The sequence below is a fragment of the Streptomyces sp. NPDC053076 genome (genome assembly GCF_044546845.1).
Taxonomy (GTDB): Bacteria; Actinomycetota; Actinomycetes; order Streptomycetales; family Streptomycetaceae; genus Streptomyces.
Window position 1 is genome coordinate 1 of record NZ_JBITZL010000004.1, and the last position, 57671, is coordinate 57671.

Sequence of the window (57671 nt, forward strand, 5' to 3'; positions counted from 1 at the left end):
TCGCTTCCTTTGTACTCACCCTCTCGGGCTTTCCTCCGGGCTTCCCTTCGGTGTTTCCGACTCTATCAGATCTTTTCTCGATCCGATTTCCTCGGTGCTTTCCAGGTTCCCGCTCTCGCGTTTCCCTTTCCGGCGGTTCCGACTTTATCAGAAGTTCTGAGTCGGTTTTCCCACCCGCTCCGGGCATCCGTGTCCAGCGCGTGAAGTGCTGGGGTTCCCGGTTGGGCGGAGCCGTAAACGTACTGGAGCGGGTCCCCCCGATGCAAATCGAGGCGACCCGCTCCGGTCCGGCACCGACGGGGCGTCAGACCTCCACGACCACCGGCAGGATCATCGGCCTGCGGCGATACCTGTCCGAGACCCACTTGCCGAGGGTCCGCCGGATGAGCTGCTGGAGCTGGTGGGGCTCCACCACGCCGTCCTGGGCGGACCGCTCCAGCACCTCCGTGATCTTCGGAAGGACGTCGGCGAAGGCCGAGTCCTCGATGCCGGAGCCACGGGCCTGGACGTGCGGACCACCGGTGATCTTGCCCGTCGAGGAGTCCACGACCACGAAGACCGAGATGATGCCCTCGTCGCCAAGGATCTTGCGGTCCTTCAGGGCCGGCTCGCCGACGTCGCCGACGGAGAGGCCGTCGACGTAGACGTAACCGGCCTGGACCTTGCCGGAGATCTTGGCCTTGCCGTCGATCAGGTCCACCGCCACGCCGTCCTCGGCGATGACGATCCGGTCGTGCGGGACGCCCGTCAATGCGCCGAGTTCGGCGTTGGCGCGCAGGTGGCGCCATTCACCGTGCACCGGCATCAGGTTTCGGGGGCGGCAGATGTTGTAGAAGTACAGCAGCTCGCCCGCGGACGCGTGGCCGGAGACGTGCACCTTGGCGTTGCCCTTGTGGACGACGTTGGCGCCCCAGCGGGTCAGGCCGTTGATCACTCGGTAGACCGCGTTCTCGTTCCCGGGGATCAGCGAGGACGCCAGGATGACCGTATCGCCGTCGACGATGCGGATCTGGTGGTCGCGGTTGGCCATGCGGGACAGGGCGGCCATCGGCTCGCCCTGGGAGCCCGTGCAGACGAGGACCACCTCGTGGTCGGGCAGGTCGTCGAGCGTCTTGACGTCGACCACCAGGCCCGGCGGCACCTTCAGATAGCCGAGGTCGCGGGCGATGCCCATGTTGCGGACCATGGAGCGGCCGACGAAGGCGACCCGGCGGCCGTACTCGTGGGCCGCGTCCAGGATCTGCTGGATGCGGTGGACGTGGCTGGCGAAGCTGGCCACGATGATCCGCTTGTCGGCGTTGGCGAAGACCGTGCGCAGGACGTTGGAGATGTCCCGCTCGGGCGGGACGAAGCCCGGGACCTCGGCGTTCGTGGAGTCGGCGAGGAGCAGGTCGATGCCCTCCTCGCTGAGCCGGGCGAAGGCGTGCAGGTCGGTGAGGCGGTTGTCCAGCGGGAGCTGGTCCATCTTGAAGTCGCCGGTGTGCACCACCATGCCGGCGGGGGTACGGATCGCGACCGCGAGGGCGTCCGGGATGGAGTGGTTGACCGCGACGAACTCGCAGTCGAAGGGGCCGACGCGCTCGCGGTTGCCCTCCGCCACCTCCAGGGTGTACGGGCGGATCCGGTGCTCCTGGAGCTTGGCCTCGATCAGGGCCAGCGTGAGCTTGGAGCCGATCAGCGGGATGTCCGGCTTCTCGCGGAGCAGGAAGGGGACACCACCGATGTGGTCCTCGTGCCCGTGCGTGAGGACGATGCCCTCGATGTCGTCGAGGCGGTCCCGGATGGACGAGAAGTCCGGCAGGATCAGGTCGACTCCGGGCTGCTCCTCCTCGGGGAAGAGCACTCCGCAGTCGACGATCAGCAAACGGCCGCCGTACTCGAAGACCGTCATGTTCCGGCCGATCTCGCCGAGGCCGCCGAGCGGGGTGACCCGCAGGCCGCCCTCGGGGAGCGGCGGCGGCGAGCCGAGTTCAGGATGCGGATGACTCAAAAGACCCTCCTCAACCATGCGCGCCACGTACCGGTAGGGCACGTGGCGCGTATGACGTTCGTGCGAAGCAGTTGTCGTTGTGGATGCAGGCACCGGTGGCCTGTGTATGCGGTTGTGGATTCAGTTGTGAAGCTCAGGTGGTGCAAAGTCTGTTGTCAGAGCTGTACCCCGCCGGCCGCAAGATCGATCTTGAGCTGGGCGATCTCCTCGGGCGAGCACTCGACCATGGGCGAGCGCAGCGGTCCCGCGGGCAGGCCCTGCAGGGCGAGTGCGGCCTTGGTGGTCATGACGCCCTGGGTGCGGAACATGCCGGTGTAGACCGGGAGCAGCTTCTGGTGGATCTCGGCGGCCTTGACGACGTCACCGGAGACATACGCGTCGACCAGGGCGCGCAGGTCCGGGGTGACCAGGTGGCCGACGACCGAGACGAAGCCGACCGCGCCCACGGAGAGCAGCGGCAGGTTCAGCATGTCGTCGCCGGAGTACCAGGCGAGGCCGGACTGGGCGATGGCCCAGCTGGCGCGGCCGAGGTCGCCCTTGGCGTCCTTGTTGGCGACGATCCGGGGGTGCTCGGCGAGCCGGACGAGGGTCTCGGTGCTGATCGGGACGCCGCTGCGGCCGGGGATGTCGTAGAGCATGACCGGCAGGCCGGTGGCGTCTGCGACGGTCGTGAAGTGCCGGTACAGGCCCTCCTGGGGGGGCTTGTTGTAGTACGGCGTGACGACCAGGAGGCCGTGGGCGCCGATGCGCTCGGCCTCGCGGGCCAGCTCGAGGCTGTGGCGGGTGTCGTTGGTTCCGACGCCGGCGACGACGTGGGCGCGGTCGCCGACGGCCTCCAGGACGGCTCGTACGAGATCCGATTTCTCCGCGTCACTGGTGGTGGGGGACTCGCCGGTGGTGCCGTTGACGATCAGGCCGTCGTTGCCGGCGTCCACCAGGTGGGCGGCGAGCCGCTGCGCGCCGTCGAGGTCGAGTGCGCCGTCCGCCGTGAAGGGCGTGACCATGGCGGTGAGGACCCGCCCGAAGGGGGTCTGCGGAGTCGAGGTCGGAGCCATGGGTAACACGCTACTCGGTGCCAGATGTGGGGTGCGCCCGTGGGGTGTCGGGAAAGTCAGGACAAAAATGGAGCCCGGCACTGCCTGCTCGGGGGTTCAAGCAGTGCCGGGTCCGTTTGATCAGGCTAGATGAACTTCACTAAATGCCGCAATCCGGACACTTCACGAGGCTGACCCATACATCCGTTCCCGGCAGGGGAACAGACCTTCGCTACGGGGCCACACGCCCGTTCGCATTGAAGGCGGCGTAGGTCAGCGGCATGAGCTTCGCCCACTCCGCCTCCATCTTCTCGGCGACCATCTCGATCTCCCGCTGCGGGAAGCTCGGCACCTTGGCCAGCTCGTGCTGGGTGCGCAGGCCGAGGAAGTGCATGAGGGAGCGCGCGTTGCAGGTGGCGTACATCGAGGAGTAGAGGCCGACGGGGAGGGCGGCGCGGGCGACCTCGCGGGCCACTCCCTCGGCGAGGAGCTTCTGGTAGGCCGCGTACGCCTGCTCGTAGGACTCCCGCAGGGTGCTGCTGACCGCCTCGTGCTGGGCCTGGGTGCCCTCGACGAAGACGTACTTCCCGGGGCGGCCCTCCTGCACGAGCTTGCGGTCGGCGTCGGGGACGTAGAAGACCGGCTGGAGCTCCCGGTAGCGGCCGGACTCCTCGTTGTACGACCAGCCGACGCGGTGCCGCATGAACTCGCGGAAGACGAAGATCGGGGCGCTGATGAAGAACGTCATCGAGTTGTGCTCGAACGGGCTGCCGTGCCGGTCGCGCATCAGGAAGTTGATCAGGCCCTTGGAGCGCTCCGGGTCCTTCTTCAGCTCGTCCAGGGACTGCTCGCCGGCGGTGGAGACACGGGCCGCAAAGAGCACGTCGGCGTCGGCCGCGCTGTGCTTGACCAGTTCGACGGTGACATCTCCGCGCAGATCGATCTTGAACTCGCCGTCCGGGGTGCTGGTCACGAGGGTCCTTCCATCACTTCTGGGATTCGCGCCCACTGTATCGGGGCACCCGCCGCAGACCCGAACCGTGACCTCACCGCACAACCGCACGAGTTTTCCCGACATGGGCACCTTTTGTGCCACTGAAGCGTCTGTACCGGTGAGAACCACCCGTTCGATCCCGAGAGGAGAGGTGCTTCCCCCATGTTCCGTCGGCGCGAGCCCGTCCCCTTCGCCTTCCTGGCCGAGGCCCAGAGGTTCCGCAGCAATGTCACTCCCCCGCCCCGTCAGCGGGTGTCCTTCGGCGAGATGGCCGGCCGCTGGCTGCTGGGCCTCACCCTCGTCGCGGGGCTCGTCGGTGCCCTGATCGTCGGCACTCCGGCGCTCTCTCCGCCGTCCGGTACGCCGGCTCAGCAGTCCCAGGCGTCCCAGGGGCACTGAGCGGGGGCACTGACCCTTCCGGACGCTCCAGGCTGGTGAGCGACAACACGGCCGGATAGCCTCACCGGGCACAGCCCACGCGAGGAGCGAGTGAGGACCAGCCGTGCCCCTGCCCTTTCTGACGGCCGACCGCACCTTCGAGATGGCAGCCGACAGTGCGCTGCCCTACGACGACCCGGACCGCTGGCGGCGTCCCTACCGGCCCGGCCCCTGGCGCGTGGGCACGGCCGCGCTGGGGCTGTTGCTCGCCTCGTTCGTCCTGTTCGGCGCGGTGCTCATCACGCTGACCGGCTCCGTCTCGTCCGGCGGGGCAGTCCTCGTCGCGGGCCTGGCGATCGTCGCCGGCTCGTTGCGGCTGCTGCGCATGGGGGTGTGGGTGAGCAGGCACGGACTTCGCCGGACCGGCTTCCTGCTGACGCGGACGCTGCCGTGGGCACGGGTCCTCTCGGTGCGGACGGTGCAGCAGCCGGTGCGCTGGCTGGGGCTGCCGCGCACGGTGCAGGGCCAGGCGCTGGCGCTCGTGCGCAGGGACCGGCCCGCCGAGGACACCCCGCCGCTGCTGACCACGCACGGCCTGGACTTCGTCGGCCGGCCGGTGGGCTTCGACCGGGCGGCGGACGCGGTGGAGGCGTGGGCCGCGGAGCACCGGCGTGGCTGATTCCGCAACGAAGCCGAAGGGCCGGCCCGCGGTGACGCGGGCCGGCCCTTCGGTGTGTGAGTCACCCGAGGCCGGCCTACCTTCCGGTGAGGTGGGCCGCCTTCCGGTGCCCGGGTGGGTCAGGCCCGGGCGGGGCGTCCTTCGTGCAGGGCGATGGCGCGCTGCATCGCCTTGCGGGCGCGTGGGGTGTCGCGGGCGTCGTGGTAGGCGACGGCGAGCCGGAACCAGCAACGCCAGTCGCCGGGGGACGCCTCCGTCTCGGCCTTGCGCTTGGCGAAGACCTCGTCGGCCGAGTCCCGGTCGATCCGGCCGCTGGGCAGCCGCTTCAGCTCGTCGACGGGCAAGCCGCCCTCGGCCTCGAGTTCGGCGGCGAGCTGGTTGGCCCTGCGGACGAACTGGGTGTTCTTCCACAGGAACCACAGGCCGATGACCGGCAGGACCAGCACCGCCACGCCGAAGGTGACGGTGATGAGCGTGCCGGACTGGATGAGCATGACGCCGCGACTGCCGACCAGGACGAAGTAGAAGACCAGGACGGCGGCCGTGACGAGGTAGGTGATCTTCGCGCGCATCGCAGGCGTCTGTCTCAGCTCAGGTCCAGGAAGTGCTCCAGGCCGAACGTGAGGCCCGGAGTCGTCACCACACGGCGGGCGCCGAGCAGGATGCCCGGCATGAAGCTGCTGTGGTGCAGGGAGTCGTGGCGGACGGTGAGGGTCTCGCCCTCGCCGCCGAGGAGGACCTCCTGGTGGGCCAGGAGGCCGCGCAGGCGGACGGCGTGCACGGGGACGCCGTCCACGCTGGCGCCGCGGGCGCCGTCCAGGGCGGTGACCGTGGCGTCCGGCGCCGGGGCCGTGCCGGCCGCCCGGCGGGCCTCGGCGATGAGCTGGGCCGTGCGGGTGGCGGTGCCGGAGGGGGCGTCCACCTTGTTCGGGTGGTGCAGCTCGACGACCTCGACCGACTCGAAGTACGGCGCGGCGATCTGCGCGAACTTCATCGTCAGCACGGCCCCGATGGAGAAGTTCGGCGCGATGAGCACGCCGGTCCCCGGGGACTGGGCGAGCCAGCCCTCCAGCTGCGCGAGGCGATCCTCGGTCCATCCCGTCGTACCGACGACGGCGTGGATGCCGTGACGCACGCAGAAGTCGAGGTTGCCCATGACCGAGGCGGGGGTCGTCAGCTCGACGGCGACCTGGGCGCCGGTGTCCGCCAGGGTCTCCAGCTTGTCGCCCCGGCCGAGGGCGGCGACCAGTTCCATGTCCTCGGCGGCCTCGACCGCCTTGACCGCCTCGGCCCCGATCCGGCCCTTGGCACCGAGGACCGCCACGCGCAGCTTGCTCATGTTCCTGCTTCCTAACCGGTGGTGTTTCAGGCGACCGCGTCGTGCAGCCGGGCGGCCTGCTTGTCCTTGAGCGGGCCGATGACCGACAGCGACGGACGCTGCCCGAGAAGGTCGCGGGCGACCGAACGGACCTCGTCCGGCGTCACCGCGGCTATCTTCCCCAGCATGTCGTCCACGGACATCTGCTCGCCCCAGCACAGCTCGCTCTTGCCGATACGGTTCATCAGCGCGCCGGTGTCCTCCAGGCCCAGGACCGTGGAGCCCCGGAGCTGGCCGATCGCGCGGGCGATCTCGTCGTCGGTGAGGCCGTTCTGCGCGACGTGGTCGAGTTCGTCGCGGCAGATCCGCAGCACGTCGTGGACCTGGCTGGGCCGGCAGCCGGCGTAGACGCCGAACAGGCCGCAGTCGGCGAAGCCGGAGGTGTAGGAGTACACGCTGTAGGCGAGGCCGCGCTTCTCCCGGACCTCCTGGAAGAGGCGGGAGGACATGCCGCCGCCGAGGGCGGTGTTGAGCACGCCCATGGCCCAGCGGCGGTCGTCGGTGCGGGCGAGGCCGGGCAGGCCGAGGACGACGTGCGCCTGCTCGGTCTTGCGGGCCAGCAGCTCGACCTTGCCGGAGGCGCGGATCCGACGGCTGCCGTCGCGCGGGGCGATCGGCTGAGCGTCCGTGTTCTGCAGGGCGCCCGCCTTCTCGAAGGCCGCGCGGACCTGGCGTACGACCTTGTTGTGGTCGATGTTGCCGGCGCAGGCGACCACGAGGTGGGTCGGGTCGTAGTGCTTCTTGTAGAAGCGGCGGATGCGTTCGGCGCTGAGGGCGTTGACGGTGTCGACCGTGCCGAGGACCGGGCGGCCGAGGGCGTTGTCGCCGAACATGGTGTGCGCGAACAGGTCGTGCACACAGTCGCCCGGGTCGTCCTCGGTCATCGCGATCTCTTCGAGGATCGCGCCGCGCTCGACGTCGACGTCCTCCTCGAGGATGAGCGAGCCGGTCAGCATGTCGCAGACCACGTCGATGGCGAGCGGCAGGTCGGTGTCGAGCACGCGTGCGTAGTAGCACGTGTACTCCTTGGCCGTGAACGCGTTCATCTCGCCGCCGACGGCGTCGAGGGCGGAGGAGATGTCCAGCGCGCTGCGCTTCGCGGTGCCCTTGAAGAGCAGGTGCTCCAGGTAGTGCGTGGCGCCGTTCAGGGCCGGGGTCTCGTCGCGGGAGCCGACGTGCGCCCAGATGCCGAAGGTTGCGGAGCGGACCGAGGGCAGGGTCTCGGTGACGATGCGCAGGCCGCCCGGGAGGGTGGTCTTGCGGACCGTGCCGATGCCGTTCTGGCCCTTGATGAGGGTTTGGGTACGGGCGACGGCCCGCGCCTCCGAAGAGGTGCGGGCCGTCGCCTTGGAGCTACGGGACGTCACTGCTCGGCGTCGTCCTTCTGCGTCTCGTCGCCTTCCTCGCCCTCGACCACGGGAATGAGGGAGAGCTTGCCGCGCGAGTCGATCTCGGCGATCTCGACCTGGACCTTCTGGCCCACACCGAGGACGTCCTCGACGTTCTCCACGCGCTTGCCGCCGGCGAGCTTGCGGATCTGCGAGATGTGCAGCAGACCGTCCTTGCCGGGCAGCAGGGAGACGAACGCACCGAAGGTGGTGGTCTTGACGACCGTACCCAGGTAGCGCTCGCCGACCTCGGGCATCGTCGGGTTGGCGATGCCGTTGATCGTGGCGCGGGCGGCCTCGGCGGACGGTCCGTCGACCGCGCCGATGTAGATCGTGCCGTCGTCCTCGATCGTGATGTCGGCGCCGGTGTCCTCCTGGATCTGGTTGATCATCTTGCCCTTGGGGCCGATGACCTCACCGATCTTGTCCACCGGGATCTTGACGGTGATGATCCGCGGAGCGTTCGGGGACATCTCGTCGGGCCGGTCGATGGCCTCCATCATCACGTCGAGGATGTGGAGGCGGGCGTCGCGGGCCTGCTTGAGGGCCGCGGCCAGGACGGAGGCCGGGATGCCGTCCAGCTTGGTGTCGAGCTGGAGGGCGGTCACGAAGTCCTTCGTGCCGGCGACCTTGAAGTCCATGTCACCGAAGGCGTCCTCGGCACCGAGGATGTCGGTGAGCGTGACGTAGTGCGTCTCGCCCTCGATGTCCTGGGAGATCAGGCCCATGGCGATACCGGCGACCGGGGCCTTCAGCGGCACACCGGCGTTGAGCAGCGACATGGTGGAGGCGCAGACCGAGCCCATGGACGTCGAGCCGTTGGAGCTCAGCGCCTCGGAGACCTGACGGATCGCGTAGGGGAACTCCTCGCGCGTCGGCAGCACCGGCACGAGGGCGCGCTCGGCGAGGGCGCCGTGGCCGATCTCGCGGCGCTTCGGGGAGCCGACGCGGCCGGTCTCACCGGTGGAGTACGGCGGGAAGTTGTAGTTGTGCATGTAGCGCTTGCGGGTCACCGGGGAGAGGGTGTCCAGCTGCTGCTCCATGCGCAGCATGTTGAGGGTGGTGACGCCCAGGATCTGGGTCTCGCCACGCTCGAACACCGCGGAGCCGTGCACCCGCGGGATGGCCTCGACCTCGGCGGCAAGGGTGCGGATGTCGGTGACACCGCGGCCGTCGATGCGCTTCTTCTCCTTGATCACACGCTCGCGGACCAGCTGCTTGGTGAGCGAGCGGTACGCGGCGGAGATCTCCTTCTCGCGGCCCTCGAACTCCGGCAGGAGCTTCTCGGCGGCGAGCGCCTTGACGCGGTCCAGCTCGGCCTCGCGCTCCTGCTTGCCGGCGATGGTGAGCGCCTGGGCCAGCTCGGGGCGGACGGCCGCGGTCAGGGCCTCCAGGACGTCGTCCTGGTAGTCGAGGAAGATCGGGAACTCGCCGGTCGGCTTCGCGGCCTTGGCGGCGAGGTCGGCCTGCGCGCGGCACAGGACCTTGATGAAGGGCTTCGCGGCCTCCAGACCGGCGGCGACGACCTCCTCGGTCGGCGCCTCGGAGCCGTCCTCGACCAGCTTGATGGTCTTCTCGGTGGCCTCGGCCTCGACCATCATGATCGCGACGTCGCCGTCCTCCAGGACGCGGCCGGCGACCACCATGTCGAAGACGGCGTCCTCGAGCTCGGTGTGCGTCGGGAACGCGACCCACTGGCCGCGGATCAGTGCGACGCGGACGCCGCCGATCGGGCCGGAGAAGGGCAGGCCGGCCAGCTGCGTGGACGCGGACGCGGCGTTGATCGCCACGACGTCGTACAGGTGGTCGGGGTTGAGCGCCATGATCGTGGCGACGACCTGGATCTCGTTGCGCAGGCCCTTCTTGAAGGAGGGGCGCAGCGGGCGGTCGATCAGGCGGCAGGTGAGGATCGCGTCCTCGGAGGGGCGGCCCTCACGGCGGAAGAAGCTGCCGGGGATCTTGCCGGCGGCGTACATCCGCTCCTCGACGTCCACCGTGAGGGGGAAGAAGTCGAGCTGGTCCTTGGGGTTCTTGGAGGCGGTGGTGGCCGACAGCACCATGGTGTCGTCGTCCAGGTACGCCACGGCGGAGCCGGCGGCCTGCTTGGCCAGGCGGCCCGTCTCGAAACGGATGGTGCGGGTGCCGAAGGGACCGTTGTCGATAACGGCCTCGGCGTAGTGGGTCTCGTTCTCCACTAGCGTTTTCTCCTCGTCTTCGTCCCTGTGCTGCCCGTGTGGCAGGGGGACGGTGGTGGAGAGGCGCTCCGTGCGGTGCGGGCCGGTCTTCGATCGAAGCACCCGGGGCTCGCTTCCCCCCGGGGGCCACTACCGAGGACCGGCGGCGGCGTGGTGCGCGTCTCCTCGTTCTGTGTCGTACGTCTTGCGTTGTGCTACCACACTACAAAGCGTGAGTGACACTCCGCACGTTTCCGCTTGTACGACGAAGGGTGCCGGGTGCGCGGCGGAGCCCCGCAAACGGCAAGGGGAGCGGTCCCCGACTTCGTCCGGGAACCGCTCCCCTCATGGCGTCTTACTTCGCGCCCGCCGCACCGCGACGGATGCCGAGGCGGTCGACCAGCGCACGGAAGCGCTGGATGTCCTTCTTCGCCAGGTACTGCAGCAGGCGACGGCGCTGACCGACGAGGATCAGCAGGCCACGGCGGGAGTGGTGGTCGTGCTTGTGGGTCTTGAGGTGCTCCGTCAGGTCGGAGATCCGACGGGAGAGCAGAGCGACCTGGACCTCGGGGGAGCCGGTGTCACCCTCCTGGGTACCGAACTCGGAGATGATCTGCTTCTTCGTGGCGGCGTCGAGCGACACGCGTACTCCTCATAGTCTGTGAATGGCCACCGAGTGCCCCCGGTCTTCATCGCGAGGGAGCTTCCGTTACTCGGGAGGCGGGGATCCGCTGGGCGCGGCCTCCAGAACACGAAGGGTTCCGGGGGTGCGTACACAAACGGCCGTCACTCAGGGTACCAGCCGATGGCGGGTGCCTTACGCACGGTCGGCGAACCGTCCTGCCGGCGCGGCGTCCGCCACTAGGGTGAGCGCCGGGACCGTACCTACCTCGGGAAGGGGTCGCTGCACCATGGCGGAGACGGAAGCGGAGATCAAGGCGCGCAAGGAGCGGGAGCGGGACGAGCTGTACGCGCTCGACATCTCCGGCGTCGAGTGGCACTGCGCGCCGGGCACGGAGGAGCAGGAGGAGCGGGTGGAGATCGCGTACCTGCCCGGCGGGGCGGTGGCGATGCGGTCCTCCCTCGACCCTGCCACCGTGCTGCGCTACACCGAGGCGGAGTGGCGGGCGTTCGTGCTGGGAGCCCGGGACGGGGAGTTCGATCTGAAGCCCATGGCGCACAACGGTGGGCTCGACGTGCAGTGAGCAGCAGCCGGAAAAGGGGGAAGGGGCGGCACGCGCGCGTGCCGCCCCTTCCCCCTTTTCCGGCTGCTAGCTGGTCATGGCGCGGGCCTTCGCGTACACGTCGAAGACGGCCAGGGCGAGCGGGATCAGGGTCAGCAGGACGAAGCCCTCGCAGATCTCCAGGAAGCGTCCCCAGAAGGGGGTCAGTCCGCGGCGCGGCAGGATCAGGCCCAGGGCCGTCACCAGGGTCGCGGCCAGGGCGATGGCCGCGATCAGCCAGACGGTGCGGATGTCGAGGTCGGTACGGTCGCCGGCCAGCGCCGCGCGCATGATGTGCTGCGGCGGGTTGAGGGCGAGGCCGAGGCCGAGCAGGACCAGGGAGGCGAGGCCGGCGGCCAGCACGGAGGCGACCTGGGCGGTGTAGCGGAAGAGGCCGGCGCGCATGAGCATGGCGACGCCGGTGACGAACGCGAGCAGCTGGGCCCAGACGTCGTCGGAGAAGCCCAGCACGGCCGACGCGCCGACGGCGAGCAGCGCGCAGCCGCCGACCAGTCCGACGAGGAGTTCATGGCCGCGTCGCGCCTGCGCCTCGATGCGGTCGGTGTCCACCGGCTCCTGCGTCGCGGTCTCGGCGCCGTAGGCGGAGCGGGGGGCGCCGCTGCTGGGGTTCTCGAAGCCGATCGGCAGCCGGGCGAACCGCATGGACATGCCGGGCAGGAAGGCGAGCGCGCCGACGGCGACCGGTGCGCACAGGCCGGCCATCTCCCTGGGCGCCCAGTCGGTGAGGGTGGCGACGAAGACGACGATCAGGGCGATCGTCGAGGCGAACACGAAGGCGACGAAGGGGCCGTCCCCGTGCGGTGAGCACAGGGCGAGGACCAGGGCGGCGACGAGCACGGCCGCGCACGCCAGCAGGAACTGGAGTCTGCCGATGCCCTCGCCGTCGCTCAGCGGCAGCAGCCCGCTGCCCGCGACGCCGATGTTGGGCAGCGCGCCGAGGCCGAGGGCGACGGCCGAGCCGCGGTCGTCGTAGACGCGGGCGCGGACCGCGGAGAGCACGACCAGGAGGATTCCGGTGACGGCGGCGAGGATGCCGGCCAGGCCGTGCATGTCGTGGCGCGGGTCGGCGGTCCAGGCGACGAACGCGAGCAGTGCGGGCAGCACGCCGCCGCCGACGAGGCCCGCGGCCCGGGTCAGGTCGCCGCTCCACAACTTGTGCTGCTTGGTGACGGAGGAGGCCACGGCCTCGGCGACGTCGTCGAAGACGGCCGGCGGCAGCGATTCCGCGAACGGGCGCAGGGTGAGGAGTTCGCCGTCCAGGATGCGCTGGGCGGCGAAGGAGCGGGCACTGTCCAGCACGGTGCCGTCGGTGCGGACGAGGTGGTAGCCGACCGGGGCGCCCGCCGCGGGGCTCTGCTGGGACAGCCGCAGGATCTCCGGATAGAGGTCGGCGACCGGGACGTCGTCGGGCAGTGCCACGTCGATACGGCTGTCCGGCGCGACGATGGTGACCCGGCAGAAGCCGAGTCCGGTGCCGGACCCGGAAGGGGCTCCCGTCCCGGGTCCGCCGGTGGCGGCGGCCGTCATGCTCACCTGCTGCTCCCCCTCAGTGGTGGTGGTGCGTGTATGTCGTGAAGGTCCCGTGCCGGTTTGCCCGGTGGACGGCGGCACGGGTTCCGCACGACTGGATCCCGGGGTCCTACCGCCCCTCCATTGAGGGGTTTGCCCCGGTGTATCCAGCCGGCTCGGCGTGTGCTCACGCGAACATCCGGCACCCTACCGCTCACCCGTGCCGGATGAACTCAGTAGGATCACGCGGCGGCCTGCGCTCGCCGGACACGGGGCGGTGGGCGGAACGCCTGGGTCGGGCAAGGGAATTGGTGAGCGGTGAGCCAGATCGTCGTAAAGCGCCCTCCACGGGCGCTTCCGTCCGAAGTGCCCACGGAAGAGGTCGCTGTCCAGCCACCGCCCGAATTGCCGCGGGGGGCTCAGGAGAGCGTGCTCATGCAGCTCCTGCCCACGCTGGGCATGGGCGGCTCGGTGGTCTTCTTCTTCACGAACGGCCAGCCGTTCATGAAGATCATGGGCATGATCATGATCGCCTCGACGGTGGCGATGTCCATCGCGATGGTGGTCCGCTTCCGCCGCGGCTCGCAGGGCCAGCTGGCCGACATGCGCCGCGACTACCTCAGTTATCTGTCGCAGACGCGCAAGTCCGCCGTCAGCACGGCGAAGACGCAGCGGGACGCGCAGTACTACCTGCACCCCTCCCCCGAGCAGCTGTGGGCGCTCGTCGCCGAGGGCAGCCGGGTGTGGGAGCGGCGGCCCGGCGACGAGGACTTCGCGCACGTTCGCATCGGCCTGGGCCCGCAGCCGCTGGCGACCCCGCTCGTCGCCCCGGAGACCGGTCCCGTCGAGCAGCTGGAGCCGCTGACCGCGGGCGCGATGCAGCGTTTCCTCGCCGCCCACGCCACCGTCGGCGACCTGCCGATGGCGGTGTCGCTGCGCGCCTTCTACCACGTCACGGTCAGCGGTGAACCGCAGTCCGTACGGGCCTCGGCCCGCGCCCTGGTCGGCTCGCTGGCCTCACTGCACTCCCCGCAGGATCTGGTCATCGCGGTGGCCGCGGGTCGGGAGGCGCTGCCCCAGTGGGACTGGGCGAAGTGGCTGCCGCACGTGCAGGTGCCCGGCGCACTGGACGGCGCCGGCTCGCGCCGGCTGATCGGCACCGACCCGCGCGAGCTGGAGGACCTGCTGTCCACCCGGCTGACCGGCCGGCCACGCTTCCATCCCGGTGCCGGGCCGCTGCTGGACGAGCCGCACATCGTGCTCGTACTGGACGACCTCTCCCTGCTGCCGGACTCGGTGCTCGCCAACCCGGAGGGCCTCCAGGGTGTCACCGTGCTGGAGGTGGTGCCGGGCGAGCTCACGACGGCGGGCGGCGACCTGTCCATCGTCGTGCAGCCCGGCCTGCTGCGCCTGGAGTCCGGGCACGGCGAGGTGTACGAGGGCAGCCCGGACGTCCTCTCCTACGAGTCCGCCGAGGCGCTGGCCCGGCAACTGGCACCGCTGCGCGTGGCGTCGGGCGGTGACGACGACGAGCCGCTGCTTGCCAACCTGGAGTTCACCGACCTGCTGGGCCTCGGTGACGCGGCGTCCGTCGACACCAAGCGGACCTGGCGCCCGCGCGCGCTCGCCGAACGCCTGCGGGTGCCGATCGGTCTCGGCGAGGACGGCCGGCCCGTGATGCTCGACCTGAAGGAGGCCGCGCAGGAGGGCATGGGCCCGCACGGCCTGTGCGTCGGCGCGACCGGTTCGGGCAAGTCGGAGCTGCTGCGCACGCTGGTGCTGGGTCTCGCGGTCACCCACTCCTCGGAGACCCTGAACTTCGTCCTCGCGGACTTCAAGGGTGGTGCGACCTTCGCCGGCATGGCGCAGATGCCGCACGTGGCGGCCGTCATCACCAACCTCGCCGACGACCTCACCCTGGTCGACCGCATGGGCGACTCGATCCGCGGTGAACTCAACCGGCGCCAGGAGATGCTGCGCGACGCCGGCAACTACGCCAACATCCACGACTACGAGAAGGCGCGCGCGGCGGGCGCCCCGCTCCAGCCGATCCCCTCCCTCGTGCTGGTGATCGACGAGTTCAGCGAGCTGCTGACCGCCAAGCCGGACTTCATCGAGATGTTCGTGCAGATCGGCCGTATCGGCCGCTCGCTGGGCGTGCACCTGCTGCTCGCCTCGCAGCGCCTGGAGGAGGGCCGGCTGCGCGGCCTGGAGACGTACCTGTCGTACCGCATCGGTCTGCGCACCTTCTCCGCGGCAGAGTCCCGTGCCGCGCTCGGCGTCCCCGACGCCTACGAACTCCCGAACGTCCCCGGTTCCGGCTTCCTGAAGTTCGGTACGGACGAGATGGTGCGGTTCAAGGCGGCGTACGTCTCCGGTGTGTACCGCGCGGGGCCGCAGCGGGCCGCCCTGCCCGGCGGGCAGCTGCCGGTGGACCGGCGGCCGGTCCTGTTCACGGCCGCCGAGGTGCCGGTGCAGTACAGCGCGATCCCGCAGCAGCGCACGCGGTCCGAGCCCGAGGTGGACGAGGCGCTGGCCGACACGGTCCTCGACGTGATCGTGCGCCGGCTGGAGGCGCAGGGCCCGGCGGCGCACCAGGTGTGGCTGCCGCCGCTGGAGAGCCCGCCGTCGCTGGACGCGCTGCTGCCCGGCCTGGCGGCGGTGCAGGGCCGCGGTCTCACCCAGCCCAACTACGAGGGCGCGGGCCGCCTGGTCGTCCCGGCCGGTCTGGTCGACAAGCCGTACGAGCAGCGCCGCGACCGTCTGATGCTCGACTTCTCGGGCGCGGCCGGCCACATGCAGGTCATCGGTGGTCCCCAGTCCGGCAAGTCCACGTTCCTGCGGACGCTGATCTGCTCCTTCGCGCTGACGCACACCCCGCACGAGGTGCAGTTCTACGGCCTGGACTTCGGTGGTGGCGGTATGGCCGCGGTGGGCGGTCTGCCGCACGTCGGCGGCATCGCCTCGCGCCTGGACCCCGAACGCGTCCGCCGTACGGTCTCCGAGGTGTACGGCGTCCTGACCCGCCGCGAGGAGTACTTCCGTACGGCCGGCATCGCCTCGATCGCCGACTTCCGCGCCCGGCGGGCCCGCGGCGACATCTCCGTCACGGACCAGCCCTGGGGTGACGTCTTCCTCGTCATCGACGGCTGGGGCAACTTCCGTACGGACTACGAGGGCCTGGAGCCGGCGGTCCTGGACATCGCCGCGCGCGGCCTCGGCTACGGCATCCACCTCGTCCTGACGGCGTCCCGCTCGATGGAGGTCCGGGCGAACCTCAAGGACCACCTGATGAACCGCCTGGAGCTGCGGCTGGGTGACGTGATGGACTCGGAGATCGACCGCAAGGTGGCGGTGAACGTCCCCGCGGGCGTCCCCGGCCGCGGCCTCTCCCCGCAGAAGCTGCACTTCATGGCGGCGGTGCCGCGCATCGACGGGCTCACCTCCGACACGGACCTGGCCGAGGCCACGGCCGCGCTGACCACCGAGGTCGGGCGTCACTGGCAGGCGCCGGGCGCGCCCAAGGTGCGGCTGCTGCCGCGCCAGCTGGAGGCGGTCAAGCTGCCGCCGGGCGACCGTTTCCGGGATCGGGGCATCGCCTTCGCGCTGGACGAGGAGAACCTGGAGCCGGTGTTCCTCGACTTCGACCAGGACCCGTTCTTCCTCGTCTTCGGCGAGAGCGAGTCCGGCAAGTCCAACCTGCTGCGGCTGCTGATCAGGCAGCTGTCGCTGCAGTACGGCGGTGACGAGGCGAAGTTCTTCGTGGTGGACAACCGCCGCTCGCTGCTGGACGTCACGCCGGCGTCCCACCTGGCGGAGTACATCCCGATGTCGAGCCAGATGGACCACCACATGGCGGCCCTGGCCGACCTCATGCAGCGCCGCACGCCGACGGCCGACGTCACGGCGCAGCAGCTGCGGGACCGGAGCTGGTGGCGGGGTCCGCAGGTCTTCGTCGTCATCGACGACTACGACCTGGTCTCCACGTCCAGCGGCAACCCGCTCAGCGGCCTGACGGAGATGCTGCCGTTCGCCCGCGACGTCGGCGTCCGCTTCATCATCGCCCGCTCCTCCGCGGGCGCGGGGCGGGCCTCCTACGAGCCGTTCATGCAGCGCATGAAGGAACTCGGCGCCCAGGGCCTCATCATGGCCGGCGACCCGGCCGAGGGCGACGTCCTCGGCGGAGTCCGCCCGCGTCCGATGCCGCCGGGCCGCGGCGTCTTCGTGTCCCGGAAGCGGGGTAAGCCGTTGGTTCAGACGGGGTTGGTGGATGTGGAGTACTGAGGGCTCTCCAAAGCAACGACATCAGTAGAACGCCTTTCTGAATCCGGCGGTCCATCGGCCGCCGGATTCGGCGTATAGAGAAATCGCAGCCAAGCGACCGGTTACGGCCGAGTTCACCGGAATCCCTTGCGACGACTGCCGGCCCACCGTTAGCGTCGCGTGCTGAGCAGCCACATTCGGAGTCGGCACACGGGGAGCGTCCATGGCGTGGGACGAGTGGGAAAGTCTCAAGCGTCAGGCAGCTGACGGGGAAAACCCGCACACTCAGTTGAACCAACTGGCAGACAGTGGTGGTGGCCGCGGTGATCAGGACCTGATCGTCCACCAGGACGACCTCGGCGCCGTCGGGCATGAGGCACACGAACTGCACGTCGCTCTTCACAAGCAGGCGGACATCGACGGCATGGGCTCCGACAAGCAGGGCAACGGCAGCACGATGCAGGCCGCGAACGAACTCAAGGGGCAGGGCTTCGCCATGGGTGCCGCGCTGTCCCAGACCGTCACGACCTGGACCGACCAGGTGAATTCTCTCCTGCAGGCCTGCGCAACCATTTCGAATCACCTCAATTACTCGCAGAAGACGCACGCCCATGACGATGGCGTGATTGCCGCCAGCCTCAAGCAGGCAAACGGCTCCGCCGTGCCCGTCTCGGAACTGAGCAAGTACTTCAAGTAGCGGGGGACACGATGTCCGGCCTCACGATGACCGGCCTGCTGGAAGTCGACCTGAGCAAACTGGAGTCCAGCGTCACCGACTGGAAGTCCGTCGTCGGCAAACTCGATGATCTGGCGGCAAGAGCCGAGAGGGGATTACAGGCGAAGGCCGACAGCGCCCGGTGGGCCGGTGTCAACTCGGACGTTACGCGAGAGTTCGTCCGCAAGACAGTCAAGGAGTTCAGGGACGCCCACGCCGAGGCTGACAGCATCTACAAAGTACTCAGCGACGCACACACCGAACTCGTGCCAGTCCAGAAGCAATTGAAATCGGCACTGGAGAAGGACGCGCCCGCGCTCGGCGTCAAAGTGGACGACTACGGCAACCAGGGCGACGGCCCGGTGATCCACGTCTTCTTTCCGCACGACCGGACAACGGACGACACCCACACCGACGAGGAGCGCGCCAAGGCGCACGAGTTGGCCACACACATCGCCAACCTCGTGGCCCACGCGCAGGAGATCGACGCTTCGGTGGCGCGCGCGCTCGCCAAGAGCCATGGCAAAGACGCCCACAACTTCGGGCACGAGACGTACACCTCGCTGGACGATGCGGAGCAACAGCGCGCCACGGAATTGGCGAAGCTGGGCACCAAGATGAGCGACCGCCAGTTCGCCGAACTCAACTCGATCATGAAGTGGAACGCGAAGGACGCCGACTTCAGCACCGCGTTCTACAAGTCACTAGGCGGTCCCGAGAAGGCGCTGGAATTCTACGGACATATGGCGCTCGACGGAACCGAGGGTGAAAACAAGGAGCGCCTGGAACTGACCAAACAGCTCCAACGCAATATGGGCGTGGCCCTGGCCAGCGCCACCGACCCGGACAACACGTCGCATCTGCCATCCAGCTGGGGAGAACAGTTCCGGAAGCTGGGTGCAAAGTCGATCGACCTTTACCCCGGTGCCATGAACTCCCCCTACGGGTACCAGATCCTCGGCGGCCTGCTGCGGTATGGAAATTACGATCCGAGGTTCATCAATCCCCTCGCTGAGCACATCGTCCAACTGCATCACAAGAACCCCGAGTTCTTCATGGGCAACAAACCCATGACAGGTGGCTCCGACACCGACTGGGGATTCAATCCGTCGGGCAAGGACGGTGCCGGATATGACCCGCTGACCAGCGTGCTGGAGGGGCTTGGCCATAGCCCAGAGGCGGCGAAAGAATTCTTCTCCGACGACATGACGCCCACGGTGTACAACGAGGACGGCACGGTGAAGACGGGCGCCACCCTCGACTACTCATACTTCGACGAACTGACGAAGAAGGACTTCGAGTGGCCGCCGGACAGCCTGGTCGCGCCGGGCAGTGACGCCGCCACCCATGTCCGCGAGGGCGGCCCGGACGCCCTGGGGCACGCTCTGGAAGCGGCCACCCTGGGACACTCCTACGATGACCCGGCGCCCACGCTCAAGCGGGACGACACCTCGGCCGCGATCATGGCAAAGGTCGTGGAGGCATACAGCGACCCGGAAAGAATTCAGGACCCCATGGCGGACAGCCTCGGCCGCATGGGAGCCGGATACATCGACGACCTGAACTGGGCATTGAACGGCAACCGAACCGACAGCCTATACTACCCGACGGACGGCGGCCATGCACAGTTCGGCGAGGCCAACGCGATCAAGTTCCTGAGCGCGGTCGGACAGCATCCGGACGGATACTCCGAGATCTCCACCGCTCAACAGGTGTACGGAACGACCGCGCTGGAAGCACAGGCTCACGACGGCCATATCAACCAGCCACACGCGCGGGAGATCGTCCGTACAGGCGCGCAGGTACAGGGAATTCTTGACCAGTCCCGCGCAGACCAGATCAAGGCTGAGGGGATCGCCGCGGACGAGGCCTACAACAAGAGCCTGCAGAAGAGGACCGGCTGGTTCCAGTTCGGCGCCGGTGTAGGAATCGCCGCCGGCGCCGCTTTCCTCCCCCCGGTGGCCGCAGCGGGCGTTGCGGGGACTCTCATTCCCGTCTTCACCGATGCCGGTAAAGGCGCGATCGGGCAGCAGATAGCGAACGTGATCGGTGACAGTGCCGAGACGATGCAGAAGGACAGCGCGGACTCCATTCACCAGCAGACCGCAGAGGTGTACGACAAGGGCAAGAAAGCCGCTGCATCACCGATGGAAAGCTTTATGGGAAACCACGGGATCCGACACGATGACGGCGGATTCGGGCAGGACCTGGAAGAGGCTCTGAAAACCGGGTACATAGATGGAACCAACGGAGAGAGTCAGCGTGGTGTGCTGTCCGATGCCTAGCCGATCCGCACGCCGAACGAAGCACCTGGCCGCCACTGCCGTACTGCTCACCCTGGCGTTGGCGGTGGCCGGCTGTCAGGGCGGGGAATCGGAGAGTGGGAGTCCGTCTGCCCGACGCACCTCGGCACAGTCCTGTGCCGAGGTCCTGGATGCGCAGACCAAAGCGGCGATGCTTCGGCTCGCGGGGGTCCCCGCGTCGACAAAGGCTGAGTATTCGGGCGACGTCCGACTGACGGCCGACCAACTGGTCACGCAGTACTTGACCGGGAAAGCCGACCGGGATCATTTCACCTTCTGTGGGTTCCATACGGGTTCGTCCCGACCGGATTTTCTGACGGTGAACTTCTCGCTTACTCAGCAGTCCCCGCCGGTGGACACGGCCGACTCCGAGTTCAAGGCATATCGCATGGGTAGAGTAGCCCGCGTCAGCAACAGGGCTGGTTTCCTCTATTTCGATTGCTCCAGCACGAAGTTCGAGGGATCCACCCAACTGGTACGTGCGGAGGTGGATCCCCTGTACAGGGTCACTGAGCCGCTCGCCACGGCGCGTGAGGACTACCTTCGTGCCCTGCACGGTTCCAGTCGCGTGCTCTCCCGCCTGCTGGGGTGCAAGCCGGGCACGGGCATCACCGGGTCGTTCACGGTGCCGCCCGCGGCATAGGCGGAGTACCAGGCATGTGCCCCGTCGCCGAGGAGCGCAAAGAAGACCGGGAGCGGGAGCGGCAAGGGGCGTACCCGGGCCCCAGACACCGTGGCCTTGGCGAAGCACAGGGTGGTCGTTGCTGGTCACGATATGTACCGTCACTCAGGGGCGGGGACCTTGGCCCGGGTGTCGTCCGGGGCGGTGATCAGGGTGTCGGGACCCACCCGTCGGCGCGGTGTGGCGGCGGTACCCGCTCCTCCCCCGGTGACCACTGCCGTGACCCTCTCGGTGGCGTGCGTTCCCTGTTCCGGTCTGGTCTGGTTCCGCTGTTTCATCAGGCACGCCAGAGGGTGGGCACCTCCCGTGCGTGCCCACCCTCTGCGATCTTGTGTTGGTCCGGCCGTCCGGCGGAGCCGACTTACATGAAGTAGCTGGCGGCCTTGCGGTCGCCGCCCTGGTAGTCACCGCCGGCCGAGTGCACGACCTTGCCGATGGCGACGAGGGCCTCGTGGATGCCGTGGGCCTCGCGGTCCCAGGCGGCCTGCTGCTCGGTGTACGTGGTGTGGGCCTCGCCCTCCCACATGTCGGCCACACTGGCGACCTTCTGCTTGATGGCCTCCAGGCTCTCCTCAAGCTTGCGTGCGTGGTCGGCCAGCTGCGTGGCGGTGTGGTCGAGGTTGCCGTACGAGACTTCGAGGTCGCCGAGGTTCTGGGCGCTCATGATTGCCTCCGATGCTGAGAAGTTGTTGCGGCCGGGATCAGTAGCTGGACAGCGCGGAGTGCGAGCCGCCGTAGTTCACGTCGATGCTCTGCACCTGCGAGCGGACCTCGTCTTCGGTGCTGTCCTTGATCTTCCGGGTGCTGTTCATGGCCTCGATGAACTTGGCGAGGATGTTGCCGATGCGGACCATGCGCTCGTTGATCTCGGTCTGCTTGGCGTTGAACGCGCCGGCGCCGATGCCCTTCCAGTGACCTTCGAGACTGTCGATGATGCTCTGCAGGTCCCTGAGCTGGCCCTTGATTCCCTCGAAGCGGTGCGCAAGCTCCTTTTCGAGGGCAACAATGTCGCCGTCGCTTACCTTCTGACGCCCTGTCGCCATTTCCATGCCTTTCGTTCTGATTGACCTTGCCGGGTGCCGAGCCGTGGGCGGGCGTCGGTACTGATGGCAAGCGGACTTCTGCTCACTCGGCGAATGAGCAGGTTCACGGGAGACCGCTCAGGCGTTACGGCGTGCACGCAGCACGGCGAAACCAGCGCCTCCGATGACTAGTACGGCGGCTACGGCGCCGATGATCACCCAGGTCTGGGTATCGCCACCGGAGTCGGTGTCCTTCGCGGCTGCGGAGGTGGGACCGTTGGCGGAGCCGGCGTCCTTGGTGGGCTTGCCGGAGGGGTTCTTGGCCGAGGGGCTGGGGGTCGCCGACGTGCCGTCGCCATTCTCTTTGGCGAGCGGGTCGACGTTGGCCGGCCCGGGGTTGATGTCCTTGTTGATGAGTACGCGCCGGGGGCGAATGCCGCCATAGCCGAGGTACTTGCTGGGCTTGCTCTTCGGCCAGGAACGGGCGGCGGTGTCGATGAGGGTGCGCAGGACCTGGTTGGCCGTCCAGTCCGGGTGCGCGGACCAGACGAGGGCGGCGGAGGCGGAGGCGATGGCGGAGGCGGGGCTGGTGCCGTCGCTGTCGCAGTACTCGTTGAACTTACCGTCGCACCAGGAGGGGACACTCAGTCCCGGAGCCGCCAGATCAACGTAGTCGCCGTATGTGGAGAACTTAGCCACTGTGCCGGATTTGTCGAGCGCGGCCACGCCGATCGCATAGGGATAGATGGCCGGGTAATCCGGCGTGTTCCCCTCGTCTCCCAAGTTACCGATGGAGACGAACATCAGCTTGCCTTTGGACGCCGCGTACTTCATCGCGGACTTGGTGTCGTAATCCGGGGTCGGGCCTCCGAAGGACATGTTGATGATCTTTGCATCGCTGTCGGCAGCTGCACGGATCGCATCGGCGGTCGTGGCATTTCGCCTCTGCTCCTGCTCGTCGTTCAGGCCGCGCAATACGATCCGGTAAGGAATGATCTTCGCTCCCGGAGCGAGGCCCTTGATGCCGCCCCCCGCTCCCGTACCTGCGATGATCTCGGCCATGGAAGTGCCGTGCCCCGTGTAGTCGTGCGTGACGTGGTAGGCCACGGCCTTGGCGACGTCACCGACGAGTACCTGGCCTTTGAGAGTGGGAGTCGCCGGATTGACTCCGCTGTCGATCACGGCGACCTTCACCCCCTTGCCCGTGCTGATCTTCCAGATGTCGTCAGCGCCCATCGCGTCCAGGTACCACTCCTTGGACTGAACGTCGAGGGCGACGGCCTCCGGAGCAAGCGTTGCCGACGTGATGACAAGCGCACCGAGTGCCGAACACACAGCGGACAGGCGCCGTGCATTGCGTCTCGTCAGGAGGGCCACCCTCGTGCCGCGTCGGCCGGTCCCTGGCTTCATGCCTGTGTACGTCCTCGCTCGTGTTCAGTCGTTCGTCTGAGGCACATCGCGCCGCTTCTGCGACGGGCGGCGCTGTTCCCTGTCGGTCGCTCCACCTGGGCGGCCGGCCTCTCCACCCGGGGTCTGACGACCGCCCATGGCACCACGGCCGAGCCCCGCACCGCTGGACTCGGCGCTCGTCGCGGGCTTCCGGGGCGCGCCGATGACACCTTCGCGGTTACTCGCCGAGCGCAGCGCCGCTTGGCCCGCGTCGGGTTGGGCCTTCGCCGCAGGAGCGCCCACGACTCCTCGCTGTCCGATGGTCCCCTTCGACGGCGTGGAGGTAGCCGGTTCCTCGGCGCCGACGACCATACCGCGCGGGACACGGGGGTTGGCCGGCCCTCCGGGCGTACGGCCGGTGACGGGCTTGCCCCCGACGACGCCGTTGCGCGCCTGACCGATGGGGCCGGTTGTTCCCGTGCGCCCGCCAGGCGTGTTGGTCGTCCTGGGAGTTCCGCCGGTGACAGGGCGCCCCATCGGCGAACGACCGGACTGAACGGGTCCTCGCGCACCTGGCTGCCCCGCAGGGTTCGCCCGTCCCATGGCGCGAGCGGCCTGTCCCATGGGCCCCTGCGGCACACGACCACCAGGACCGGTCCGCCCTGCCTGACCCGTCGGGCCCTGCGGAACGCGTCCGCTGGAGACGGTACGTCCTGTCTGGCCTGCGGGCCCCTGCGGCACTCGGCCGCCCCCGCTCGTACGTCCCTGGGCGGTCACAGGAGGCCGACCAGCCGGCCCGTATCCGGGGGTACGACCCGACATGGGTGTGACGGGAGGCGTCATAGGCCCTGTCGGAAGCGGGGGCATCTGCCCACCGCCACCACTAGTGGTCGGCAAAGTGGGTGCTGGGGGGCTGGGCGGTGTGGTGGGCACTTGAGGGGGCAGGGTCGTCGTGGTGTTGATTTCCGTGCCGACATCATGGCCGGAAGGCGCGATGGGTTCGTGGACTTCCCTTAGGGGGGGTACGTGCCCGTGGGCGTCTGCTCCGCGAGACGTGACCTCTCCGGCATGGCCCTCCGTGAAATCATCACGGACCGTGGCCGTCGGTGTCGGAGCCCCTGAACCAGGCTTGCGCAGCGTCTTGTCGGAACCGCCCCACGATGGCGGCGGCGCCGGAACTCCTACATTCGGAATCGGCTCGACCGGCTTCGGCTCCTCCTGCTTGCTCAGGTCAGTCGCCGCGACCTTGTAGTACGAGGCCAGCCGGTTCATCTGGTTGATGGCCTCTTGCCGGTGCTTCTCGGCCTTCACCGCGGCCGCGTAGTCCGGGTTGCCGTCGACCTGCTTGGCCTTGGGCAGCTCGGTGGGCAGCTTCTGCTCATGTGCCGGCCGGGTGTCCCTGGGCGGCATGGAAACGCGTGCGGAGGCGAGGCCCGTGGCCGCCACCGAGATGTGGGTGCCGGCCTGGTCGGCGTAACCCGCCAGGCCGTTGGTGTAGCCGATGAGCTGCTGCGTCCACCCGTGGAAGGACTCGGCGCCCTGGCCCTCCCAGTCGACCTTGAGGTGCTGCTCCAGGTCCTTCGCGGCCTTGCGGATGGCTTTGCCGGCGTCGAACAGGGACTTGCTCGTCAGTTCGAGGTGCTCAGGGTTGGCATGCTCGACCAGGTCGATCATGTCGTTGAGGTTGTGGTCCTCGAAGTTCGTCGATCCGACGAGGTTGACCCGGACGCCACCACCGAAGAACGGCATGTGCGCCAGCATGTTCTGCGCGGTCGTGAGGGGGGCGACCTGCTGGCCGACCTCCTTGTCGATCTCCTCCGCAGCGGACTTGTATTCCGGCTTCTGCTTCCAGTCGTCGCTCACGTGAGGTCCGCCTCCCCCGTCGACTTGTTGCCGCCCTTGTGTCCCGCGTCCTGCTTGTCGGCGGCAGCGGTCTTCTTCACGTCTTCCTGGTACTGCGTAGCGATCTGCGTGTGAATCTGCCAGAAGCGCCGCCGGACTTCGTCCTCGGTCCCGTCGTAGGTGGCATCAGCCGCTTGCGATGCGAGCTTCAGGGACTCGATGTGGAGCCCCAGAGTCTTCGACAGGTGAGTGAGGCGTGAGTGCACGGTCTCGTACGCCGAGTGCAGTTCACCCGCCTCGTCGAACTGGGCGTTCGTGCCGCCGAACGACGCTCGGCTGAGCGACTGCTGCGCGACCTTGGAGGGGCCTCCGTGCCCGTCCTCGAAGTCCGTCAGCGCCTCGTCGAGTTTGCCCTTGAACGCCTGCAGCGCGTCGATGCCGCGCCTCATGCCCGAGCCGCCACCGTCAGCCACCGCGACCCCTTCCCCGTGTCCCCGTTGGTACAGCCGGACAGACCGAGCGACACCCGGCCGCATCCGATCTATCGCCGACCACTGTAGTCACTGTGTAAATCGCGGCCAACTGAACTCTGCGACAGTTCAGTTGCAATGCCGCCCCGGAATGACCGACCCGTGGCCGACAGAGATCGACAAGACGGTCAATAAAGACAGAAGGGGTCGGGCATCTGCGCAGAAGCTTCACATGTGTGCGGCGGACGCAACCCTGGAGGCGCTGCGGGGAGGAACTTTGCAACCACAAAACCTCACCCCTTGGGCAGTCGGTCTGCCGTTGCCGAACAGTTCGGACCCACACCTCCACCGGCCCGTCGGTGCGGTCCCGTCGGCCGGCCGGCACGCCTGCCTCCGCCGAGTCGTCACGCTGGACACATCACGCATACATGGGTCACCAGGACCGGGAGAACATCGGCAGCGCGGCGCACTCGCGCGCGTGGACGGGGCCCACGTCATCCCTACGAAAGCGGGAGCCGTATGCCTCGCCGAATGCCCCGGATCCGCCTCGGCCGGCAACAGCGCACGGGTTACCGCGCGGACCTCACACGACGTGAAGACGTCGGCTGTGCGCGCTCTCATCGAGGGGTACGCGACCGCCGTGGCCCGCAGCGACGCTTGCCGGGCCGCGTCCGTCCGCTGACCCGGGACCGCTGTGGCGGGTCGGTCGGATGGGCGGGGGTATCTCCGCCGAATTTTCACGCCCGACAAGGCGCCCATGCCGGGCATGGCGCACATCCTCCTCAGGCCAGGTTGCTAGCGTGACCGCCCAGTGGTGTGTCCGCAGGGGAAGGGGCCCTTCCATGGCATGGGACGAGTGGGAGCAACTCAAGGCGGAGACCGCCAGCGGGAGATCGACCCATATGCGACTCAACCAGCTGGCCGCGGACGGTGGGGGCGGCACCAGTGACCTGGTGGTCCATCAGGACGACCTCGGCGTCGTGGGGCACGAGGCCAACCTCCTCTACGACGACGTGAAGAGCCAGGCCGACATCGCCGCCGGGGCCGGCCAGGGCTCAGCCGGCTCGACCATGCAGGCCGCGGCCACCCTGAAGTCGCACGGATTCCAGACGGGCAGCGCCCTGGAGACCACCGTGGAGATGTGGACCTCGCAGGTCAAGGCCGTACTGCAGGCATGTGCGCACATTTCCGACCACTTGGACTTCTCTCAGAAGCTGCATGCGGGGGACGATGCGAAGATCGGTGCCGTACTCCGTGGCCGTGACGGCTCGGCCATGCCCGTGTCCCAGCTCAACGAATACTTCAAGTAGGTGACCCTCTGATGGCTCTCACCTCCACCGACCTCCTCGAGGTCGACCTCGGCAAACTCGCCGCCGCCGTGTCCGACTGGAAGAAGGCCGTAGACGGCCTGAAGAAGTCGGCCGAGAACGCCCGCACACAGATGCAGGCCAAGTCGGATTCGGCGCGGTGGGCCGGGGTCAACGCCACGGTGACACGGGAATTCATCGCGAAGACGGCCAAGGAGATCACGGACCTCCACGCCGAGGCGAACAGCATCTACCAGGTCCTCGAAGACGGGCAGACCGAACTCGCCTCACTGCAGAAGCAGCTGAAGACGGCCATCGAGGACGACGCCGCGGAACTGGGTGTCCGCGTCGAGGACATCGGAGACGGCCAGGTCCGCTGCTTCTTCCCACACGTCCGCGGCGACACCGACGAGCGCACCCAGGGCCAGCTCGACCAGAAGCAGGCACTGGAAAGCCGTATCAACGGGATCCTCGCCCATGCCGCCGAGATCGATGCCTCTGTCGCCCGTGCGCTGGGCAAGAGCCATGGCAACGACCCCTACGACGCGGGCCACAGCACGTACGAGTCCCTCAATGACGCCGAGGTCGAGCGCGCCCTGGAACTGGCACGCAAAGGCGACAAGATGTCCGACGCGGAGCTGCACGAGCTCAATCGGCTGCTGCGTTTCAACTCGGGCGAGAAGGACGGCGAGTTCGCCACCGAATTCTACGAGGGACTCGGCGGGCCGGAGAAGGCGCTTCAGTTCTACGCCGAGATGTCGATCGACGGCACCGGCGCCGACGCGGCCAAGACCCGCCTCAACGAGGTGCAGGACCTGCAGAAGGTCATGGGCTACACGCTCGCCAACGCCACGGACCCGGACCACACGCACCATCTGCCGGACAGCTGGGGCCCGGAGTTCCGACGGCTCGGCACCCAGCAGATCGGGTGGGAGCGGGGGCAGTGGAACAAGCCGTACGGCTATCAGGTGCTCGGGGGCCTGCTGCGGTACGGCAACTACGACTCGCGGTTCCTCACCCCCATCGCGGAGCACATCACCCAGCTCCACAAGAAGGACCCGTACTTCTTCCTGTCGAACAAGCCGGCGGGGAACCCGGACGCCTACGGCTTCAATCCCTCCGGGAAGCTGGGCACCGGAAACGACCCCTTGAACAGCGTCCTGGAGTCGCTCGGTCACAGTCCCGAAGCCGCGGAGAAATTCTTCACCGGAACGCCGACGGCCTACAACGAAGACGGCACCGTGAAGAAGGGGGATCCCGGCTTCAGCTCCTACCTGGACCTGTTCACCGACAAGGACTTCGAGTGGACGGTGGACACGAACGCCGCGAACGTCCTGGCGGACGAGGACAAGACCAAGGCGGCCTTGACCTTCGGCCCGGAGGCACTGGGACATGCCCTGGAGGCGGCGACCACCGGACGACCGTACGACAGCGACGACGCGGCCGACGCCATCAAGCACAACGAGGCGCAGGCGCATCTGGTCAGCGACATCGTGAACAAGTTCGGATCCGACCCCGAACTCATCAGGCACAACGAGAACGGGGACCTTGAGGACGAGGAGACGGGTCCGCTGTACGGCCTCCGCGGGAGCCTCGGGGACATCACCGCCGAGTACATGGGCGACTTCCAGCGTGCCATGTACGACGAGGATGCGAGCAGCGACCTCTTCCCGACGTTCGGCGCCCCAGCCGATCTCGACCCCAACAACGTCGCTCGTTTCCTGGGGGAAGTCGGCCAGGACCCCGATGCCTACTCGGCCATCACGACCGCTCAGCAGGCCTACACGTCCGACGTGGTGGATCACGTCATCAACGGCTCAAGCCATTCCACAGCCTCGCTGGACGGGCGAGTGGGCGACGCGGTCGCTCCTGGATCCGCCATTGCCGGGATCATGAGTGATGCGCGAGCCCATGCGATCTACGAATACCACACTGCTTCCGACACCGAGTTCAACGAGGCTGCGGCGGAGAAGCAGAAGTGGGTGAACCGCATTCTCGGCATGGGCATCGAAAAGGTGGGCGAGCGGGTCCCGATCGCCGGTGCTCCTCTTGAGTGGGCCTCCGAAGACATCCAGGAGTCCGTCATGAAGAGCATCCAGCAGGACACCACCAGTGAAGCCGAGGCTCAGGCCGGCCAGGAGTACACCAACGGTCGGCAGGCCGCCCTGGACTCTGCGCGAGCCGCCGTCGATCACGCGCTGGTGAGCAACAACGCCATCGACCCGGACACCGCGGAGGACCTGAGAAGAGCAGCGCGGACATCCGCCGGTCACAGCCACTCGGACGGCGCCCAGTGGAAATCGGAGAGTGACAAGCATTGAGATCCGCATCGTACGTTCTCCGTGTCGTGTCGCTCTTCGCCGCCGCAGCGATGGCGGCAGGGTGCTCTTCAGGGGAGCCGAAGCAGGAGTTCTCCGTTCCGAAGTCCCTCTGCGGGGTGTCCGTCCCGGCCGACGCCCTCTCGCGTCTCCTGCCTGCCTCGGGTGAGCGTGTCACGGTCGCACCGACGGGAAGCCTGGATGACGGCTCGGCGCTGTGCGAGGTCAAAGTGGACGCAGACACGGTGCTGGTGATCAGTGACGAGCGCATCGATGCCGGCGGTTCGGCACACGACATCTTGCGGAGCCGGCTTTCCCTGCAGATGCAGAAGTCCGCGGACGGCGACTCCCTCGCCTATACGGATCAGGCCGCTGTGTCGCTGATCAAGTGCCGTGGCGCTGCGGTCAGAGAAGAGGACATCAGCATCCTCATCAAGGTTCTGAAGCCCGGCCGCCAGGACGAAGCGGCCATGAAGAAGCTGATTCGGGGATACACGGATTCACTGAAAGAGCGGCGTCCTTGCAAGGCGGCGTCCTGAGCACCGGTTGGCTCCGGACGCCCGCCTCGGAAGTCGTGGTCATGTCGGGCCCGGGCCGTGAAGCCTGCGGAGGAGTCCGGCACGGACTTCAGGCCCGGCCCTCCACGGCCCGTCGTCTCCTTCGGGCGTCGCGCAGGGCCACCGCTCCCCCGCCCAAGGCCGCCACCAGGACCGCCACGCTCACCGCGACGTACGTCGCGATCCGGGCCGTACGCTCCTGGGGGGTCTCGCCGAGGGTGAGCCGGGCGGGGGTGGGGGCCTCCGCATGGGTGAGTCCCGCGTCGGCGCGGGGGGACTCGATCGGGTGATCGTCCTCCGTGAGGGCGCGGACCGGGTCCACCACCCCCCACCCGACCAGCCGGTCGTGGCCGGGGATGGAGCGTTCGGCGGTCTGTTCGATCTGGGCCACGACCTCGCGGGGCGTCCAGTCCTTGTGCTTGGACTTGATCAGTGCGGCCACGCCGGCCACGTACGGCGCGGAGAAGCTCGTGCCGTTGTCCGAGCAGTGGCCGCCCTTCGGGACCGTGGAGATCATGTCGACGCCGGGGGCCGCGACGGCGATGAAGTCGCCGGGCTGGGAGAAGGGCGCACGTTCGTTGTTGCGGTCGGAGGCGGCCACGGCGAGGACACCGGGGTAGGAAGCGGGATAGGTGTCCTTGTTCTTGCCGTTCAGGCCGTTGTTGCCGGCCGAGGCGACCACGACGATGCCGGCGTGGAGTGCCTCGTCCACGGCCGCGTGCAGGTCCTCGTCCGGGGTGCCGGTCGTGTCCTGGGAGATGTTGATGACGTCGGCCTTCTCCTTGATCGCGTGCCGGATGGCCGTGACGAGGGTGGCGGCCGTGCCGTGGCTCTCCGCGTCGTTCTGCTTGATCGGGATGATCGTGGCTTCGGGGGCGAGGCCGACGAAGCCCGTGCCCTTCGTGGGGCGGGCCGCGATGATGCCGGCCACGCGTGTGCCGTGGCCGACCGTGTCCGTCGTGCCCTTGTCGTTGCCGCGGTCCTCGATGGGCTGCCCCTTCTTGTCCTTCTTCGGCAGGAAGTTGGCGCCCAGGGATGCGTCCACGGCGTCGGTGAGCTGCGGGTTGGCCGGATCGACGCCCGTGTCGATGACGGCGACCCTGACTCCCTTGCCCTTCGACTCGGTCCACAGCTCATCGAGGTTGACGCGCTGCAGCGCCCAGGGGGTGCTGGAGTACTTGTGGTTCGTCTTGGAGAACGTGCACTGGTCGGAGGCCGGGTCCGCCGTGGCGGCCGGTGCCGCCAGCAGGGTGGCGGCCATGGCCGCGACCGCCGTCGGGGTGGTGCGGCGGAGCGCGGGGGTGAGGGTGGTGCGGCGGCGGAGCGGGAGCGTCATCGGTGTATGCCTCGGGAGCATCGTCGTACCCCTCAGGAGCCCTGCGGCTGGCGGGCCGCCGCGGTCGACAGGCGGGGTCCGGTCGGCAGGAACTCGGACCAGGGCGCGGGGATGGGGGCGGGGGCGACGTCGGCGTAACCGAGGCGGGTCTGCGCCAACTTGGCCTCTTGCTGGAGCTGCTTGCGCTTCGTGGCCGACATGCCGATGCCCTTGTCGTCGCCCGCGCTGTCGTCGTTGGACTGAAGGGCGTAGCGCAATCCGGTGTCGGTGACCAGGAAGACACCGCCGACGGTCGTCTTCGTGCCCTGGAACTGACGGTAGAGCTGGCCGGAGCCCGCGGTGACGTACGCGCTGGAGGACCCGGTGGGCAGGACGGCCGGGAAGTCGGTGCCTGCCCACGTGCTCAGGGTCGTCTCGCCGTTGTCGGGGTCGACATGGTTCAGGACGTTGCAGATGGTGTTGCGGCTGCCGTCGGCCGTGGAGGGGCTGTTGACCGCCGTGGGCTTCTCGGTCGGCCACGTGTGCTCGGCGGCGAACGGCTCGCCCCGGGTGATGGCGCCCGCGCTGACCTCGAGGGCGTGCCCGGCCTGGCCGAGCTTCACGAGGTCCTCGCTGGTCAGCAGGAGCTGGGCGACGAAGTCGGAGACGGGGGCGACCCGGCCGGGCAGTACGACGAAGTACTGCTCCTGGCCGTTGACCGGTGCGCGGAGCACCATGCCGACGCGGTTGGCCTCCTGGTCCAGCTGGCCGGGGGCGTTGGCGGCGGCGGCCGGGACACCGGTGATCGGCGGGAAGGTGATCGCGTCGCCCTGGTGCAGGGTCTCGATCCACTCCTTGGTCACCTGCTGCGGAGTGCGGTCGGCGCCGACGAGGGTCTGGAGGAGCAGGCTGTCGTCGGCGTCCACCGGGTAGGCCCGGCCGTGCGCGTCGATCACGTACTGCTTCTTGTCCGGGGTCACGACGTAGAGGAGTTCGCCGCCGTGCAGCTTCTCCTTCGGGCCCGTGAGCTTGTCCTGGTCCCGCTCGGCCAGGACGAACGCGGCCTTCTGGATCGAGCTGCCGCTCCCGCTCGGGCGTTCACAGACGGCCCACTCCTTGGCCGCGCCGGCCTCCTTGCCGGAGGGCAGGCGGTCGGGGGCGTAGGGGATGCCGATGGTGACGCCGTGCGGGATCTTGCCGTTGTCGAGGATCGACTCGTCGACGGTGACGACGTCGACGTCGCTCTGGGTGTCGAGGACGAGCTTGGCCGATGCCATGTTGAGGACCGGGTGGAGCTGGACCTTGTGCTTCGTCTCCAGCACGACGTACCGAGTGGTGGACTTGCTGGCGATGATCACCTTCTGTCCTGGCTGGTCCCAGCCCTGCGGGGCCGTCGGCTTGAACATGCCCCAGGCCCCGAAGGCCGCCAGTACGACCACGCCGACGATCGCGCTGGGCACGATCGCGCGCAGCGGCCGGGGCGCCCCCTCGTCGGAGCCATCCGGTGACGACTGCACGAACGACGCGAGCATGCGGCGCTTCGCGAAGGTGTAGGCGTTGAGTTGGTCCCGCCGAGATGCCATCTGTGCCTGTTTCTCCCCGTGTCTCACGCGGAGCGCGCCCGGGGACCACGCTCCCCCGCCCTCCGTTGTCGGACCCGGCCCCTACTATGCCTGGTACGGAGCGGGTCTCGTGGAGCGGGTAGGGTACCCGGGCCCTCAAGGGCCTTGTTCAGTGGCCTGGTTCCAGCGAGTTGTGAGCAAATCGGGGGGATGGAGTGATGGCTTCCGGAACGCGGACGCGAGCGCGCGGCCGCTCGGCGGCACGAGGCGGCGCGGCCGGGTCCGGGGCGCCGCCGCGCGGGAGGTCCGCCCAGCGCGGCGGCGAGCGACAGCAGGTCGCCCTCGGCCTCAGGCAGCGGCCGGGCCAGGCCGGTTCGTTCCGTTTGCAACGGCTCGTGCTGGTGGAGCTGGCAGCGGCCGTGCTGGTCGTCGGCTGGGCCGTCGGCATGGCGGCCCTGGTGCCGGCCGCGGTGGTCGCGCTGGTGCTGGTCCTGCTGGCCTTCGTACGGCGACGGGGGCGGTCCCTGCCGGAGTGGCTCGCCACCGCGCGGGAGCTGCGGGCGCGGCAGAAGCGGGCCGAGAACACCCCGATACCGCCGGGCACGGAGCCCGGACTGGTCCCGGCGGTGGAGTGCGAACCGGCCCTGCGCACGTACTCGTACGGCGCGCGTGACCGGCGGCCGGTCGGCATCGTCGGGGACGGCACCTTCGTCACGGCCGTGCTCCAGGTGGAGGCCGACGCGACCGCGCTGCGGGCCGAGCGGAGCCGTCAGCCGCTGCCGCTGGGCCTGGTGCGGGACGCGCTGGAAGTGGACGGGATCCGCCTGGAGTCGGCCCAGATCGTGCTGCACACCCAGCCGGCGCCCGCGCTGCACCTGCCCCAGCAGTCCGTGGCCGTCGCCAACTACCTTCCGCTTCAGGAGCAGACCGGTGCCCCGGCGGTGCGCATCACCTGGATCGCCCTGAAGCTGGATCCCGAGCTGTGCGCGGAGGCCGTGGCAGCACGCGGCGGCGGGCTGGGCGGGGCGCAGAAGTGCGTCGTGCGGGTCGCGGACCATCTGTCGAGCCGGCTGACCGGCGCCGGGTTCCGGGCGCGGGTGCTGGACGAGGAGGAACTGGTCGCCGCGCTCGCCACCTCGGCCTGCGCCAATCCGCTGGTCACCGCCGAGGCGGGGCGCAGCGAGACCCGGGAGCGGCGCACGGAGGAGTCGGGGCGCAGCTGGCGCTGCGACAACCGGCGGCACACGACGTACTGGGTGCGGCGCTGGCCCCAGCTGGGCGGCGGCCGGGCCGAGTCCCTGCCGCAGTTCGTCGCCCGGGTCACGGCGATACCGGCCCTGGCGACCACCTTCAGTCTGACTCTCGCGCGCGGGGACCGGCAGGAGGTGTCGCTGTGCGGGCACCTGCGGGTGACCGGACGCAGCGACGACGAACTCGTGGCCGCGCGCCGCGCGTTGGAGGGTGCGGCCCGGCAGTCCGGGGCCGGTCTGGCCCGGCTCGACCGCGAGCAGCTGCCCGGCATGCTGGCCACTCTGCCCCTCGGAGGTGTGCGGTGACGACGATTCCGACGACTGCCCCGGCGCCGGGCGGCCCTGCGCAAGGGGCGCAGGAGCCGTCCGGGCTGCGGCGGACGGCCGAGCGGCTGCGGCACGGGCTCGGACTGGTCGGGCCCCGGCACGGCCGGCACGGTCTGCCCGCGCAGCAACTGGACGCGCTCGCCCTGCCCATCGGGGACGACGGGGTGGTGGCCGGCGTCGACGCCGAGGGCCAGCCCGCCGTGCTGGGCATCAACCGGCCCACGCCGTACGACGTCGTCCTGATCGGCGGCCTGTGGACCGCGCAGGTGCTGGCGCTGCGTTCGGCGGCCACCGGTGCCCGGGTCGCCGTGGAGACCGGCCGGCCGCAGGCGTGGATGCAGATGGTGCACGCCATGGGCGGCGGGCAGAACGGACTGTCCGTGTACGACGTCGGGCGGGTTCCCCCACAGGGCGCATCCGCCGGTACGCCGGTGCTGGTGGTGCGGGACTGCGGTATGCGGCCCCCGCGCGGCCGGGTGGTCTCCGGGCCCTGGCAGTCGGTGCTGACCCTGCTGCCGTATCTCAGTCCCGTCGCGCCCCGGCTGCTCCGGCAGGCACGGCTCGCCGGCATCCAGCGGGTCTCGCCGGACGAGGCGGCCGAACTGGGGCGCACGATGGGGCTGTCACGCACCGAGGTGGAATCGCTGCCGGCGCTGCCCGACGGCGTCACCCTGTGGTGCACCGACCGTGACCGCCAGTACGTGCTGACGCAACCCACCGACGCAGAGACCGGATTGTTGGGCACGCCTCGACGAATGGACTGAACTGCCCTTACCTGTCCCTTTTGTTCAGGGTGTCGTATGCGGTTGTGCGGGGGTGGCGGAGCTCTCCGGCCGTGCGGTGACCAGGTGGGCGGGTGCGGAGAGGCGGGCGGGCCTGCCGAGGTGTGCCTCGTGGTGATTAGGCTGGGAGCGGGCGCGATGGCAGGAACCGTGGACCGGGCGTCGGTGTCGCGGGGGAAGGTCCGGTGAATCGGACTGCCTCGACGACTACGCACGACTCGGTACGACACGACATGGTCGCCCCGGCACGGCATGAGGGTGCTCGACCACACCAGGAGGAACTGTGAGCAGCGATCGGGACGGGATGCGCGGGGGCTGGGACACACCCGGCGATGACCAGCCCGACGCGGAGGCCGTCGAGACCACCGGTGAATTCACCATCGACTACGCTCCCCCCGCCTGGTACACGCAGAACGCGTCCGGTACGTCGGGGGGCTCCGGCGCCCCGTCGGGCCCCGGAGGCATGAGCGGTTTCGGTGGGCCGGGCGGCTCCGGTGCCGTCGGTGAATCGGGCACTCCGGCCGCCTCCGGGGCGCCGTCGTTCCCGACGGGCTCACCGGTTCCGGGTCCCACGCCGCCGCCGGCCGCCCCGCCGACGGGCACCCCTCCGCAGGGCACCCCTTTCAGCCCGCCACCGGGCGCTCCGTTCACCCCGCCGCAGGGTGCTCCGTTCAGCGCGCCGCAGGGTGCCCCGTTCACCCCGCCGCAGGGCACCGCCTACGCAACGCCCGCGCAGGGGCCCTCCTTCACCCCTGCGCAGGGGACGCCGTACGTCCCGCCCGCGAGTGCGGAGGGCGCGCCGTACGCCCCGGCCGCCGGCGCGGAGGGCACTCCCGCGGGCTCGGGGGGCACGCCGTACGCCCCGGCCGCGCAGCCCGCGCCGCCGGTCGGCGATCCCGCCCCGGTGCCCGGGCTGCCCGAGGGCTTCGAGCCGCAGCAGCCTCAGCCCGATCGGCAGGCGGCACCGGCCGCCTCCGCTGCGGTCGAGCCGGAGACGGACAACGGCGATCTGGAGAGCGGGGCGACGATGCGGTTCTCCGCCGTCGCCCTGAAGCGCCAGATGGCTGAGATCGCCGAGCGCGCGGCAGCCCTCGGGACGCCGGACGAGTCCGCGGGCGAGGGTTCCGTGGCCGGCTCGGCGGAGGGCTCGGCGGAGGGCTCGGCTTCGGCGGGCCAGGAGGGTGCCGGGGCCGCCTCCGGTACGGCAGGTTCCGCCGCCGAATCGACTGCCTCCGGCGCCGCAGGCTCCGGCGACGCCTCGGACGCCTCCCGTGCCGTGGGTTCCGTCGATGCCTCGGCTGCCTCCGGTACGGCAGGCCCCGCCGCCTCGGCTGCCTCCGGCGCCGCAGGCTCCGGCGACGCCTTGGACGTCTCCGGTGCCGAAAGCCCGGGCGAGGGAGCCGGTGCCGGGGAGTCCGGTGGCGAGGCCGCCACGCAGGACGACGCGGTCGCGCAGGGCGCCGCCCCGGAGGGCTCCGCCTCCGACGGGGACGAGGAGCGGGGCGAGAGCGGCCGGACGGACGCGGCCGACGGCTCGGCGGTACCGGGTGCCCTGGAGCCGACCGCCGCCGAGAAGACTTCGGCGGAAGTGGGTGTCGCCGAGAAGACCGCCGCCGAGGAAGGCGCCGCCGAGGCCGTGCGTCCCGACGCGCCGGAGGGCTCCACCGACGCCGCGCGGTCCGGCACCCCGGGGCACTCGGACGCCGTGACGGCGGGCGAGGGCTCGACGGGCGCCGTGACCCCGGGCAATGTGCCTCAGCAGGGCGCGCCGGAGGGCAGCATCCCGACTGACGGCATGCCGACCGACGGCACCCGGGCTGACGGCACGCCGACCGACGGCGCCTCGGACGACACCGCCCGGCAGGCAGCCACGCCGCACGCGGACGCCCAGCAGACGGGCACCTCGCAGTTCGGCGCCTCCCAGCCCGGCGGCTACGGCTTCCCCCAGCCCACCGCGGCCCAGCCCGGAACCTCGGAGCCCGGTGGCCCGCAGGCCGGCGCCCCGCAGCCCGGCCCCGGTACCCCGCACGCCGCCGTACCGCCCGCTCCACCGGCCCCGCAGGGCGCCCAGCCCGGCTGGGCCCCACCGCCCGCGCCGCAGAACGGGCTGCCCCCGCTGCCGCCCTCGTACCAGCCCGCCGCCCCCGCTCCCGCGGCCCAGTGGCCCGCTCAGACCGGACAGCCGGGACAGCCGGGACACCAACAGGTTGCCCCGCAGCAGCCCGGACCGTCCGCGCAGCCCGGACAGCCCGGACAGCCGGGACAGCCGGGACAGCCGGGACAGCAGCAGGCTGCCCCGCAGCAGCCCGGACCGCTGCCCGGCGAGCAGTCGCAGCCGCCGGCCGGGCAGGGTCCGGCCGGCGTACCCGGTGCCGGTGCCGGCGTACCCGGCCCGCAGCCGCCGTTCCAGCCGCAAGCCCCACAGCCCGCGCCCGCCGCGTGGAACCAGCCGAACCAGCCCCACCAGCCCTTCCAGCCGCACCAGTCCACCGCGCCGGCGTCCGGCCCGCAGCCGGCCCCCAACAGCCCCGCTCCGCCGAACCCCAACGGCCCCACGCCGCCGGGCGGCTACGGCTTCCCGCAGCCCGGCGCACCCAACCCCCCGGCCCAGCCGGACGGTTACGGCATCACCCAGACCGCGGCTCCGGCGCCCCAGCCGAACCCCAACGGCCCCACGCCGCCGAGCGGCTACGGCTTTCCGCAGCCCGGCGTGCCCAACCCCCCGTCGCAACCGGGCGGGTACGGCTTCCCGCAGCCGGGAATCCCCAACCAGCAGCCGCAGCCGGGGGGTTACGGCTTCCCTCAGCCTCCGCAGGGCCCGGGCGGTGGCCCCACCGCCGCCCCCGACGCGCCGCAGGCGGCCCCCCAGGCCCCGGTCGACCCCCGCTCCGGTGCCGCGTGGCCGCAGCCCGTGCAGCACGACCAGCGGCAGCCGACCAACCCCGGTGCCGCGCCGCTCGGTTACACGGCTGCCGTCGAGCTGTCCGCGGACCGGCTGCTCAACAACAAGAGGCAGAAGGCGAAGAGCGGGCGGCCCACGGCGGCGGGCGGCCGGTTCAAGATCGGCGGCAAGAAGGAAGAGGCCGAGCGGCAGCGCAAGCTGGAGCTGATCCGTACGCCGGTGCTGTCCTGCTACCGGATAGCGGTCATCAGCCTCAAGGGCGGCGTCGGCAAGACGACCACCACGACCGCGCTCGGCTCCACCCTCGCCACGGAACGGCAGGACAAGATCCTCGCCATCGACGCCAACCCGGACGCCGGCACGCTCGGCCGACGGGTGCGCCGCGAGACCGGGGCGACCATCCGTGACCTCGTCCAGGCGATCCCGTACCTCAACTCGTACATGGACATCCGGCGGTTCACCTCCCAGGCGCCCTCCGGTCTGGAGATCATCGCCAACGACGTGGACCCGGCCGTCTCGACCACGTTCAACGACGAGGACTACCGGCGGGCGATCGACGTGCTCGGCCGGCAGTACCCGGTCATCCTGACCGACTCCGGCACCGGACTGCTGTACAGCGCCATGCGGGGGGTGCTCGACCTCGCCGACCAGCTGATCATCATCTCCACGCCGTCCGTGGACGGCGCGAGCAGCGCCAGTACGACGCTGGACTGGCTGTCCGCGCACGGGTACGCCGACCTGGTCTCCCGGTCCCTCACCGTCATCTCCGGTGTCCGCGAGACCGGCAAGATGATCAAGGTCGAGGACATCGTGCAGCACTTCGAGACCCGGACCCGCGGGGTCGTGGTCGTGCCCTTCGACGAGCATCTGGCCGCCGGTGCCGAGGTCGACCTCGACATGATGCGACCGCGGACGCGCGAGGCGTACTTCAACCTCGCCGCGCTGATCGCCGAGGACTTCGTACGCCACCAGCAGTCGCACGGGCTGTGGACCAACGACGGCAACCCGCCGCCGATGGCCGCCCCGCCGATGCCGGGCCAGCAGATGCCGGGGCAGCCGTACCCGCAGGGCCAGCAGTACCCGCAGCAACAGGGCCAGCCGTACCCGCAGGGCCAGCAGCCCTACCCGGCCCAGCAGCCCTATCCCGCCCAACAGGGCCAGCCCTACCCGCAGGCCGCCCCGGGTCAGCACCCCTACCCGCAGGCCGCCCCGGGTCAGCAGCCCTACCCGCAGGGGACGCAAGGCCAGCAGCCGCAGCCGTACCCGCAGCCGCAGCCGCAGCCGCAGGGGCAACCGCAGCAGCCCGAGCAGCTGTACGGCTACCCCCAGCCGCCGCAGGGGCAGCAGCCGCCGCAGGCCCCGCCCCAGCAGCAGTAGGGACGGCATGAAGAAGGGCGGCCGGTGCTCACCGCACCGGCCGCCCTTTTTCCGTGCCTCTGCTTCTCAGCGCCAAACGCATCACCACGCCCCCGCCACCCAGCGCCGAACGCATCACCACGCCCCCGCCGCCCAGCACCGAACGCTTCTCCGCGTCTTCGCCGCCCGGCGTCCCCGCGCGAAGGTCTACGCCTCGGCGGCGACGATCTCCCGGCAGCGCTTCACGTCCACGGCCATCTGCTCCAGCAGGGCCTCCAGCGTGTCGAACTTCGCCTGGCCGCGCACGTACGCGAGGAAGTCGACGGCGACGTGCAGGCCGTACAGTTCGAGGCCGACGCGGTCGATGGCGTATGCCTCCACCGTGCGCTCGGTGCCGTCGAACTGCGGGTTCGTGCCGACGGAGATCGCGGCCGGCATGGCCTCGCCCTGGACGTGCAGATAGCCGGCGTACACGCCGTCGGCGGGGACGGCGGTGTGCGGGAGCGTCTCGACGTTGGCCGTCGGGAAGCCCAGCTCCCGGCCGCGCTGGGCGCCCCGGACGACGACGCCCTCCACACGGTGCGGGCGGCCCAGGATCTCGCGGGCACCCTCCACATCGCCCTCGGCGACCAGGCGGCGGGTCAGCGTCGAGGAGAACGGTTCGCCACCGCCCGCCTCGCCGGTGACGTACAGGTCGACGACGTCGACCTCGAAGTCGTAGATCTTGCCCTGCTCGGTGAGGAACTCGACGTTGCCGGTCGCCTTGTGGCCGAAGCGGAAGTTGGGGCCTTCCACGACCGCCTTGGCGTGCAGCTTGTCGACCAGGACCTTCACCACGAAGTCGGCGGGCGAGAGCTTCGAGAACTCGGTGGTGAACGGGAGGATGAGCACCGCGTCGACGCCCAGCTCGGCCATCAGTTCGGCACGGCGGTGGTGCGGGGCCAGCAGTGGCGGGTGGCTGCCGGGGCGGACCACCTCGCTGGGGTGCGGGTCGAAGGTGACCACGACGGCCGGGACGCCCAGTTCCCGGGCGCGGTCGACGGCGTGCTTGATGATCAGCTGGTGGCCGCGGTGGACGCCGTCGTAGGAACCGATGGTGACGACGCTGCGCCCCCAGTCCTGGGGGATGTCCTCCAAGCCACGCCAGCGCTGCACTGTGACCGCTCCTCGAACCCTTGTCCGTATCTACCTTGACCTCGTTGTGCAGGTCTAAGGGTGCCATGCCGGGTGCCCCGTGCCAGCATCGGCATGGAGGCTGTGACGGGGCGCACGTTCGGTGTGCTGTTCAGGCCGGTACGCGTACCCCCGCGAGGTTCTCGATCATGCGGCGGGCGCTGGGGCCCACCACGGCGGCCCAGTCGTCCGGGGCGTCGGTCAGCCAGCGGGCCATGCGCACGGCGAAACCGGGCACGTGCCGGCCGAGGTCGACCAGGCCGCGGTCGAAGAGGGTGGCGCCCTCGGGCGTGCGGACGAGAAGCAGCCCGGTGCGGTGGACCAGGCCACGGACCTCGTCCTCCCGGCGATACCCGCCCCCACTGACGTCGCCGTCCCCGTCGCCGCTCCGGCCCACGTGCCCACCGTCCCCGCTCCGGCCTGCGTCTCCGCCGTCCGCGCGCCGGTCAACGTCCGCTTCCCCGTCCCCCTCCCCCTGTGTCGCCGCCGCGTGCTGTGTCGCCGCCGCGTGCAGGACCGCGTCCAGGACCGCCGGGTCCTCCTCCCGGGCGAGCAGGACCTCCAGCAGTTCGCGGCGCAGCGGGCGGGAGGCCGGCGTGCCGGCGGCGGCCAGGACGGTGGCGAGGGCCGACCGGACCTGCTCCGACCCGCCGTCGAGCAGGCCGGTGACGAGGGGCAGCAGGACCGAGCGGGCGGTGGGGCCCTGTTCGAGACGGCGGTCGACATAGCCGGCGACATGCCCGGCGGTCTCCGGGCGCAACCGCACCGCCTCCCGGACCAGGACGGCGACCCGGCGGGCGAGGGCCGGCGTGGTGACCTCGGCGAGGGAACGCAGGGCCGCTCCGGTCTCCGGTCCGCCGGCGTCCGGGGCGCGCAGCCGGGCGCGGAACGCCTCCAGGACCGGTTCCGGATGCGTGGTCAGGGCCGGGACGAGGGCGCTCGGCGGGAACTGCGGGTCGCCGTCGGCGAAATGGCGCAGGGCGTCGGGCAGATACCGGTCGCGGGTGTGCGGGTCGTGGACCAGCACCGCCAGGGCACCGCCGTGCAGGGTGCAGTCGGCGGGGCGGGCGAGCAGGGCCAGGGCGGCGTAGCGCAGCAGCTCGCGGTCCGCGTCGGAACGGACGTACGGGGCCGCGCGCAGTCCGAACGACACCGCCGCCACCCGACGGGCGGGGCGTTCGTCGTGCGCCCAGCGGTCGACCGCCCGGCAGACGGCCGGCGGCTCCTCCTCGGCGAGGACGCCGAGCAGTTCGTCGGCGCGCCGGTGGGCACAGGCCACGAGCACCTCGGTGAGCCCGTCCAGGGCGCGGTGCCGGTGGGTGTGCAGCAGCGCCTGCGCCGCGGTGGCCACGGTGGCGTACGGCGTCGCGGGCAGCGGCCGCTCGTCGGCGAACCAGTGCGTGAGCAGGGGCTGTACGACGTCCGGGGCGGCGGCGAGCAGTCCGGCGACGGCGTCCAGGTAGCGGTCACCCGCCGCGGGCGGTGCCGGGTCCGCCAGTACGAGCCGGCGCAGCAGGTCGAGGCGCTCGGTGTCGCGCACGGGCAGCGCGGTCCAGAAGGCGGGGCCGAACTCGGCCGGTACGGGCCGCCGGGCGCGGCGCCAGGCGACGACGCGGTCGGTGAGCAGGCACAGCACCTCGGTGTACGGCGTCGCGTCCGGGACCTGGAGCAGGGTCCGGGCGAGCAGCCGGGCGGCCCACCAGGAGCCGGTGTCGTGGTCCAGGGCGTCGATCAATTCCCTTAGTCGCAGGGCGAGTTGCAGGGGACTGTGCTGGCGGGCCAGGAGCAGCAGGGACTGTACGACGGGGCCGACGCGGTGGTGCGGCACCGGGACGGGGCTGCGGGTCTCGCACGGACGGCTCGCGCGGTGCACCAAGGCGCGCAGGGCCTCGTCGAGGTCCAGGTGCATGCCCTGGATCCAGTCGGCCAGGTCCTCGTGGGCGAAGCGGTAGCCGCCACCGGCCGGCACGAGGAGGCCCTCGGAGAGGACGGCGGAGGCCCAGCCGGTGCCGCCGCCGAGCCGGGCCGGGGCGGGCCCCCAGGGGAACACCGCCTCGAAGGACTCGCGGTCCAGCTCCCCCTGCCCAGGGCCGAGACTGCGCCGGGCCGCCTCGTGCACCCGCCCCGCCACCCGCGCCGCCAGCCGTCGTACGGCCGTGCCGCGCAGGCCGCCGTCGGCGGCGAGGCGGACCGCGACACGCAGGCAGATCAGGTCGAGGTAGGCGGCGAAGACGTCGTGCCGGTCGAGGGAACCGGTGGCCGGCGCGTCGGGAACGGCGGCCCGGACCTCGGACAGCAACCGGAGGGTGAGCGGATGCCGGGCGTCCCGCTCGGCGAGCACGCCGTCCGGAATCCCGTAGCGAGCCCGGGCCCGCCGTCCCTCGTCGGCGGTGAGGTCACCGACCCGCACACAGGGCGGAAGCGGACCGGCGGCCCCTGCCGATCCCACCCCCGCCGCGCCACCGCCGCCCTCAGAGACACCGGCGTTCCCTGGCGCACCCCCCGCCTCACCACCGCCCACCGGAACGCCCCGGCCGACCGAGGCGCCACCCATCTCCGCGCCACCGGCCGTACCCACGGGACCAGCGGCCATGTGCCCCAGCTCCGTGCCGTCCACCGGACCCGAAGTGCCCACCCAAGCACCACTGGACCCGGCAACCCCCACCGAACCCGCAAAGCCGGCACCCACACGGACCGCGCCGGCACCATCCACCGCCGAAGTGCCCACCGGAGCACCACCCGACGCAGCACCCCCCACCGAACCCTCGGAGCCGGCAGCCATGCACCCCGGCTCCCTCCCATCCACCGGACCCGAAGTGCTCACCGGAGCACCACCCGACCCGGCAACCCCCACCGAACCCTCAGCGCCGGCGGCCACACGGACCGGCTCCGCACCGCATACCGGACCCGATGCGCAACCCGTCCCGGCATTCTCGGCCGTGGCCCCGGGATCCGGCGCCGTGCGCGTCGGCTCGCTGCCGCCCCCCGGGACGTGGAGCAGGCCCGGCGGAAACGCCTTTCCCGCGCGCTCCCAGTGTTCTTCCCGGCAGGCCACCACCAGGCGTGCGCCGGTCTCGCGCAGCCAGGCGGCCGTGCCCCGGGTCCAGTCGGGCAGGCGGTGGGCGAGGACCGGGGGCATCTCCTCGGGACCGTCGAGAAGGAGCAGCAGCGGGCGGCCGGCCCGGGCGGCGAGGCGGGCCAGGTGTTCGGGGGTGACGTCGCCGAGGTTCTCGGGCTGGACCGAGCGGGAGGCGGCGACGATCCGGGCGGCACGCGCGAGCGCGCGGCGGGCGGCGTCGGCGACCGAGTCGTCGGCGTCGGTCAGGTCGGCGCCGCGGAGCCACAGCGTGGGGGCGGGCAGCTCGCCCCGGGCGCGGCGGGCGGCGAGGGCCGCGAGTTCCGTCGTACGACCGCTGCCCGGGGCACCGACCAGGCCGAGCACGGGACGGTCGCCGTCGGTGAAGGCGGCGAGTTCCCGCGCGATATCGGCGCGTTCGACCGGCCCGGTGGCGTCCGGGTGGCCGGTGAGGACGTCCGGGGGACCGTCCTGAGCCACCGAGGTGGTGGTCAGCTGGAGGATGCCGGCGAGGTTGAGGTCGGCGCCGTAGCCGGGCACGGTGGCCGCGTTGCGGGCGAGCAGGGCGGCGAGGACACCGTCGGCGGGCCGCAGCGGGACCGCGAAGCCCGCGTCGTGCCGGGCGGTGTGCAGGGCGGTGCCGAGGACGCCGACGACCGTGCCGGTGCGGGCGTCGAGCACCGGTCCGCCGGCCGCGCCGCCACCTAGCCGGAGGGCGTCCCGGCCCGCCGTGCCGATCGCCAGCTCCAGCGCGTCGTCGAGGAGGTGGAAGCGGTCCGTGGCGGTGTACGTCACCTCGGTGGCGGCCAGTACCCGCGCCTCGCGCCAGCATCCGGCGGGGACCTGGACGTATGTCCCGGCGTCGATCCGCTCCCGCACGGTCAGCGGCAGCGGCTCCACGTCGAGGCCCTCGGTGCGCACCAGGGCGAGGTCCAGGTCGGGCAGCGGGGTGACGGCATCGGCGTCGACGACGCAGGTGCGGTCGCCGGTGGCGTTCAGCACCAGCCGGGCCAGGCCGTCGACGGTCTCGTGGCTGGTGAGCAGGGTGCCCTCGTGGTCGGCGAGGAAGCCGAGGCCGCGCGGGCGGCCGGCCAGGTCCCGGATCCGCACGAGGGCGGCATCGACACGGGCGGTGTCCACGGCGCCGACGCCACCCGCGCTCCCGGTGACGTCCCGGATCCCCCCGCCCCGGCCAGGCCCCCCGTTCCCACCCGGACCGCCATAGACGCCTGGACCGCCGTACGTGCCCTCCCCGTACACGCTGTTCCCGAGCGCGCGGCCCCGCTCCGTGCGTTCCTCCTGCGTCCGGCGAGCGTCTGCGCGATGGGAGTGACCTGAGCGACTCGACTGTTCGGAGTCGTCCCGGTGATCCTCCCGGCGCCCGCCTCCGGTGCGCGGGCCCCGTCCCGCCATGGCCGTACCTCCCCGCCCGTCCCCGTGCCCTGTCATCGACGGTAGGCGCGTGATGATCGGCAGGACAGGGCACGCGGCGAACGCGCCCCCTTCCGCTCCCCCGGTTCACTCCGAGCGCCCGCCCGGTCGGGTGAATACGCGAACGCTGCTGGATAACCCTAGGGGTGGGGGAACCGAGGGGGGATCGTGGAGCGGCGGCGGGGGCCGACCCCGTGGCCGGCCGCCGCTCCACGACAGGCAGCCAGGGGGCCGGATCGAGCCAGTCCCCCAAGGACTCAGCCGAAGACGGCCAGGCTCTTCGCCTTGCCCCGGTGCTCCTCCACGAGCGCGAGGAAGCGGCCCTCGGGGTCGAAGACGGCCACGGGACCGGCGCCCGTGTACTCGTCCGGCATCTCCAGCCGGACGCCGTTCAGCAGCAGCCGGGACCGCTTGGCGTCGACCTGCCAGCGCCGGAACGCCGCGGACGCGGCTTCGGCGATCGGCATCACGGTCAGTTCCTGCTGCAACTGGTCCAGCGTCCTGGCGGCGTCCAGCTTGTACGGTCCGACGCGCGTCCGGCGCAGCGCGGTCAGGTGTCCGCCCACCCCCAGGTCGGCGCCCAGGTCACGGGCGATCGCCCGGATGTAGGTGCCGGAGGAGCAGACCACCGACACCACCAGGTCGAGCACGGCCGTGCCGTCCTCGGCGACCGCGTCCCGGACGTCGTACACCGTGAAGGAGGAGATGGTCACCGGCCGGGCGGGGATCTCGAAGTCCTCGCCCTCCCGGGCCCGCTTGTACGACCGTACGCCGTCGATCTTGATGGCGCTGACCTTGGACGGCACCTGCATGATCTCGCCGGTGAGCTTGGCGATGCCGGCGTCGACGGCGTCCCGGGTCACCTTGGAGGCGTCGGTGGACGAGGTGATCTCGCCCTCGGCGTCATCGGTGAGGGTGTTCTGGCCCAGGCGGATGGTGCCCAGGTACTCCTTCTCGGTGAGCGCGAGGTGCCCGAGGAGTTTGGTGGCGCGCTCGATCCCGAGGACCAGCACGCCGGTCGCCATGGGGTCCAGGGTGCCGGCGTGGCCGACGCGGCGGGTCCTCGCGATCCCGCGCATCTTCGCGACCACGTCGTGCGAAGTGAAGCCCGACGGCTTGTCGACGATGACGAGGCCGTCGGGCGGGGTGGGCTTGCTGGTCATTCGGCGGCGTCGTCCGTCTCGTCGTCTTCCTCGCCCGGCTTGCGGTAGGGGTCCGCGTCACCGGCGTACTCGGCGCCCGCGGACACCTCGCGCACCTTCTCGTCGGACTGGCGCGCCTTGTCGAGCAGGTCCTCGATGGTCCGGGCGGTGTCCGGGAGGGCGTCCGCCACGAAGGTCAGGGTCGGCGTGAACTTCACACCGGCGGCCGCCCCCACGGCCGAGCGGAGGACGCCCTTGGCGCTCTCCAGGCCGGCGGCCGCCGCCTTCCGCTCCTCCTCGTCGCCGTAGACCGTGTAGAAGACGGTCGCCTCCCGCAGGTCACCCGTGACCCGGGTGTCCGTGATGGTGACGTGCGAGCCGAGCCGCGGGTCCTTGATCCCGCGCTGCAGCTTCTGGGCCACCACCTCCCGGATGAGGTCCGCCAGCCTTTTCGCCCGCGCGTTGTCGGCCACTGGTCCGTCTCCCGTTCTTTCTCTTGCTTGCGTTTCGTGGTCAGTCGTCGTCGCCGTGGAAGCGCCGTCGTACGGACAGCAGCTCCACCTCGGGGCGGGCGGCGACCAGCCGCTCACACCGGTCCAGTACGTCGGTGAGGTGCGCCGCGTCGCCGGAGACCATGGCCAGGCCGATGATCGCTCGCCGGTGGAGGTCCATGTGGTCCACCTCGGCCGCGCTCACGGCGTACTTCCGCTGGAGTTCGGCGACGATCGGGCGGACGACGGAGCGTTTCTCCTTCAGCGAGTGGACGTCGCCGAGGAGGAGGTCGAAGGACAGAGTCCCCACGTACATGTGTGTAACCGGTTCACCCGCCGGTGCGGGATCGATGGCCCCGGGTCCGTGTGGCCGGGGACATCAAGAACCGTACAACGAAGCGGCCCACGCGATCGACGGATATTACGCTCCGTGGACCATGCGAACGGGCCGCAAACGGCGTGCCGGCCGACGGGACAGAGAGTCCCGTCGGCCGGCACGAACCGTAGGCGTTACGCCCGCGGCTTCTCGCGCATCTCGTACGTCGCGATGACGTCGTCGACCTTGATGTCGTTGAAGTTGCCGAGGTTGATACCGCCCTCGAACCCTTCGCGGATCTCGGTGACGTCGTCCTTGAAGCGACGCAGACCGGAGATGGTGAGGTTCTCCGCGACCACCTTGCCGTCGCGGATGAGGCGCGCCTTGGTGTTGCGCTTGACCTCGCCCGACCGGACCAGCACACCGGCGATGTTGCCCAGCTTGGACGACTTGAAGACCTCGCGGATCTCCGCCGTACCGAGCTCGACCTCTTCGTACTCCGGCTTGAGCATGCCCTTGAGGGCCGCCTCGATCTCCTCGATCGCCTGGTAGATGACCGAGTAGTACCGGACGTCCACACCCTCGCGCTCGGCCATCTGCGCCGCGCGGCCGGCCGCACGGACGTTGAAGCCGATCACGATGGCGTCGGAGCCCATCGCCAGGTCGATGTCGGACTCCGTGACCGCACCGACACCGCGGTGCAGGACGCGGATGTCGACCTCTTCGCCGACGTCCAGCTGGAGCAGGGAGGACTCGAGGGCCTCGACGGAACCAGAAGCGTCACCCTTGATGATCAGGTTCAGCTGCTGGACCTCGCCGGCCTTGAGCACCTTGTCCAGGTCCTCCAGCGACACGCGGCGCGTGCGCTTGGCGAACGCGGCGTTGCGCTCACGGGCGGCACGCTTCTCGGCGATCTGACGGGCCGTACGGTCCTCGTCGACCACCAGGAAGTTGTCGCCCGCACCCGGGACGTTGGTCAGGCCCAGGACCTGGACCGGCGTCGACGGGCCCGCCTCGGCGACGTTGTTGCCGTTGTCGTCGAGCATGGCGCGGACTCGGCCGTAGGCGTCGCCCACGACCATCGTGTCGCCGACCCGCAGGGTGCCTCGCTGGACGAGGACCGTCGCCACGGCACCGCGGCCGCGGTCGAGACGGGACTCGATCGAGATGCCCTGCGCGTCCTGGTTCGGGTTGGCCCGCAGGTCGAGCGAGGCGTCGGCGGTGAGGACGACGGCCTCCAGGAGGCTGTCGATGTGCAGACCCTGCTTGGCGGAGATGTCGACGAACATCGTGTCGCCGCCGTACTCCTCGGCCACCAGGCCGTACTCGGTCAGCTGACCGCGCACCTTGGTCGGGTCGGCACCCTCGACGTCGATCTTGTTGACCGCGACCACGATCGGCACGTCGGCCGCCTTGGCGTGGTTGAGCGCCTCGACCGTCTGCGGCATGACGCCGTCGTTGGCCGCGACGACCAGGATCGCGATGTCGGTCGACTTCGCACCACGGGCACGCATGGCGGTGAACGCCTCGTGACCCGGGGTGTCGATGAAGGTGATCTTGCGCTCTTCGTCGTTGACCTCGGTCGCGACCTGGTAGGCACCGATGTGCTGGGTGATGCCGCCGGCCTCGCCCGCGATGACGTTCGTCTTGCGGATGGCGTCGAGCAGTCGGGTCTTACCGTGGTCGACGTGACCCATGACGGTGACGACCGGCGGGCGGACCACCAGGTCCTCGTCGTCGCCCTCGTCCTCGCCGAACTCGATGTCGAAGGACTCGAGCAGCTCGCGGTCCTCCTCCTCGGGGCTGACGATCTGAACCGTGTAGTTCATCTCGCCCGCGAGGAGCTGCAGCGTCTCGTCGGAGACGGACTGCGTGGCCGTGACCATCTCGCCGAGGTTCATCATGACCGCGACGAGCGACGCCGGGTTGGCGTTGATCTTCTCCGCGAAGTCCGTGAGCGACGCGCCGCGGGAGAGGCGGATGGCCTCACCGTTGCCGCGCGGCAGCATCACGCCGCCGACGCTCGGGGCCTGCATGGCCTCGTACTCCTGGCGCCTCTGCCGCTTCGACTTGCGGCCACGACGCGCGGGACCGCCGGGACGACCGAAGGCGCCCTGCGTGCCACCGCGGCCACCCGGACCACCGGGACGGCCACCGAAGCCGGGACGGCCACCGCCGCCACCGCCGGGACCACCGGGACGGCCGGCGAAGCCGCCACCGCCACCACCGGGACCACCGGGACGGCCGGCGAAGCCGCCGCCGCCACCACCCGGGCGACCGGCGAAGCCGCCGCCACCCGGACGACCGCCGCCGCCACCACCGGGACGACCGCCGGCGCCGGGACCGCGGCCGCCGGGGCCACCGCCGCCCGGACGCGGGCCGGCAGCGGGACGCTGCGGCATCATGCCGGGGTTCGGGCGCGGACCGGCCGGGCCGGGACGCGGACCGCCCTGCGGGCGGGGCATGCCGGCCGGAGAGGGCCGGGAACCGCCGGCAGCCTGCGGACGGGGACCGCCGCCCTGGGCGCCGGGCGCCTGCGGACGGGGGCCGCCACCGGGGGCACCGGGGCCACCGGGACGCGGACCGCCCTGCGGGCGCGGGGCCTGCGGACGGGCCATGCCGGCGTTACCGCCGGAGGTGAAGGGGTTGTTGCCCGGTCGCGGACCGGACGGACGGGCGCCCGGACGCGGGGCCTGGCCGCCGGGACGCGGGGCACCCTGGCCCTGACGGCCCTGGCCCTGTCCCTGACCGGGGGCCGGACGGCCGGCGGGCTTCGGGGCACCCGGACGGGCGCCGGTACGCGGACCCTGCGCGGCCGGGGCCTGCGGGGTCTGGGCGGCCGGAGCGGCCGGAGCGGCCGGCGGAGCGGTGAACTCCGGGGCGGCGGGAGCCGGACGCGGCGCGGGCTTGGGACCCGGCACCGGACGCGGGCCGGGCGCCGCGGCGGGCGCCGACGGGGTGGTGGGCTGCGCCGACGCGGCAGCGGGCTGCTCGGCAGCGGGCGCCGTCGGAGGCTTGGGGGCCGGCGGCCGCGGGGCAGCCGGACGTGCCGACTGCGCCGGAGAGGGCGCGCCGGGCTTGGGGGCGGCCTTGCGCGGGGCGGGCTTACCGGCGGACTTGCCGTTGCCACCGCCCTGGAAGGCGTCGGTCAGCTTACGTACAACCGGCGCTTCGATGGTCGAAGACGCCGAACGGACGAATTCACCGAGTTCCTGGAGCTTGGCCATGACGACCTTGCTCTCTACACCGAACTCCTTGGCGAGTTCGTATACCCGGACCTTAGCCACTTCGCTCCTTTGAGGTCCGGGTTGAAGCCGGACCGTCGCTAGTTCATGGGCGTACTCATCGCGTACTCATCGAGTGCTCATCGCAATCTCGACCTGCTTTCGACTCGCGAGGTACCAAGCCGCACGGGGTTCCGTACGACACGTCTTACGGTGTTGCCTGTTCGGCAACTGTCGTCTCCTCGACGTATTGGCGCAACGCCTTTGTGTCGAGCGCTCCCGGGACGCGCAGTGCCCGCGGGAACGCCCGGCGGCGTACCGCCTGGTCGAGACAGACCAGGGCGGGGTGCACGTAGGCACCCCGGCCGGGCAGCGTACCGCGAGGATCGGGGACACATGCGTCCTCGGTCTTCACGATCCGCAGGAGATCGTTCTTGGCCGCCCGCTTCCGACACCCCACACAGGTGCGTTCAGGGCATACTCGGGCGGGCGTCCGGCCAGACACAGTTAAGTCTACCTCCCCGCACCGACCTCACCCCTTCGGGGCAAGAATCGAACGGACGTTGTCGTGATCTCAGCGGCGTACGGCTCGGATCTATTCCCCGGCCTGCTCCGTGTCGGGCCGGATGTCGATCCGCCAGCCGGTGAGCCGGGCCGCCAGGCGGGCGTTCTGGCCCTCCTTGCCGATCGCCAGCGACAGCTGGTAGTCCGGCACGGTCACCCGGGCGGAGCGGGCGGACAGGTCGACGACCTCCACCTTGTTCACCCGAGCGGGTGACAGCGCGTTCGCCACCATCTCGGCCGGATCATCCGACCAGTCGACGATGTCGATCTTCTCGCCGTTCAGTTCGCCCATCACGTTGCGCACCCGGCCGCCCATGGGGCCGATGCAGGCTCCCTTGGCGTTCAGACCCGAACGGGTGGACCGCACGGCGATCTTCGTACGGTGACCGGCCTCACGGGCGATCGCCGCGATCTCCACCGAGCCGTCGGCGATCTCGGGCACCTCCAGGGCGAAGAGCTTCTTCACCAGGTTGGGGTGCGTACGGGAGAGGGTCACGGAGGGGCCGCGGACGCCCTTGGCGACGCGTACGACGTACGAGCGCAGCCGCAGGCCGTGCGGGTAGGTCTCGCCCGGCACCTGCTCCTGCACCGGCAGGATGGCCTCGAGCTTGCCGATGTCCACGAGCACGTTCTTCGGGTCGCGGCCCTGCTGGACCACACCGGTGACGATGTCGCCCTCACGGCCGGCGTACTCGCCGAGCGTCGCGTCGTCCTCGGCGTCGCGCAGCCGCTGCAGGATCACCTGCTTGGCGGTGGTGGCGGCGATACGGCCGAAGCCGGACGGGGTGTCGTCGAACTCGCGGACCTCCTGGCCCTCCTCGACGTCCTCCGGGTCCTCCTTCGCCCACACGGTCACATGTCCGGTCTGCCGGTTGAGTTCCACGCGCGCGTGCCGGCGGCTTCCCTCGGTGCGGTGGTAGGCGATGAGGAGGGCCGATTCGATCGCCGCGACCAACAGGTCGAAGGAGATCTCCTTCTCCCTGACCAAGCCCCGCAGGGCGCTCATGTCGATATCCACGGCTACGCCTCCTCCTCTTCCTTCATGTCCTTCTTGTCCTTGCGGTTGAACTCGACCTGCACGCGCGCCCTGTCGATCTCCGGGAAGGCGAGTCTGCGAGTGGTGGCCTTGCGGCCCTTGACCCCGGGAACCTCGACGTCGAGACCGTCCTCGTCGACCTCCAGGATCCGGGCGACCAGTTCGCCGCCCTCGGTCAGCTGGAACTTCACGAGGCGGTCGGTGGCGCGCACATAGTGGCGGTGCTCGGTGAGGAGGCGCTCGGCGCCGGGGGTGCCGACCTCCAGGTCGTAGGTCGCGTCACCCATCGCGTCGGTCTCGTCGAGCTTCGCCGAGAGCGCACGGCTCACATCGGCGATGGCGTCCAGGTCCGCCCCGGCGTCGGAGTCGACGACCACACGCAGCACCCGCTTGCGTCCTACGGAGTCCACGGCGATCTCTTCGAGATCCAGCCCCTGAGAAGTGACGAGCGGTTCCAGCAGCTCTCGCAGCCTCTCGCTCTGGGTGGTGCTCATCCGGGTGACTCCTCGGCCGCGTGTGCTGTTGTGGGATGGGTCGCGTGTCAGGTCAAAGGGTATCCGGTCGTGGGGGCTGTTGCCGTCCACCTGTGGCCGGGCGGTGCCGGTGAGTGGTGCGCGCGGGGCGCGCGGGTACGGTGATCACGGGCGTGCCGCCCGCCGGCTGTGCCGCTTCGCCGTTCCCTCCGTACGAGTTCCCGAGGACGTCCGCAGTGCCGTATCCCCCACCGCCGCGCACCCGCCCGGGGCCGCGCAGAAGATCCCTGCTCGCCTCGGCCGCCGGCGCCGCCCTGTTGGCGGGCTGCTCGGCCGGCCCGGACTCCGGAGAGGACGGCCCGTCGGCCGCCACCCGGGCACGCGCGCGTGCGGCCCGGGACAGCCGGGGGCTGCTGGCACGGTACGACGCCGTGCTCGCCGCGCATCCCGGGCTGGCGGACCGGCTGCGCCCGCTGCGCGCGCAGGTCGCCGCACACGCGACGGCCTTCGAGGAGGGCGCGACGGCCACCGCCGCGACGTCGGCCGCCGCCACTCCCGTCCCGGCCGCAGAGAAGGACGCCGTCGCCGGGCTGGCGGCCGCCGAGCGCGCCCTGGCCGACCGGCGCGCCAAGGATCTGCTGGCGGTGCCGGGCGAGCTGGCGCGGCTGCTGGCGTCGGTCGCGGCGGCCGGGGCCGCACACGCGTACCTGCTGACGGAGGTGGCCACGTGAGCGACGGAACGGACCAGGCCGAGCAGGCCGAGATGACCGCGCTCCAGGCGGCGCTGGCGGCGGAGCACGCGGCGGTGTACGGCTACGGCGTCGTCGGCGGGCGGATCGGCGAGCGGCACCGGACCGAGGCGCGGGCCGCGTACGACGCCCACCGGGCCCGCCGGGACGCGCTGGTGCGCGCGGTGCGGGACCTGGGCGGCACTCCGGTCGCCGCGAGCGCCGGGTACGCGCTGCCGTTCCCGGTGCAGGACGGGACGGCCGCGGTGCGGCTGGCCACGCGGCTGGAGGAGCGGGTGGCCGGGGTGTACTCGGACCTGGTGCGGGCGGCGACCGGCACGCGGCGGGCCGATGCGGCCGGGGCGCTGCGGGAGACCGCGGTGCGGGCGGTGCGCTGGAGCGGGGAGAGCGTAGCCTTCCCTGGACTCGCCGAGCGGTCCGGCGAGCACACGGGCGCCGCCGGCACGACCCCGTCGGCCGCCGCCTCGGCGAAGCGCTAGGCAGCGGTACGGCGCGGCCGCCCGGGCCGGTATGACAGGCCGACAAGCCGACAGGTCACCGGACAGGCCCGACAGGCTCCCGGACAGGCCCCGACAGGCCCCGACAGGCCCCGACAGGCCCCGACAGGAAGGGAACGACTCGCGCATGGCTATCGAACCGCCGCCGCGTCTGGTGCGTGCGCTCGGTGAGACGGCACCGGCCGGGGACGACTGGCTGGCGCAGCTGCCCGCGGCGGCCGAGCGGGCCGTCGTCCGGCGCGAGTTGACCGTCGAGCGGGTGCAGATGCCGGGCGGCCGCAGCAGCCTGGTCGTGCTCGTGCGGCGGCCGGACGGCACTCCGGCCGTGCTGAAGCTGGCGCCGCCCCGGGCCCGCCCGGAGAGCGAGCGGGCGGCACTGGCGCACTGGGCCGGGCTGGGCGCCGTACAGCTGCTGGAGACCGACGCGGACGACGGGGCGCTGCTGCTGGAGCGGCTGCACCCGGACGTGTCCGTACGCTCGCTGCCGGAGGCGAAGGCGCTGCTGGAGGCGGCGGGCACGCTCCGCAGGCTGTGGGTGACGCCGCCGGCCGGGCACGCCTTCGAGACCGTCGCCGAGCGCACCGGGCGGCAGGCGGCGGCCATGCGGGCGAGTGCCGGGACGGATCCGGAGACCGCCGCCCTCGTGGAGCCGGCGCTCGCCGCCCGCGAGGAGCTGCTGGCCGATCCGCCGGAGCGACTGCTGCTGCACGGCACCTTCCGGCAGAGCAAGGTGCTCGCGGGCGAGCGGATGCCGTGGCTCGCGGTGGGCCCGGACCCGGTGGTCGGTGAGAGCGCCTTCGACCTGGCACGGCTGGTCCGGGACCGGGTGGAGGACCTGATCGCGACGTCCTCCGGATCCGCCACCACCCGGCGCCGGATCAAGCGGCTCGCGGAGTCCCTGGAGGTGGATCAGGAGCGGTTGCGGGGGTGGACGCTGTTCCGGGCGGTGGAGTCCGGTGTGCGTGCGCTGCGTGTGGGGCGGCCGAAGGACGGGGAGTTGCTGCTCGAGTTCGCCGGGTGGCTCTAGGACGGTGCCGCGCGGGGCGGTCCGGGGAGGTGCAGGCCCGCCGGGTGGCTCTGGGGCGATGACGCGAGGGGCGGTCCGGGGGGGTGCAGGCCGTCGTGTGCCTGCGGGCTTCGCCGCGGCTGATCGCGCAGTTCCCCGCGCCCCTGTTCAGGCCGGCCTCGGCCCGAAGGCCAGGGCCGGACAGCCGCACGTCGGAAAGCCGCACGCCGGACAGCCGCACGCCCGACAGACACCTGCCGGACAGTCGCATTCCAGGACAGACGCCCGCCAGACAGCCGCACGCCGGACAGCCGCAGCCAGACCACCGCCCGCCGGACAGCCACACGCCGGACACCCGCACGCCAGACAGCCGCACGCCGGACACCCGCAGCCAGACCACCGCCCGCCGGACAGCCACACGCCGGACACCCGCAGCCAGACCACCGCCCGCCGGACAGCCACACGCCGGACACCCGCACGCCGGACCACCGCACGCCAGACAGCCGCACGCCAGGCAGCCACACGCCGGACACCTGCACGCCAGGCAGCCGCACGCCGGACACCCGCCCGTCGGTCTGGCCGCCGCGCCCCTCCGGGGCGCGGGGGTCCGGCGTGGTCAGGCCGTCAGGCGGGTGATCGCGTCCTCGACGGAGAGCTCCTCGCGCTCACCGGTCCTGCGGTCCTTCAGCTCCACCACGCCTTCGCCGGAGCGGCGGCCGGCGACCAGGATCTGCGGGACACCGATCAGTTCGGCGTCGGTGAACTTCACGCCCGGGGACACCCCGGCCCGGTCGTCCACCAGGACGCGGACGCCCGCCGCGGCGAGCTTCTCCGCGACGTCCAGCGCCAGCTCGGTCTGCAGGGCCTTGCCGGCGGCGACGACATGCACGTCGGCCGGGGCGACCTCCTTGGACCAGACCAGGCCCTTGTCGTCGGCGGTCTGCTCGGCGAGCGCGGCGACGGCGCGGGAGACGCCGATGCCGTAGGAGCCCATGGTGACGCGGACGGGCTTGCCGTTCTGGCCGAGGACGTCCAGCTTGAGGGCGTCGGTGTACTTGCGGCCCAGCTGGAAGATGTGGCCGATCTCGATGGCGCGGTCCAGCTTCAGGCCGGTGCCGCACTTCGGGCAGGGGTCGCCGTCCTGGACCACGACGACGTCCACGTACTCGTCGACCTCGAAGTCCCGGCCGGCGACGACGTTCCTGGCGTGCGTGTGCTCCTTGTTGGCTCCGGTGATCCACGCGGTGCCGGGCGCCACGCGCGGGTCGGCGATGTACTTCACCTTCTCGCCGAGGCCCTGCGGGCCGACGTAGCCGCGGACCAGGTCGGAGCGCTCGGCGAAGTCCGTCTCGGTGACCATCTCGACGGCGGCCGGGGCGAAGTGCGCCTCGACCTTGCCCAGGTCCACCTCACGGTCGCCGGGCACGCCCACGGCGACGATCTCGCCGTCGACCTTGACCAGCAGGTTCTTCAGCGTGGCGGAGGCCGGGACGCCGAGCGAGGCGGCCAGCGTCTCGATGGTCGGGGTGTCCGGGGTGGGGATCTCCTCCAGCGCGGGCACGGCCGAGCCGTCGACCGGCTTCAGCTCGTAGGTGATCGCCTCCGTGTTGGCGGCGAAGTCGCAGTGGGGGCAGTCCGCGAAGGTGTCCTCGCCGGCCTCGGCCGGGGCGAGGAACTCCTCGGACTTGGAGCCGCCCATGGCGCCGGCGGTGGCCGCGCAGATCCGGTAGTCGAGGCCCAGGCGCTCGAAGATCCGCTGGTATGCCTGGCGGTGCAGGGCGTACGACTGGGCGAGGCCCTCGTCCTCCGTGTCGAAGGAGTAGGAGTCCTTCATCAGGAACTCACGGCCGCGCAGGATGCCGGCGCGGGGGCGGGCCTCGTCGCGGAACTTGGTCTGGATCTGGTAGAGGATCACCGGCAGGTCCTTGTAGGACGTGCACTGGTCCTTGACCAGGAGGGTGAAGATCTCCTCGTGGGTGGGACCGAGGAGGTAGTCGCCGCCCTTGCGGTCCTTGAGCCGGAACAGCTCCTGGCCGTACTCGTCCCAGCGGCCGGTGGCCTCGTAGGGCTCGCGCGGCAGCAGGGCGGGCAGCGTGACCTCCTGGGCGCCGATGCCGTCCATCTCCTCGCGGACGATGCGCTCGACGTTGGCGAGGACCTTCTTGCCGAGGGGCAGCCAGCTCCAGATGCCGGCCGCCGTGCGGCGGACGTAGCCGGCGCGGACGAGGAGCTTGTGGCTGAGGACCTCGGCGTCGGCCGGGTCGTCGCGCAGAGTCTTCGCCATCAACTGGGACATGCGCTGGACCGGTGCGTTCGCCATGGTTCTCGTACTCCTGCCGGATGGTGGTCCCCCCGCGCGAGCGAAGCCGAGCGTGGGGATGGTGATGGCATAGGAGGTTAGCCGGGCCGACTGGGCCGGTGGAAATCGGTTAGCGCCTGCGCAGTGGCAGTGGGGCGCCCATGACGGCGTACGGCCGTGGCGCGCTCGGGAAGTGGACCTGGCGGGCGAGGTCGGTGTAGCCGAGGGAGTGGTAGAGCCCGCGGGCGGGGCTGTCGGTGTCGATCGCGGAGAGGATCGAGCGGGGTTCGGTGGCACTGTCCGTGATGGTGGTGATCAGGCGCCGGCCGATGCCGCGGTTCTGGTGGTCGGGGTGGACGTGCAGCTCGGTGATGACGAAGGAGTCGTCGAGCCAGTGGTCGTGGCCGCCCGCGCGGAGATAGGGCTCCACGACGGTGGACCACCAGTGGGTGCGGCTGTTGGGCATGCCGTAGACGAACCCGACCAACTGCCCGTGGCTGGTGGCGCCGAGGGCCCGTGCGCCCTGGTACTGCATGTGGCGCTGGACGATCTGGCGGCGTACGGCGATTTCGTCCGGCCCGAGCCCGAAGGCGAGGGCCTGCACGGCGAGGGCCTCGTCGACGTGGTCTGCGAGGTCCAGGGGGCCGATCACGAGGTCCATGCCGGGAGGGTACAGGGGAGTCAAAACAGAACGCTCATGAAGGCTCCCACCTCCTGGAAGCCCACCCTGCGATATGTCCTTCTGGCCGCCGTGTTGAAGTCGTTGACGTACAGGCTGACGACCGGGGCCACGTCCGCCAGGGCGTAGCGCAGCACCGCCGCCATGCCGGGGACCGCCAGGCCCCTCCCCCGGTACTCGGGGGCCACCCACACGCCCTGGATCTGGCAGGCGTCGCGAGTCGCCGCGCCGATCTCCGCCTTGAACACGACCCGGCCCTGGTCGTCGACGCGGGCGAAGGAGCGGCCGGCGCCGACGAGTTCCGCGACCCGGGCCTGGTAGAGCAGGCCGCCGTCGCCGGACAGCGGGGAGACGCCGACCTCCTCGGTGAACATCGCCACGCACG

General features: G+C 70.8%; 44 protein-coding genes (1 of these 44 running past the window's edge). 16 read left to right on the top strand and 28 right to left on the bottom strand.

Features of this window, described 5'->3' with window-relative positions:
- Positions 1–304: 304 nt before the first annotated feature.
- The 3 genes from ACIGYR_RS17530 to thyX form a co-directional block, all read right to left on the bottom strand.
- Complete coding sequence (locus ACIGYR_RS17530) at positions 305–1990, bottom strand: ribonuclease J (protein ID WP_391847395.1); 1686 nt, start codon at positions 1988–1990, stop codon at positions 305–307.
- A gap of 155 nt (positions 1991–2145) precedes the next feature.
- Positions 2146–3045: a 4-hydroxy-tetrahydrodipicolinate synthase gene (dapA, locus tag ACIGYR_RS17535; protein WP_399598554.1), complete on the bottom strand. Its 900-nt coding sequence runs from the start codon at positions 3043–3045 to the stop codon at positions 2146–2148.
- 211 nt (positions 3046–3256) lie between these two features.
- Positions 3257–3997 carry an FAD-dependent thymidylate synthase gene (gene thyX, locus ACIGYR_RS17540; RefSeq protein ID WP_391847393.1) on the bottom strand — a complete coding sequence of 247 codons (741 nt, stop codon included), beginning with the start codon at positions 3995–3997 and terminating at the stop codon, positions 3257–3259.
- A 183-nt stretch (positions 3998–4180) separates the two neighbouring features.
- On the opposite strand from thyX, the gene ACIGYR_RS17545 reads away from it, so the two are divergent.
- Entirely contained in the window at positions 4181–4417 is a 237-nt protein-coding gene (locus ACIGYR_RS17545) for a hypothetical protein (RefSeq protein ID WP_399598552.1), read from the top strand.
- Between the two features lie 103 nt (positions 4418–4520).
- Complete coding sequence (locus ACIGYR_RS17550) at positions 4521–5075, top strand: hypothetical protein (RefSeq protein WP_399598549.1); 555 nt, start codon at positions 4521–4523, stop codon at positions 5073–5075.
- Between the two features lie 119 nt (positions 5076–5194).
- Here ACIGYR_RS17550 and ACIGYR_RS17555 read toward each other — a convergent pair whose 3' ends face one another.
- The 5 genes from ACIGYR_RS17555 to rpsO form a co-directional block, all read right to left on the bottom strand.
- Positions 5195–5647, bottom strand: a complete 453-nt coding sequence (locus ACIGYR_RS17555; protein ID WP_399598547.1) for a hypothetical protein — start codon at positions 5645–5647, stop codon at positions 5195–5197.
- Positions 5648–5661: 14 nt separating this feature from the next.
- On the bottom strand, positions 5662–6414 hold the full coding sequence (dapB, locus tag ACIGYR_RS17560; protein WP_399598544.1) for a 4-hydroxy-tetrahydrodipicolinate reductase: 753 nt from the start codon (positions 6412–6414) through the stop codon (positions 5662–5664).
- A gap of 26 nt (positions 6415–6440) precedes the next feature.
- Positions 6441–7820: a M16 family metallopeptidase gene (locus tag ACIGYR_RS17565; protein ID WP_391847388.1), complete on the bottom strand. Its 1380-nt coding sequence runs from the start codon at positions 7818–7820 to the stop codon at positions 6441–6443.
- Positions 7817–10036, bottom strand: coding sequence for a polyribonucleotide nucleotidyltransferase (locus tag ACIGYR_RS17570; RefSeq protein WP_391847387.1), 2220 nt, complete (start codon positions 10034–10036; stop codon positions 7817–7819). The genes ACIGYR_RS17565 and ACIGYR_RS17570 overlap by 4 nt, the downstream gene beginning before the upstream one ends.
- 334 nt (positions 10037–10370) lie before the next feature.
- Complete coding sequence (rpsO, locus tag ACIGYR_RS17575; RefSeq protein ID WP_133047446.1) at positions 10371–10658, bottom strand: 30S ribosomal protein S15; 288 nt, start codon at positions 10656–10658, stop codon at positions 10371–10373.
- Between the two features lie 268 nt (positions 10659–10926).
- On the opposite strand from rpsO, the gene ACIGYR_RS17580 reads away from it, so the two are divergent.
- Positions 10927–11220 (top strand): DUF397 domain-containing protein, encoded by a 294-nt coding sequence (locus ACIGYR_RS17580; RefSeq protein WP_399598539.1) that lies wholly within the window; start codon positions 10927–10929, stop codon positions 11218–11220.
- A 66-nt stretch (positions 11221–11286) separates the two neighbouring features.
- Here the strand turns inward: ACIGYR_RS17580 and eccD are convergent, their stop codons facing one another.
- On the bottom strand, positions 11287–12786 hold the full coding sequence (eccD, locus tag ACIGYR_RS17585; protein WP_399598675.1) for a type VII secretion integral membrane protein EccD: 1500 nt from the start codon (positions 12784–12786) through the stop codon (positions 11287–11289).
- A gap of 300 nt (positions 12787–13086) precedes the next feature.
- On the opposite strand from eccD, the gene eccCa reads away from it, so the two are divergent.
- The 4 genes from eccCa to ACIGYR_RS17605 all read left to right on the top strand — a co-directional run bounded on the left by eccCa (position 13087) and on the right by ACIGYR_RS17605 (position 20692).
- The gene (gene eccCa, locus ACIGYR_RS17590) at positions 13087–17052 is read left to right on the top strand and encodes a type VII secretion protein EccCa (RefSeq protein WP_399598537.1); all 3966 of its coding nucleotides are present in this window, start codon (positions 13087–13089) and stop codon (positions 17050–17052) included.
- A gap of 202 nt (positions 17053–17254) precedes the next feature.
- Entirely contained in the window at positions 17255–17728 is a 474-nt protein-coding gene (locus ACIGYR_RS17595) for a hypothetical protein (protein WP_399598536.1), read from the top strand.
- An 11-nt stretch (positions 17729–17739) separates the two neighbouring features.
- Positions 17740–20031, top strand: coding sequence for a hypothetical protein (locus tag ACIGYR_RS17600; RefSeq protein WP_399598533.1), 2292 nt, complete (start codon positions 17740–17742; stop codon positions 20029–20031).
- Between the two features lie 169 nt (positions 20032–20200).
- Positions 20201–20692: a hypothetical protein gene (locus ACIGYR_RS17605; RefSeq protein WP_399598530.1), complete on the top strand. Its 492-nt coding sequence runs from the start codon at positions 20201–20203 to the stop codon at positions 20690–20692.
- Between the two features lie 400 nt (positions 20693–21092).
- Here the strand turns inward: ACIGYR_RS17605 and ACIGYR_RS17610 are convergent, their stop codons facing one another.
- The 5 genes from ACIGYR_RS17610 to ACIGYR_RS17630 all read right to left on the bottom strand — a co-directional run bounded on the left by ACIGYR_RS17610 (position 21093) and on the right by ACIGYR_RS17630 (position 25457).
- The gene (locus ACIGYR_RS17610; RefSeq protein ID WP_391847381.1) at positions 21093–21395 is read right to left on the bottom strand and encodes a WXG100 family type VII secretion target; all 303 of its coding nucleotides are present in this window, start codon (positions 21393–21395) and stop codon (positions 21093–21095) included.
- Between the two features lie 37 nt (positions 21396–21432).
- Complete coding sequence (locus tag ACIGYR_RS17615; protein ID WP_391847406.1) at positions 21433–21774, bottom strand: WXG100 family type VII secretion target; 342 nt, start codon at positions 21772–21774, stop codon at positions 21433–21435.
- Between the two features lie 117 nt (positions 21775–21891).
- Positions 21892–23163, bottom strand: a complete 1272-nt coding sequence (locus ACIGYR_RS17620) for a S8 family serine peptidase (protein ID WP_399598527.1) — start codon at positions 23161–23163, stop codon at positions 21892–21894.
- A gap of 24 nt (positions 23164–23187) precedes the next feature.
- Positions 23188–25005, bottom strand: a complete 1818-nt coding sequence (locus ACIGYR_RS17625; RefSeq protein WP_399598524.1) for a hypothetical protein — start codon at positions 25003–25005, stop codon at positions 23188–23190.
- Positions 25002–25457: a hypothetical protein gene (locus tag ACIGYR_RS17630; RefSeq protein ID WP_399598522.1), complete on the bottom strand. Its 456-nt coding sequence runs from the start codon at positions 25455–25457 to the stop codon at positions 25002–25004. The genes ACIGYR_RS17625 and ACIGYR_RS17630 overlap by 4 nt, the downstream gene beginning before the upstream one ends.
- Before the next feature lie 839 nt (positions 25458–26296).
- Between ACIGYR_RS17630 and ACIGYR_RS17635 the strand changes: the two genes are divergently transcribed.
- The 3 genes from ACIGYR_RS17635 to ACIGYR_RS17645 are packed head-to-tail and all read left to right on the top strand — an operon-like array spanning position 26297 to position 29618.
- Complete coding sequence (locus ACIGYR_RS17635) at positions 26297–26764, top strand: hypothetical protein (RefSeq protein ID WP_399598519.1); 468 nt, start codon at positions 26297–26299, stop codon at positions 26762–26764.
- A gap of 11 nt (positions 26765–26775) precedes the next feature.
- Positions 26776–29082: a hypothetical protein gene (locus ACIGYR_RS17640; RefSeq protein WP_399598516.1), complete on the top strand. Its 2307-nt coding sequence runs from the start codon at positions 26776–26778 to the stop codon at positions 29080–29082.
- A 26-nt stretch (positions 29083–29108) separates the two neighbouring features.
- Complete coding sequence (locus ACIGYR_RS17645) at positions 29109–29618, top strand: hypothetical protein (protein ID WP_399598514.1); 510 nt, start codon at positions 29109–29111, stop codon at positions 29616–29618.
- 88 nt (positions 29619–29706) lie between these two features.
- Here ACIGYR_RS17645 and mycP read toward each other — a convergent pair whose 3' ends face one another.
- Together mycP and eccB are read right to left on the bottom strand one after the other, a co-directional pair.
- Entirely contained in the window at positions 29707–30972 is a 1266-nt protein-coding gene (mycP, locus tag ACIGYR_RS17650; RefSeq protein WP_399598511.1) for a type VII secretion-associated serine protease mycosin, read from the bottom strand.
- A gap of 32 nt (positions 30973–31004) precedes the next feature.
- On the bottom strand, positions 31005–32534 hold the full coding sequence (gene eccB, locus ACIGYR_RS17655; RefSeq protein ID WP_399598508.1) for a type VII secretion protein EccB: 1530 nt from the start codon (positions 32532–32534) through the stop codon (positions 31005–31007).
- A gap of 197 nt (positions 32535–32731) precedes the next feature.
- On the opposite strand from eccB, the gene eccE reads away from it, so the two are divergent.
- From eccE to ACIGYR_RS17670, 3 genes are all read left to right on the top strand, one after another.
- The gene (gene eccE, locus ACIGYR_RS17660; protein WP_399598505.1) at positions 32732–34069 is read left to right on the top strand and encodes a type VII secretion protein EccE; all 1338 of its coding nucleotides are present in this window, start codon (positions 32732–32734) and stop codon (positions 34067–34069) included.
- Positions 34066–34854: a hypothetical protein gene (locus ACIGYR_RS17665; protein WP_391847371.1), complete on the top strand. Its 789-nt coding sequence runs from the start codon at positions 34066–34068 to the stop codon at positions 34852–34854. The genes eccE and ACIGYR_RS17665 overlap by 4 nt, the downstream gene beginning before the upstream one ends.
- A gap of 322 nt (positions 34855–35176) precedes the next feature.
- Entirely contained in the window at positions 35177–39151 is a 3975-nt protein-coding gene (locus tag ACIGYR_RS17670; protein ID WP_399598672.1) for an SCO5717 family growth-regulating ATPase, read from the top strand.
- Between the two features lie 186 nt (positions 39152–39337).
- Here the strand turns inward: ACIGYR_RS17670 and ACIGYR_RS17675 are convergent, their stop codons facing one another.
- From ACIGYR_RS17675 to rimP, 9 genes are all read right to left on the bottom strand, one after another.
- Positions 39338–40285: a bifunctional riboflavin kinase/FAD synthetase gene (locus tag ACIGYR_RS17675; protein WP_391847369.1), complete on the bottom strand. Its 948-nt coding sequence runs from the start codon at positions 40283–40285 to the stop codon at positions 39338–39340.
- Between the two features lie 130 nt (positions 40286–40415).
- Positions 40416–44519, bottom strand: coding sequence for a hypothetical protein (locus ACIGYR_RS17680; protein ID WP_399598501.1), 4104 nt, complete (start codon positions 44517–44519; stop codon positions 40416–40418).
- A gap of 548 nt (positions 44520–45067) precedes the next feature.
- Complete coding sequence (gene truB, locus ACIGYR_RS17685) at positions 45068–45973, bottom strand: tRNA pseudouridine(55) synthase TruB (RefSeq protein WP_391847367.1); 906 nt, start codon at positions 45971–45973, stop codon at positions 45068–45070.
- A complete protein-coding gene (rbfA, locus tag ACIGYR_RS17690) occupies positions 45970–46425 on the bottom strand; it encodes a 30S ribosome-binding factor RbfA (protein WP_399598498.1) in 456 nt (151 codons plus the stop codon). The genes truB and rbfA overlap by 4 nt, the downstream gene beginning before the upstream one ends.
- A gap of 40 nt (positions 46426–46465) precedes the next feature.
- Entirely contained in the window at positions 46466–46759 is a 294-nt protein-coding gene (locus ACIGYR_RS17695; RefSeq protein ID WP_360739639.1) for a DUF503 domain-containing protein, read from the bottom strand.
- A 194-nt stretch (positions 46760–46953) separates the two neighbouring features.
- Positions 46954–50046 (bottom strand): translation initiation factor IF-2, encoded by a 3093-nt coding sequence (gene infB, locus ACIGYR_RS17700; RefSeq protein WP_399598495.1) that lies wholly within the window; start codon positions 50044–50046, stop codon positions 46954–46956.
- A gap of 145 nt (positions 50047–50191) precedes the next feature.
- Positions 50192–50488, bottom strand: a complete 297-nt coding sequence (locus ACIGYR_RS17705) for a YlxR family protein (RefSeq protein ID WP_391847364.1) — start codon at positions 50486–50488, stop codon at positions 50192–50194.
- Between the two features lie 90 nt (positions 50489–50578).
- Positions 50579–51565: a transcription termination factor NusA gene (gene nusA, locus ACIGYR_RS17710; protein ID WP_391847363.1), complete on the bottom strand. Its 987-nt coding sequence runs from the start codon at positions 51563–51565 to the stop codon at positions 50579–50581.
- 2 nt (positions 51566–51567) lie between these two features.
- Positions 51568–52077, bottom strand: a complete 510-nt coding sequence (gene rimP, locus ACIGYR_RS17715) for a ribosome maturation factor RimP (protein WP_391847362.1) — start codon at positions 52075–52077, stop codon at positions 51568–51570.
- Positions 52078–52292: 215 nt separating this feature from the next.
- Between rimP and ACIGYR_RS17720 the strand changes: the two genes are divergently transcribed.
- The 3 genes from ACIGYR_RS17720 to ACIGYR_RS17730 all read left to right on the top strand — a co-directional run bounded on the left by ACIGYR_RS17720 (position 52293) and on the right by ACIGYR_RS17730 (position 54329).
- Positions 52293–52787, top strand: a complete 495-nt coding sequence (locus ACIGYR_RS17720; RefSeq protein ID WP_399598490.1) for a hypothetical protein — start codon at positions 52293–52295, stop codon at positions 52785–52787.
- Positions 52784–53284 carry a ferritin-like domain-containing protein gene (locus tag ACIGYR_RS17725; protein ID WP_399598487.1) on the top strand — a complete coding sequence of 167 codons (501 nt, stop codon included), beginning with the start codon at positions 52784–52786 and terminating at the stop codon, positions 53282–53284. Before ACIGYR_RS17720 ends, ACIGYR_RS17725 begins: the two co-directional genes overlap by 4 nt.
- 145 nt (positions 53285–53429) lie before the next feature.
- Complete coding sequence (locus ACIGYR_RS17730; RefSeq protein ID WP_399598484.1) at positions 53430–54329, top strand: aminoglycoside phosphotransferase family protein; 900 nt, start codon at positions 53430–53432, stop codon at positions 54327–54329.
- 595 nt (positions 54330–54924) lie between these two features.
- Here the strand turns inward: ACIGYR_RS17730 and ACIGYR_RS17735 are convergent.
- The 3 genes from ACIGYR_RS17735 to ACIGYR_RS17745 form a co-directional block, all read right to left on the bottom strand.
- Entirely contained in the window at positions 54925–56628 is a 1704-nt protein-coding gene (locus ACIGYR_RS17735) for a proline--tRNA ligase (protein WP_399598482.1), read from the bottom strand.
- Positions 56629–56737: 109 nt separating this feature from the next.
- Entirely contained in the window at positions 56738–57268 is a 531-nt protein-coding gene (locus ACIGYR_RS17740) for a GNAT family N-acetyltransferase (RefSeq protein WP_391847358.1), read from the bottom strand.
- A gap of 20 nt (positions 57269–57288) precedes the next feature.
- Positions 57289–57671 carry the final stretch of a GNAT family N-acetyltransferase gene (locus tag ACIGYR_RS17745; RefSeq protein ID WP_399598479.1) on the bottom strand. The gene runs 466 nt beyond the window's last position, so 383 of the gene's 849 nt are visible here — the last part of the coding sequence; the start codon falls outside the window, past its right edge — the gene reads right to left on this strand; its stop codon occupies positions 57289–57291.

Excerpts from the sequence above, each read along its gene's own strand:
- dapA (WP_399598554.1), bottom strand. The coding sequence starts at position 3,045 with ATGGCTCCGACCTCGACTCCGCAGACCCCCTTCGGGCGGGTCCTCACC.
- ACIGYR_RS17545 (WP_399598552.1), top strand. The coding sequence starts at position 4,181 with ATGTTCCGTCGGCGCGAGCCCGTCCCCTTCGCCTTCCTGGCCGAGGCC.
- ACIGYR_RS17555 (WP_399598547.1), bottom strand. The coding sequence starts at position 5,647 with ATGCGCGCGAAGATCACCTACCTCGTCACGGCCGCCGTCCTGGTCTTC.
- dapB (WP_399598544.1), bottom strand. The coding sequence starts at position 6,414 with ATGAGCAAGCTGCGCGTGGCGGTCCTCGGTGCCAAGGGCCGGATCGGG.
- ACIGYR_RS17580 (WP_399598539.1), top strand. The coding sequence starts at position 10,927 with ATGGCGGAGACGGAAGCGGAGATCAAGGCGCGCAAGGAGCGGGAGCGG.
- eccD (WP_399598675.1), bottom strand. The coding sequence starts at position 12,786 with ATGACGGCCGCCGCCACCGGCGGACCCGGGACGGGAGCCCCTTCCGGG.
- ACIGYR_RS17595 (WP_399598536.1), top strand. The coding sequence starts at position 17,255 with ATGGCGTGGGACGAGTGGGAAAGTCTCAAGCGTCAGGCAGCTGACGGG.
- ACIGYR_RS17600 (WP_399598533.1), top strand. The coding sequence starts at position 17,740 with ATGTCCGGCCTCACGATGACCGGCCTGCTGGAAGTCGACCTGAGCAAA.
- ACIGYR_RS17605 (WP_399598530.1), top strand. The coding sequence starts at position 20,201 with ATGCTTCGGCTCGCGGGGGTCCCCGCGTCGACAAAGGCTGAGTATTCG.
- ACIGYR_RS17610 (WP_391847381.1), bottom strand. The coding sequence starts at position 21,395 with ATGAGCGCCCAGAACCTCGGCGACCTCGAAGTCTCGTACGGCAACCTC.
- ACIGYR_RS17615 (WP_391847406.1), bottom strand. The coding sequence starts at position 21,774 with ATGGCGACAGGGCGTCAGAAGGTAAGCGACGGCGACATTGTTGCCCTC.
- ACIGYR_RS17620 (WP_399598527.1), bottom strand. The coding sequence starts at position 23,163 with ATGAAGCCAGGGACCGGCCGACGCGGCACGAGGGTGGCCCTCCTGACG.
- ACIGYR_RS17635 (WP_399598519.1), top strand. The coding sequence starts at position 26,297 with ATGGCATGGGACGAGTGGGAGCAACTCAAGGCGGAGACCGCCAGCGGG.
- ACIGYR_RS17640 (WP_399598516.1), top strand. The coding sequence starts at position 26,776 with ATGGCTCTCACCTCCACCGACCTCCTCGAGGTCGACCTCGGCAAACTC.
- mycP (WP_399598511.1), bottom strand. The coding sequence starts at position 30,972 with ATGACGCTCCCGCTCCGCCGCCGCACCACCCTCACCCCCGCGCTCCGC.
- eccB (WP_399598508.1), bottom strand. The coding sequence starts at position 32,534 with ATGGCATCTCGGCGGGACCAACTCAACGCCTACACCTTCGCGAAGCGC.
- eccE (WP_399598505.1), top strand. The coding sequence starts at position 32,732 with ATGGCTTCCGGAACGCGGACGCGAGCGCGCGGCCGCTCGGCGGCACGA.
- ACIGYR_RS17670 (WP_399598672.1), top strand. The coding sequence starts at position 35,177 with ATGCGCGGGGGCTGGGACACACCCGGCGATGACCAGCCCGACGCGGAG.
- truB (WP_391847367.1), bottom strand. The coding sequence starts at position 45,973 with ATGACCAGCAAGCCCACCCCGCCCGACGGCCTCGTCATCGTCGACAAG.
- ACIGYR_RS17695 (WP_360739639.1), bottom strand. The coding sequence starts at position 46,759 with ATGTACGTGGGGACTCTGTCCTTCGACCTCCTCCTCGGCGACGTCCAC.
- rimP (WP_391847362.1), bottom strand. The coding sequence starts at position 52,077 with ATGAGCACCACCCAGAGCGAGAGGCTGCGAGAGCTGCTGGAACCGCTC.
- ACIGYR_RS17730 (WP_399598484.1), top strand. The coding sequence starts at position 53,430 with ATGGCTATCGAACCGCCGCCGCGTCTGGTGCGTGCGCTCGGTGAGACG.
- ACIGYR_RS17735 (WP_399598482.1), bottom strand. The coding sequence starts at position 56,628 with ATGGCGAACGCACCGGTCCAGCGCATGTCCCAGTTGATGGCGAAGACT.
- ACIGYR_RS17740 (WP_391847358.1), bottom strand. The coding sequence starts at position 57,268 with ATGGACCTCGTGATCGGCCCCCTGGACCTCGCAGACCACGTCGACGAG.